This is a genomic window from Streptomyces cinerochromogenes (assembly GCF_014648635.1).
In the GTDB taxonomy this organism is placed as follows: domain Bacteria; phylum Actinomycetota; class Actinomycetes; order Streptomycetales; family Streptomycetaceae; genus Streptomyces; species Streptomyces cinerochromogenes.
Genome location: NZ_BMRM01000022.1, coordinates 1 through 57,421 on the forward strand (window position 1 = coordinate 1; position 57,421 = coordinate 57,421).

The window sequence follows — 57,421 nt, forward strand, 5'->3', positions numbered from 1 at the left end:
TCGACGGGTTCCGGATCGTCGACGACCACTTCCGCACCGCGCCCGCCGAGGCCAACGCCCCGCTGCTGCTGGGCCTGCTGGGCATCTGGTACGACAACTTCTTCGACGCCCAGACCCATGCGGTGCTGCCGTACTCGCACTACCTGTCGAAGTTCACCGCCTACCTCCAGCAGCTGGACATGGAGTCCAACGGCAAGTCCGTGCAGCGGGACGGCCGGCCGGTGGAGTGGCAGACCGGACCGGTCGTCTGGGGCACCCCGGGCACCAACGGGCAGCACGCCTACTACCAGTTGATCCACCAGGGCACCAAGCTGATCCCGGCGGACTTCATCGGCTTCGCCCGCCCGGTCGCCGAGCTGAGCGAGGAACTGAAGGCCCAGCACGACCTGTTGATGGCCAACTTCTTCGCCCAGACCCAGGCGCTCGCCTTCGGCAAGACGGCGGAGGAGGTCCGCGCGGAGGGCGTGCCCGAGGAACTGGTCCCGCACAAGACCTTCCAGGGCAACCGGCCGACCACCACGATCCTCGCCCGCGAGCTGACCCCGTCGGTGCTCGGCCAGCTCATCGCCCTCTACGAGCACAAGGTGTTCGTCCAGGGCGCGGTGTGGAACATCGACTCCTTCGACCAGTGGGGCGTGGAGCTGGGCAAGGTCCTCGCCAAGCGCGTCGAGCCGGCCCTCACCGGCGGCGCGGACGTGCCCGGTCTCGATCCGTCCACCACGGCCCTGGTCGCCGCTTACCGCACTCTCAAGAACGCATCGGAGAACTGATCATGCAGCTCGGTCTCATCGGTCTCGGCAAGATGGGCGGCAACATGCGCGAGCGCATCCGCCGCGCCGGCCACACCGTCATCGGCTACGACCGCAACCCGGAGGTCTCCGACGTCAAGAGCCTGGCCGAACTGGTCGAGAAGCTGGACGCCCCCCGCCATGTGTGGGTGATGGTCCCGGCCGGCACGGCCACCCAGACCGTCATCGACGAACTCGGCGACCTGCTGGAGCCCGGCGACACGGTCATCGACGGCGGCAACTCCCGCTGGACGGACGACGAGAAGCACGCCGCCGCCCTCGGCATCAAGGGCATCGGTTTCGTGGACGCCGGTGTCTCCGGCGGTGTCTGGGGCCTGGAGAACGGCTACGCGCTCATGGTCGGCGGCGACAAGGAGAACGTCGACCGGCTCCAGCCGATCTTCGACGCGCTCAAGCCGGAGGGCCCGTACGGCTACGTCCACGCGGGCCGGGTCGGTGCCGGACACTTCTCCAAGATGGTCCACAACGGCATCGAGTACGCCATGATGCAGGCCTACGCCGAGGGCTGGGAGCTGCTGGAGAAGGTGCACTCGGTGGAGAACGTCCGCGAGGTGTTCCGTTCCTGGCAGGAGGGCACCGTCATCCGCTCCTGGCTCCTGGACCTCGCCGTGAACGCCCTCGACGAGGACGAGCACCTGGAGAAGCTGCGCGGCTACGCGGAGGACTCCGGCGAGGGCCGCTGGACCGTGGAGGCGGCCATCGACAACGCCGTCCCGCTCCCGGCGATCACCGCCTCGCTCTTCGCGCGGTTCGCCTCCCGCCAGGACGACTCCCCGCAGATGAAGATGATCGCCGCACTGCGCAACCAGTTCGGCGGCCACGCGGTCGAGAAGAAGGACTGACCCGCCGTGGGGGACCTCCTGCTGGTCCGCCACGGTGAGACGGAGTGGAGCCTGTCGGGACAGCACACCAGCTGGACCGACCTGCCCCTGACGGAGCACGGCGAGGAACAGGCCAAGTCCCTCGCCCCGCTCCTCACCGGACGGACCTACGCCCTGGCGCTCGCCAGCCCGCTGAGCCGCGCCCTGCGCACCGCCGAACTGGCGGGCATACCCGGGGTCGTGCCCGACCCCGACCTGCACGAGTGGGACTACGGCGGCTACGAGGGCGTCACCACCGTCGACATCCACCGCAGCCGGCCCGGCTGGGACCTGTGGACCGACGGTGTGCCGCCCGGCCCCGAGGGGCACCCGGGCGAGTCACCGGAGGAGATCGGCGCCCGTGCCGACCGGGTCCTGGCCCGCGTCGACGCGGCCCTCGCCGAGGACGCCGGCGATGTGGTCCTCGTCGCCCACGCCCACTTCCTGCGCGTGCTCACCGCCCGCCGGCTGGGCCTGCCGCCCGCCGAGGGCCGGCTGTTCCAACTGGCCACCGGCACGGTCAGCCGCCTGTCGAGGGAACACGGCCGACCGGTGATCGCGGAGTGGAACGTCCGGCCGTAACACCGCACGGCCCGTGTGTGCCCCCGGTCCGCCGCTCACCGCGGCCCGGGGGCACACGGCTTCAACGACCGTGCGCAAGGGGCGGATTGACAGCCGCTTCCCCCTAGGGTCAGAGTCCCGCTGGTGGAGACCAACCAGCTGACGGCGGCCGAGGAACGGGTGTGGCGGGCGTTTCCCCGTGGGGAGTCCGTGGACTTCCGGGAGTCACCCGACGAGGATCCCGCCGACGGGGCGACCTGGGGAGCCGAACGGACCGTACGCGCCGAGGTGGTGCGGGCGCTGCTGCTGGGCGGGCCCCGGCAGGACGGGGAGATACCGTCACTGAGCCTCGCGGGTGCCCGGATCACCGGCCTGCTCGATCTGCAGTACGCGGCGATCGACCACCCGGTACGGCTGCGGCACTGCCACTTCGACGAGGCCCCGCGGTGCTACGCCGCCCGGCTGCGCGAACTCAACCTCAGCGAGTCCGTCCTGCCCGGGCTGGTCGCCCACGCCACGCACATCGACGGCGTCGCGCGCATGACCCGGACCCGGTTCACCGGCACCCTGCGGCTGAGCGGCGCCCGCATCACCGGCAGCCTCCACCTGGAGAGCGCCCAGGTGACGGTGCCCGACGCCGAGGGCCCGGTGCTCCAGCTGGGCCAGACCTCCGTCGGCGGGGACCTGGCGGCGCCGGGCCTGCGCACCCGGGGGCAGATCCGGCTCAACGGCGCGACCGTCGCCGGATCGCTCAACCTGGGCGAGGCGCGGCTCGGCAATCCCGGGGGCGCCGCGCTCGACGCGCAGACGCTCACCGTGGCGGGCGACATGCTGCTCCGGAACGCCGAGGTGCACGGCTGGGTGGGCCTGCGCGGTGCCCGGATCGCCGGGCGGCTCGACCTGTCGTACACCGTCCTGTCGAATCCCGGCGGTCCGGCGCTGCAGGCGAGCAGCACGGCCGTCGGCGAGCTGTGGCTGCGCAAGGCGCCGCCCATGGAGGGCACGCTCAACCTGCGCCGCGCCCAGCTGGACGTGCTGTTCCTGGAGCCGGAATCGCTGCCCGAGGAGGTGCTGATCGGCGACCTGACGTACACCTCGCTCGTCCCGCACGAGCCGGCCGAGCGGCGGCTGCCCATGCTGGAACGGCAGCGCGACGGCTATGTCCCGCACGCCTACGAGGAGTTGACGGCCGCCTACCGCCGGGTCGGCGACGACCACGCGGCCCGGCTGGTGCAGCTCGCCAAGCAGCGCCGGCACCGGAACACACTCCCGTGGTACGGCCGGCTGTGGGGGCTGGTGCAGGACGTCGCCGTCGGCTACGGCTTCCGGCCGATGCGGGCCGCCGGGTGGCTGCTGTCGCTGCTGGCGATCGGGTCCGTCGCGTTCGCGCTGCACCATCCGCAGCCGCTGAAGGCGGGCGAGGCGCCGCCGTTCCACCCGGTGTTCTACACGCTCGACCTGCTGCTGCCGGTGATCTCCTTCGGGCAGGAGGAGGCGTTCGCACCGAGCGGCGGCTACCAGGCCCTCGCCTACGTCCTCGTCCTCACCGGCTGGATCCTGGCCACGACGGTGATCGCGGGTGTCACCCGCACGGTCAGCCGCCAGTGAGGCCGCGCCCGGCGCGCTGGGCCGCCGGCCGCACCGGCGCGTTCGCGGCGCCGTACCCCCGGCGGCCGGTCGTGGAGGATGCCGAGTTCGCGGGATGTGCGCCGCCTGCTCCACCCGCCGTGCGGGTCCCGCCGAAGGTCCCGCCGGGCGCCGCGGGCCTGCTTCTACAATCACCGGCACGCGAACGAGCGCGCCGCCCCGGCGCCTCACGAGCCCGAAGGACAGCGATGACCAGCGTCGAAGAACCGGTACGTCCCGGCGGGCGGGTGCGCGACGCCGCCCGCACCAAGGCCGAGATCCTCGACGTGGCCACCCAGGAGTTCGCCCGGGCCGGCTACGACGGCGCCCGGGTCGACGAGATCGCCGCCCGCACCCGCACCACCAAGCGCATGATCTACTACTACTTCGGCGGCAAGGAGCAGCTGTTCACGGCCGTGCTGGAGCGGGCCTACGGGGTGATCCGGGACGCCGAGCAGGAGCTGGACGTCGACCACCTGGACCCGGTGGCCGCGATCCGGCGGCTGGCCGAGCTGACCTTCGACCACCACGAGCGGCACCCGGACTTCATCCGGCTGGTCAGCATCGAGAACATCCACGGCGCCGAGCACATCGCGGCCTCCGAGAAGCTCGGCCGGATCGGTTCCCCGGCGCTGGACGTCATCCGCCGCATCCTCGCCTCGGGACAGGAGTCCGGGCTGTTCAGGGCCGACGTGGACGCGGTCGACCTGCACGCGGTGATCAGCTCGTTCTGCTTCTTCCGGGTCGCCAACCGGCACACCTTCGGCGCCCTGTTCGGCCGGGACCTGGTGGACCCGGCCCAGCGCGAGCGCTACCGGACCATGCTCGGGGACATGGTGATCGCCTACCTGAGGGCCGAGCGGGCCGCCGGCTGACGGGTTCGCGCGGACTCCGGAGGTGTTCACCGTGTTCAGGGGCGCACGGCGGCGTCCAGCAGGGGGCCGAGTTCCCGTACCGCCGTGGTGAGCGACCGTTCGTCCCGTTCCGCGCGCGCCATCAGGATCGCGCCCTCCAGGGTGCTGATCATGAGGGTGGCCAGGGAGTCGGCGCGGTCCGCGGGGACCCCCATGTCCGTCAGCGCCCCGGCGACTGGTGCCCGCCAGGCCGCGAACGCGGCGGCCGCCGCCTGCCGGGTGGAGTCGCCGGTGGCGCAGTCGACCGTGGCGGCGGCGACCGGGCACCCGGCCGTGAAGCCGTCCGCCGCGTACTCGTCGGTCCACTGGGCGGCCATCGCCGCGAACAGGCCGCCCGGCGTGGGGTGTTCGAGCTCCGCGAGGAAGCGTGCGACGCGCTTGCCGGCGTACCGGCCGGCCCACTCCACCGCCTCGTTGACCAGTTGCTCCTTGCCGCCCGGGAAGTAGTGCTGGAGGGAGCCGCGCGGTGCGTCCGCGTGCGCGGCGACCTCGCGCATGCCGGTCGCGGTGACCCCGTTGCGCCGGATGAGCTGGGCCGCGCTGAACACCATCCGCTCCCGCGGTCCGCGCCCCGCCTGCTTCATCTGCCGACCTCCGTTCCCTTGCCGCCACTCTATGACCGCCGTCATAGCAGCGGCTACTATGACCGGTGTCATAGTCGATCCGTGGCGCGGAGGGCGGCCTGCCATGCACGTCGGATTCATCGGTCTCGGAGTGATGGGCCGGCCCATGGCCCTGCGCCTGGCGTCCGCCGGCACCCCGCTGGTGGTCTGGAACCGGACCCCGGAGCGCGCCGAGCCGCTGCGCGCGGCGGGCGCCGAGGTCGCCGCCGACCCCGCCGAGGTGTTCGCGCGGGCGGAGGTGGTGCTGCTCATGCTGGCCGACGAGGCGGCGGTGGACGCGGTGCTCGGCCGAGGCACGCCCGCACTGGCCGCGCGGGTCGCGGGCCGGACCGTGGTGCACATGGGCACGACCTCCCCGGAGTACTCCCACGCCGTGGAGGCCGACGTCCGGGCCGCCGGCGGCCGGTACGTCGAGGCGCCCGTCTCCGGGTCGCGGGTCCCGGCGGAGCGGGGGCAGCTGGTGGCCATGCTCGCCGGGGAGGAGGAGGCCGTGGCCGCCGTACGGCCGCTGCTCGCGCCGATGTGCCGTGAGGCGTTCGGGTGCGGTGCGGTGCCCGGCGCGCTGCTGATGAAGCTGGCGGTGAACATCTTCCTGATCACCCAGGTGACCGGGCTGACCGAGGCGTTCCACTTCGCCGAGAGGCAGGGCCTGGACCGCCGGCTCTTCCTCGACGTGCTGGACGCGGGCCCGATGGCCAGCGCGGTGTCCCGGATGAAGGCGCCCAAGCTGCGCGAGCGGGACTTCGCCGTGCAGGCGGCGGCGCTGGACGTGCTGAAGAACAACCGGCTGATCGCCGAGGCGGCCCGCAAGGCCCGCCTCGCCTCGCCGCTCCTCGACGTGTGCCACACCCTGTTCGAGGAGACGGTGGCGCGGGGCCACGGCGGTGAGGACATGGTGGCCGTACTGCGGGCGATCGAGGCGCGGACCGCCGAGGCGCCGTGAGCCGGACGCCCCCCGCGGCCCGGCCCTCCGCCCTCGGCCCTACGACCCCAGCCCTTCGGGTCCTTCCGGGTCAGCCCTTCCGCGGGATGCCGTACGCCCGTTCGACGTGCAGCCGCACCACCAGGCGGCGGTCGCGGACCATCGCGGCCCGGTAGTCGTCCCAGTCCGGGTGTTCGCCGAGCACGTCCCGGTAGAGCCGGATCAGCTCCTCCACGGTGTCGTCGTGCGGGTCGGCGGCGACCGGGGTCAGCTCGGCGGTGCCCTCGGCGACGGTGTACGCCCAGCGGTCCTCGCTGGTGACGTGGTACGAGGCACGCGGGTCCCGGCGCAGGTTGCGGGTCTTGGCGCGGTCGTCAGTGACCGAGATCCGGATGACCCGCTCGTCGGGGTAGTAGGCGTGGCTGACGTTGGAGAGCTGGGGGCGGCCGTCGCGCCGGAGCGTGACGAGTACGCCGGCGTGGCCTTCGGAGAGCAGGCCGAGCAGCGCGTCCTGCGGGGAGTCCTGGGTCATATCCGGGTCAACTCGGGCGGGGTGCAGCGCATTCCCTCGCGGACACAACTCGGTAGACACTGTCTACGTCCTCCTGGTAGACAGTGTCCATGAGTGATGCGGACACGGGTCTGCGGGCCCGGCTGGTCGACGTGGGCGTGGAGCTGCTGGCCGCGGAGGGCGCACAGGCGCTGACCCTGCGGGAGATCGCCCGGCGCGCCGGCGTCTCGCACGGGGCGCCGCGCCGCTACTTCCCCACCCACCTGGAGCTGCTCTCCGCCATCGCCCGGCGGGGCTTCACCGAGCTGGCCGGGCGGGCTCACGCGGCGCTGGAGCGGGAGACGGGCGGCCCCCGCGCCCAGGTGGCCGCGCTGGCGCGGACGTACGTGGAGTTCGCGCTGGAGCAGCCCGGCATGTACGAGCTGATGTTCCGTCACGACCTGCTGGAGAGCGGGCACCTGGGGCTGAGGGAGACGAGTCTTCCGCTGTTCTCCCTGCTCACGGACCTGGTCGGCACGGTGGATCCCGATGCCGACGCCCGGCGGGCGGCGGCCGCCCTGTGGGCGAACCTGCACGGAACGGTTCAGCTGTGGCGCTGGCGCAGCCTGCAACTCGCCCTGGACGAGGAGGACTTCGGCCCCCTCCTCGACACCGTCCTGGCCGCACACCTGGGCGGCCGGGGGGACGGCCGGTGAACCGGCCCTGGACGCTGGCGAGCAGCGTGGCGGGCGCGGTGGTCGTCGCGCTGGACGGTACGGTCCTCACGGTCGCGCAGCCCAGCCTGCAACGGGAGCTGCACGCGTCGTTCGCCGAGGTGCAGTGGACCAGTACCGCCTATCTCGTCGCGGTGGCGAGCCTGCTGGTGTTCGCCGGGCGGCTCGGTGACCGGCACGGACAGCGGCGACTGTTCGGGCTGGGCATGCTGGGCTTCGGCGCCGCCTCGGTCGGGATCGGCCTCGCGCCCGCGGTGGGCTGGGTGATCGGACTGCGGGCGGTGCAGGGCCTGTTCGGGGCCCTGTTGCAGCCGGCCACGCTGGGCATGCTGCGAGCCGCGTACCCGCCGGACCGGCTCGCCTCGCCCCTGGCCGTGCGGACCGCCGCGATCGGGCTGGCGGCGGCCGCGGGTCCGCTGGTGGGCGGGGCGCTGGTGACCGGGTTCGGCTGGCGGGCGGTGTTCTTCGTCAACGTGCTGCCCGCTCTCGCCTTCGGTCTGCCGGCCCTGCTGCGTCCCGGGTCCCGCCCGGCACCCGCCCGTACCACCCCGCTGGACCTGCCGGGTGCCGTGCTGCTCGCGGTGGCGCCGGCCTGCCTCGTGTACGCGGTCACGGCCCGGCCCGTCTCCGTCGCGGGCCTCGCCGTGTCCGCGGTGGCGGCGGCTCTGCTCGTCCGGCACGAGCGGCGCGCGGCGAGCCCGCTGCTGCCGCCCGAGGTGATCGGCGCGCGGGCGGTCGGGGCGGCGCTCGGCATCCTGGTCGCCGTCTCCGCGTCCCTGTCCGGCACGCTGTTCGTCGCCACGTACGTCCTCCAGCGCCGCCTCGGCCTGGACCCGTTCCTCAGCGCCCTGCGCAGCCTGCCGCTCGCCGCGCTCATGGTGGCGTCGGCGGCGCTGTGCCCCGCGCTGCTGCGCCGGTGCGGCGCGCGGGTGACGACGGCGGGGGCAGCGGCGGCGCTCGCGCTCGGCGTGCTCGTCCTCGCCGGGACCACCTCGACGCCCGGCCTGGGCTGCGGGTTCGCGCTGCTGGGCGCCGGTTTCGGCACGGTGCTGGTGGCGGCCACCCAGGTGATCGTACGGCGGGCCGAGGTGACGGTGGCCGGGGTCGCGGGCGGCCTGCAGCAGACCGCGCTGAACGTCGGCCCGGCCGTGGGCGTGGCCGGGGCGACCGCGCTGCTGGCCGTGGGCACCGGACCCGCACTGCTCGCCCTGGCGGTCCTGGCGGCCCTCGCCGTGCCGGCGGCCCGCGCACTGCCCGGCCGCGCGGACGCCGACGCGCCCACCGACACCCGCACCGACACCCGCACCGGCACCGGCACCGGCACCGGCACCGACGTCGAATCGATCACACCCACCCCGGATGACCCCCTCCCGACCAGCATTCCTGCGCGACGATGAGATCCGGGAGCGGACCGGCGCGGCAGCCGGGGCGCGCCGGGGACGACGGGACCGGAGGAAGAGCGATGGCACAGCTGCGACAGGACGTGGAACCGGCGGAGGCCGGCCTGGACGCCGAGGCGCTGGACCGCCTGGACCGGCGCCTCGCCGAGCACGTCGACGCGGGGCGGCTGCCGGGTTACCTGGTGTCCGTGGCCCGCGGCGGCCGGGTCGCGCACCTGACCACGTACGGCCTGCGGGACGTGGCGGCCGGGCTGCCGGTCGGGACGGACACGCTGTGGCGGATCTACTCGATGACCAAGCCGGTCACCGCGGTCGCGGTACTGCTGCTGGTGGAGGAGGGCCGGCTGTCCCTGGACGACCCTCTCGACCGCCATCTGCCCGCCTTCGCCGACCCCCGGGTGTACGACGGCGGTGAGGGCGCCGGCGTACGCACCCGCCCGGCCGCCGGCCCGATCCTGATCCGGCATCTGCTCACCCACACCGCGGGCCTGACCTTCGGCTTCTACCACCGCCACCCCGTGGACGCGCTCTACCGCGAGGCGGGCCTCGAGTACTCGGTGCCGCCGGGCAAGGACCTCGCGGAGACCGTCGACGTCTACGCGCGCATGCCGTTGCAGTTCGACCCGGGCACCCAGTGGAACTACTCAGTCGCCTCCAACGTGCTGGGCCGGGTGATCGAGGTGGTCTCCGGGCTGCCCCTGGACGCGTTCTTCGCCGAGCGGATCCTCGGCCCGCTCGGCATGACCGACACCGGCTTCCACATCACGCCCGAACAGGAGCCCCGGCTCGCCGAGCTGTACGGCGAGACGGACGAGGGCGGGATCGAGCCGGTGCCGGGGCTGCCGGTGCGCGGCCGGCCGCGGTTCCTCTCCGGCAGCGGCGGCCTGGTCTCCTCCGCCCACGACGTCCACCGGTTCATGGAACTGCTGCGCCGGGGCGGCGAGCTGGACGGCGTACGCCTGCTGGCGCCGCGGACCCACGCGCTGATGACCCGGAACCAGCTGCCGGGCGGGGCCACCATCCGCTCCTTCGGCGCCCCGGCCCACCGGGAACCGGGCATGGACGGCCTCGGTTTCGGCTTCAACGTGTCCGTCGTCATCGATCCCGCGCGCACCCTGGCCCCCTCCCACCGCGGCACCTACGGCTGGACCGGCGTGGCCACCACCGCCTTCTGGGTCGACCCGGCCCACGACCTGACCGTGCAGTTCATGACCCAGGTGCGCCCGAAGAGACTGAAGGTCTTCCCCGAGCTGCGGCGACTGGTGCACGCGGCGGTGACGGACCGGGCCGGCCGGCCGGCTACTGCCCCAGGGTCAGCGTGAACTCCATTCCCTCGTCGACGAGTTCGGCCAGCCAGCGGTCCGCGCGCTGTGCGCTCCCCGCCGCCCGGTGCAGCCCGGCCGGCAGGCTGCCGTCCAGGATGTGGCGGACGCCGAGGGCGAGCGGGCGGGAGACGCAGCGGGCCATCGCGGACTCCTCGGCGTCACCGGTCAGGTCCAGCAGGTAGGCGCCGGTCCAGGGGCGGCCCTGGCCGGTGTCGACCTCCAGCGCTACGGAGAGCACCACCCGGTCGCGGTCGGCCGGCGTGGTGGGGTGGGCCGCCGCCAGCTCCCGGGCCAGCGCGGCGATCCGCTCGTCGTCGCCGGCCGTCAGCTCCTCGAAGACCGGCTGCCAGGCCTTCAGCCAGCCGTCCAGCCGCAGGGTGCCCCGTACGAAGGTGCGCGGGGTCCAGGCGTCGGGCAGTCCGTACTGGCCGATGAAGGGGATGCTGTCGCGGTTGGGGTACGCCTCGAAGGTCTCGCCGTCCAGGACGAGCGGCCGGGTCGCCTCCCAGGGGCGCTCGGCGGTGGTCTCGGTGCCGTCCTCCAGGTAGCGCGCGGGCGAGCGCAGGGCGCCCAGCACGCCGAGCGGGGCCCAGCTGAAGCGGTAGCGGAAGTCGTTCGGCTCGGCCGGGACGCCGCCGCAGTAGGAGGTGAGCCGGTAGGCGGCCGGGGTGTGCTCGCCGATCCGCGCCCGGGCCCGGCCGATGAGGCTGTGCGCGAAGAGGTGGTCGATGCCCGGGTCCAGGCCGGCCTCTGCGAGCACGACCACGCCCGCCTCCCGCGCCGCCGGCACCCGCGCCAGCACCTCCGGGGACACATAGCTGGAGCAGGCGAAGTGCGCCCCGGCCCGCACGCACAGGGCGAGCAGCCCGGCGTGCTCCGGCGCCGGCAGCATCGACACGACGACGTCCCCGGGCTCCAGCGCGGCGGCGAGGGCGTCCGGGGTGAGGGCGCGGGGCTCGGCGTGCCCCGTCAGGCCCAGGCCGGCCAGCGCCTCGGCCGCGCGCTCCCCCGTGCGGTGCCACAGCAGCACCCGGCCGGCCGTACGGCACAGGGCGGCGAGCCCGCTGCCGGTGGACAGTCCGGCGCCGACCCAGTGGACGGTTCCGCTCGCCGGGACACGGTCGGTCATGACGGCAACTCTCCTTGGTGGATACCGAGTTCACGGCAGGCCTGGTGGAACCGGTCGAGACAGCGGCCCCAGGCGCCGCCCGGGCCGAAGGCGAGCAGCTGCGGCAGCAGGGCCGCCGAGAAGTCGGCGCTGGACTCCCGGGGCAGCAGGGACGGCAGGTTGTCGATGGCGATCAGGTCCAGCGGGGGCTCCTTGCGCAGCCGTCGCACGGGCTCGGTCCAGTCCGTCGTACGGTCGTAGACCGGCAGGACGTTGAACGGGGAGCCGACGTCACAGGTGACGTCGCACAGGGTGCGCAGCCGGCGGGCCGGGGAGTCCAGGTCCTCCTCGCGCAGGAACGGCGGGACCAGGCTGGTCGCGAGGACCGCGTTGACCATCACGTCGTGCCCGAGCAGGGCCTCCCGGTCCAGGTCGCGGGTCTCCGCGAGGTCCCAGCGGGTCGCCTCGACGCCCGCGGTGCGGAACGCGGCCGAGGCGCCCCGCCCGCTGCGGCCCAGGGCGCCGACGACCAGCGCGGTGAACTCCGTGTCCCCGGCCCGGGGCCGCAGTACGGCGTCCAGGTCGTCCTTGGCCGTGGGCGTGAGCGGTGCGCCCAGCCGGCCCCGGTGCTGGAGCACGGCGAGGGCGGCGCCCAGATAGCCCGCCCAGAAACCGAAGGCGGCCAGCCGGCGGCCCTCGTCGTCCACCAGGTACTCCAGGTCCAGCAGCGCCCCGCCGCCGGCCGCGAACCTGCGCAGCAGTTCGGCGGCGCCCGGCTGCCGCTTGTACGCGTGCCCGAAGAAGAGGTGCCGGTGGGGCAACGCGGCCGGTTCGTCCGGGAGTTCCTTCAGGCCGAGGATCACGGCGTCCCGGGGTGCCGTCACCCAGGAGCCCGCCGGGGCGCGCCGGCAGCCGGCCGCCTCGTACTCCTCCACGGGGAAGATCCGCTGCGGGGACTCCTCGACGGTCAGTATGACCCCGTCCTCGACCAGCCGGCGGGCGTCGGCGGGCACGACCGGCGTGCGCCGTTCGGTCGTACGGGGCTCGTGGCGCAGCCACAGGTGCAGCTCGGTCATACCAGGTTGGCCTCCGGACGCGGGGCGTCGGCCGCGAACCGGCCGGCGCTCAGCGGGCTGATGTCCAGGAAGGGTACGCGGCCGAGGTACACGTCGCGGATCACCTCGCCGACGGCGGGTGCCTGGAGGAAGCCGTGCCCGGAGAAGCCGGTCGCGTACAGGAAACGGGAGACGGAAGTCGCCTCGCCGATCAGCGCGTTGTGGTCGGGGGTGTTCTCGTACAGGCCGGCCCAGCCGCCGGTGCGGCGCAGCTCCAGCAGGGCGGGGGCGCGCCGCGCCATCGCCTCGGCGAGCCGCGGGATCCAGCGGTCGTGGGTGTCGGTGGCGAAGCCCGGTTTCTCGTCCGGGTCGGACATGCCGAGCAGCAGGCCGGGGCCCTCGCGGTGGAAGTAGAGGCTGGTGGTGAAGTCGATGGTCATGGGCAGCGCGGGCGGCAGGCCCGGCACCGGCCCGGTGACGGCGATCTGCCGGCGCAGCGGCCGTACCGGCAGGTCCACGCCCGCCATCGCGCCGACCGCCCGGGACCAGGCGCCGGCCGCGCAGACCACCGTGTCCGTCTCGATCCGGCCGAGGGTCGTGCTGACCGCGGTGACGGTGTCGCCGTGCAGTTCGATGCCGGTGACCTCGGTGTGGCGCAGGATGCGGGCGCCGTGGGCGCGGGCGGCACGCGCGTAGCCGTGGACGACGGCCTCGGGGGTGCAGTGACCGTCGTCCGGGGAGTACGCGGCGGCCAGCAGGCCGTCGGTGCGGATCAGCGGGGAGAGCCGGCGGGCCTCCTCGGGGGTGATGAGGCGGCTGGGCACGCCGAGGGAGTTCTGCAGCCGCACGCCCGCCTCGAAGGAGGCCACCTGCTCCGGTGTGGAGAGCAGGAACAGGTAGCCGGTCCGGTGCAGCCCGATGTCCTGCCCGATCTCCTCCTCGAAGCGGGCGAACGCCTCGAGGCTGCGGGCGCCGAGCCGGATGTTCAGCTCGTCGGAGAACTGCGCCCGCACGCCGCCGGCCGCCTTGGAGGTGGAGCCGGCGGCGAGTTCGTCGCGTTCGACGAGGACGACGTCCCGTACTCCGGCGCGCGCCAGGTGCCAGGCGATGCTCGTGCCCATCACCCCACCACCGACGATGACCACCTCGGCCCGAAGGTTCACCCGCCGCCTCCTCCACCGCGCGCCGTACGCCTGTCGCCTGATCCTTTCCGGAACCGCGCCCGCCGAACCGGCGACCGGGCGCTCAGGAGCCGTGGGCGACGGCGTCCAGGTGCGGCAGGTGGTGGTCCATCCGTTCCCGCTTGGTCCGCAGGTACGTGATGTTGCTCTCGCAGGGCTCGATCAGCAGCGGCACCTGCTCGGCGACCTGGACTCCGTGCAGGACCAGCGCCTCCCGCTTGCGCGGGTTGTTGGACATCAGACGCACCGAGCGCACCCCGAGGTCGCGCAGGATCTCGGCGGCCACGCCGTAGTCGCGGGCGTCGACCGGCAGGCCCAGCGCGAGGTTCGCCTCCACCGTGTCCAGGCCCTCCGCCTGCAGCGCCATCGCGCGCAGTTTGGCGAGCAGCCCGATGCCGCGGCCCTCGTGCCCCCGCAAGTAGACGACGATGCCGCTGCCTTCGGCGACCACCGCGCGCATCGCGGCCTCCAGCTGGTCACCGCACTCGCAGTGCCGGGAGCCGAACGCGTCCCCGGTCAGGCACTCCGAGTGCAGCCTGACCAACACGTTCTCGGAGCCGATCTCGCCGTACACCAGGGCCACTTGCTCGTCACCGCGGTCGTGGTCCAGGTAACCGACCGCCTGGAATTTGCCGTACACGGTGGGCAGCGGTGCATTCACTACGCGTTCCGCACCCGAACGCCGCGGGGACTTCTTGCCGAGAACGCCGAGGTTCGAGCCGGTGTTTTCTGTCATGATCTGATTCCTAAAGCAGAGACGAAAGGCCATGAAAAGATGAGTGGTTCGGGCATGCGGGCGGCGTACGGGGTGGTGAGCGGCGTACTGCCGACGGACACCACCGAGGACGTACGGACCCGGGGGGCGGGCGTGTCAGCACAGGTCGCCGTCCTTCCCGTCGGAAGCTTCGAGCAGCACGGTCCGTACCTTCCGCTGGTCACCGACACGCTGGTGGCCTGCGCCGTGGCGCGGGAGCTGGCCGCCGCGTACCCGGTGCACCTCCTTCCTCCGCTGACGGTCTCCTGCTCGCACGAACACGCGGCCTGGCCGGGGACCGTGAGCATCTCCGCCGTGACCCTGCACGCGGTGGTCTCGGACATCGCGGCGTCGCTGCGCCGCTCGGGCGTGGACGCGCTGGTCGTGGTCAACGGGCACGGCGGCAACTACGTGCTGGGCAACGTCGTCCAGGAGGCCTCCGCGCGCGGTGAGCGGATGGCGCTGTTCCCGGCCGCCGAGGACTGGGAGACGGCGCGGGAACGGGCCGGAGTGGTCACCTCGCTGCTCACCGACATGCACGCCGGAGAAATCGAGACCTCGATTCTTCTGCACGCTCACCCCGAATTCGTCCGTCCCGGTCACGAGTCGGCCGATTTCACCGCCGACGACCGTCGCCATCTGCTCACCCTGGGAATGTCCGCCTATACCGAATCGGGCGTCATCGGCCGTCCTTCCCTGGGTTCGGCGGAAAAGGGGAAGGAACTGCTGGCGAGCCTGGCGGAATCCTTCGAGCCGTATCTCGCCCTGCTCACCCGGGGCGCCGAGCCGGAGTAGTCCGGTACGACCGCCTGCCGGCCGGGACCCGTGGGGGCGGCCCCGGCCGACGGGCGGTCGCCGGGCGACGGGCGGTCGCCGGCCGACAGGCTGTCACCGAGCGACGGCCGGTCGCCGGGCGGAAGGGCGGGGCGCGCGGGGGTGGTGCCGGTGCGTACGGTCGTGTACCAGCGTCCGAGCAGGACGGCGGCGCCCGGCAGGCTCGCCACGAAGCTGAGGACGCCGTAGACGACGGCGACCGCGACACCGGTGTCCGCGCCGAGCCCCGCCGCGCCGAACGCCCAGGCGGTGACGCCCTCGCGGGGTCCGAAGCCGCCGACGTTCAGCGGCAGGCCCATGGCCAGCAGGGCGAGCACCGCGAGCGGCAGCAGCACCGCGACCGGGGCGGCCGAGCCGGCGACCCGGGCCGCCACGACGAACGTGGCCAGGTGTCCGGCCAGCACGATCGCGGAGGACAGCGCGACACCCGGTCCGCTCCCGGGGGACGCGAGGCCCGCACGGGCCTCGCCGAGCGTCCGGCGCAGGGCACCGCCGCGCCCGCGGTCTTGCGGGCGGTTCATCCGGACGGCGAGGGCGACGGCGAGCGCCCCGACGACGGCCAGGGCGACCAGCGGGGCGAAGCCGCGGACCTCGGCGCGCACCGGCGACGGCAGGGTGAGCAGCAGCGCCCCGCCGGCCACGGCCAGGGCGATCTGCCCGGCGACCCGCTCCAGGACCACCGCCTTCACCCCGCGCCGCACATCACCGGCGCTCTGCCCGTGCCGGACCGCCCGGTGCACATCGCCCAGGATGCCGCCGGGCAGGGCCGCGTTCAGGAACAGCGCCCGGTAGTAGTCGGCGACGGCGGGGCCCAGCGGCAGCCGCAGCCCCAGCCCCCGCGCCACCAGCTGCCAGCGCCACGCGCTGCACACGGTGGCGACCGCGCCGATCCCCGCCGCGGCCAGCACCGCGGCGGTGTCGATCCGCCGCAGCCCGTCCAGCAGCGGCCCGGTGCCGAGCCGCCACAGGAGCGCGGCGAGGATGCCGGCTCCGACGAGGGTGCCGACGTGGGTACGGAGGGCTCGGGAGTCACGGCGCCGGGGGGCGGGGGGCGCCTGCGGGGGCGTCGCGTCCGCCTGCGCCTGCGCCTGCGCCTGCGCCTGCGTGACACGCGTGCGCGCGGGAGCCGGTTCGGGTACCGCGCACGCCGGTTCCGCCGGTGCCGTACGCGCGTACGTGCCGGTGGCCTCCCCCGCCGGCACCTTGGTGCCCGCCGCCGTCCGCCCGCTCACCGCGTTCCGCCCCTCGGCCGGGGCAGCGCCAGCAGGTCGCTGTGGTGGACGGTGACCCGCAGCGTGCCGGCCGCGCAGGCGGCGAGCCGGTCGTGCAGGTACCGCTCGGCGCGGTCGCGCAGCTCCGGGCGCTGCTCGACGGCCGCGCCCACCCAGCCGCGCAGCCACTGCTCGGTCAGTTCGGCCTCCGCGGAACCGAGCCGCCACGGACTGGGGTGCAGCCGGACCGTCGCCCCCCGCTCGGCGAACGCCTCGCAGGCCACGGTGACCGCGTCCGGACCGAGCAGCCCGGAGCGGCGCTGGTGGGCGTTGAACGCCTCGGCGATCTCGGCGTCCAGCGGGTCGCCCGGGGCGAGTTCGACGCGCCCCGCGACGGAGAGGGTGAGCAGGGCCGGGCAGCCGGCGCCCGCGCAGGCTTCCGCCAGGGTCTCGATCTCCTCCCGGGTGAGGACGTCGAGCAGCGCGGACGCGGTCACCAGCGAGGCCCCGGCCAGCGCGTCCGGGGTGAGCCGGGCGATGTCACCGCGCCGGGTCTCGACCGTGACGCGGCTGCCGTCGGAGGCGGAGCGCGGGGAGGCCACGGCGGCGAAGTGCAGCAGGTAGGGGTCGCGGTCGTGCAGGATCCAGTGCTGGGCGCCGTCCAGCCGGGGCGCCAGCCAGCGGCCCATCGAGCCGGTGCCGCAGCCCAGGTCGTGCACGACGAGTCCGCCCGCCCGGCCCGGCAGGTTGGCCAGGCGGATCCGCAGGGGGTCGAGCAGTTCCGAGGCGCGGGCCACCGCGTCGGCGTCTTCCCGCAGCCGGAGCCACTCGGGCGCGTACCGCGGCGCTTCCTCCGGGTCACCGTCCCGCAGCCGTACGGTGCTCCGCTCGCCGGGGCGGGCCACGGGCCCGGCACCGGCGATGACGGAGTCGGCGGTGCCGTCGGTCCCGGTACCGGACCCGCTGCCGGACCCGCTGCCGAGAGGCTCCGCACTCCCTGTGTCCACGGCCGGCTCCTCCTTCCGCGCGGACTCCCCCGCGCCGGGCCCCGGCTGAGCCGGGATCAGCCCGCCCTGGCCGGACCGGACCGGCACCGCCTCTTCTTCCCGCACCCCGCTCATGCCGCCCTCCTCGGTGGTTCCGGGAGCCGTCCGAGGACTCCCGCGAGACTGCGGGCGGTGGCCGCCCAGCCGTCGAGCGCGGCACGCCGGCCGCGGGCCGCGGCCTTGAGGCGGCGGCGTACGTCGGGTTCGCCGAACCAGCCGCGCAGTTCGGCGGCGAGCGCGGCGGGGTCCTCCGGCGGGACGAGGATGCCGGGCACCCCGCCGTCCGGTGCGCGGCCGACCGCCTCCGGCAGACCGCCGACGTCGGTGGCGAGGACCGGGATGCCTCGGGCGAGGGCCTCGGTGACCGCCATGCCGTAGGTCTCGGCGTAGGAGGTGAGGACCATCAGGTCGGCCGCGGCGTAGGAGGCGTCGAGTGCGGCGCCGGAGCGCGGGCCGGTCAGGTGCAGGCGGTCGGCGAGGCCGTACCGGGCGATCAGCTCCCGCAGGTGGGCGACGTACGCGGGGTCGTGGCCGAGGCCGCCGACGCACTCGCAGGTCCACGGCAGGTCCCGGACGGTCGCGAGCGCCTCCACCAGCCGGTGCTGGCCCTTGCGCGGGGTCACGGCCGCCACGCACAGCAGCCGGGAGACCCCGTCGGTGCCGGGGGCGAGGGGCGCGATGTCGGCGCCGGGCGCGGCGACGTGCACCCGGTCGGGGGCGAGGCCGTGGTGGGAGACGAGCCGGCGGACCGCCCAGTCGCTGGTGGCGATGACCGCACCCGCCGCCCGCAGCACCGCCCGCTCGCGGCCGTCGAGGTCGGCGGCGACGGCCGGGTCCAGGCCGGTCTCGTCGCCGAGGGGGAGGTGGACGAGGACGGCGAGGCGCAGGCGCTGCGCCTCGGGGACGACGGTCTCCGGCACCCCGCAGGCGACGAGCCCGTCGAGGAGGACCACCGTGTCGTCCGGGAGGTCCCGCAGGGTGCGGGCGAGCGCGTCACGGGCGGCGGCGTCCGGGCGCGGCCAGGTGCCGGGCACGGCGTGCCGGGTGACCTGCCAGCCGAAGCCGGGCAGGTCCAGGCAGACCCGGCGGTCGTAGGCGTTGCCGCCGCTCGGCGCGGCCGGGTCGTCCACGCCGCCCGGCATCACGAAGTGCACACTGCGCAGGGACATGGGGATGATTCCGGCGTGGTCGGCGGCGGTGGGCTGCGCGGGCACGTAGGTGAGGCGGGCCCGCTCCACGGTCAGGTCGGTCACAGGCCACGCTCGTAACTCGCCCAGGCGATGTGCGACTCGTGGAGCGTGACGGTGATCCCGGCGAGGCCCTTGGCGCCTTCGCCCAGGCCGCCCTTGGCGATCCGCTCGGCGAGCCGGTCGGCGATGACCTTGGCCAGGAACTCCGTGGAGGTGTTGACGCCCTTGAAGTCGGGTTCGTCGTCGAGGTTGCGGTAGTTCAGCTCCGCGGTGATGGTGCGCAGTTCCTGCGTGGCCAGGCCGATGTCGACCACGATGTTGTCCTCGTCCAGCTGCTCGCGGCGGAACGTGGCGTCCACGAGGAACGTGGCACCGTGCAGGCGCTGCGCGGGTCCGAAGACCTCGCCGCGGAAGCTGTGGGCGATCATGATGTGATCGCGGACGGTGATGCTGAACAACGGACGACCCTCCAGGTGCGGCGCGTCTGGTCCCCCGCCCTTGCCCGCCGGGGGATGCCGTGTAGTACGGCTCTTCGCTTCCCCGTGTTCAGCCCTTCCTCACTCTTTTCTCAGGTCAGACCGGTCTCCGGGTAGCGGACCCGGTGGCACAGGGCGGGGATCTCGCCGGAGGCCAGCCGGGGCATGACGTGCGGGAGTTCCTCGAAAGCGCTCTCCCCGGTGATGAGCGCGTCCAGCGCGGGGTCGGCGAGCAGGTCGAGGGCGAGCGCCATCCGGTCGGCGTAGGTGCGGCCGGGCCTGGCGGCCGGGGAGACGGTGCCGACCTGGCTGCTGCGCACGGTGAGCCGGCGGGAGTGGAAGGCCTCGCCGAGCGGGAGGGTCACTCCGCGGTCGCCGTACCAGCTCAGCTCCACGACGGTGCCCTCCGGGGCGAGGAGTTGCAGGGCCCGGGTCAGGCCGGCCTCGGTGGCGCTGGCGTGCACGACGAGGTCGCAGTCGCCGAGGGCGTCGGCCGGGGCGGCGAAGTCGACGCCGAGCGCCTCGGCGGTCCCGGCGCGGTCCGGGTCGGCGTCGACCAGTTGGAGGCGGACGCCGGGGAAGCGGGCGAGCAGCGCGGCGACCGCGCAGCCGATCATGCCGCCGCCGACCACCGCGATCCGGTCGCCGGCCAGCGGTGCCGCGTCCCACAGGGCGTTCACGGCGGTCTCGACGGTACCGGCGAGCACGGCCCGTTCGGCGGGCACCCGCTCGGGCACCACGGTGACGGCGCTCACCGGAACGACGTAGCGGCTCTGGTGCGGGTACAGGCAGAAGACGGTACGGCCGATCAGCTCAGCCGGGCCCTGCTCGACCACGCCCACGCTGAGGTAGCCGTACTTCACCGGGCCGGGGAAGTCGCCCTCCTGGAACGGGGCCCGCATCGCAGCGTGTTGGCTCTCCGGCACCCCGCCGCGGAAGACGAGCGTCTCCGTGCCCCGGCTCACCCCGGAGTACAGGGCGCGCACCAGGACCTCGTCCTCGGCGGGCTCCGCGAGGGTGACGTCGCGCAGCTCGCCGTGGCCGGGCGAGCGGAGCCAGAACGCGCGGGCCGAAGGGTTCATCGGCATCCTCCTGAACGATCGGGAAGTTGTTCACGTACCGAGTTGTGCACAGGCCGCGCACAGTACGCGGCGTTGATCGACTCTGTCACTCGGCCGGAGGGTGTGCGGTGGCCCTGAACAACACGTATGACGCGAGGCTCCAGCAGGAGACCGCCGTGGGAGCGGGCGTGCAGCTCCTGCTGCTGGCCCTGCTCGGTTCGGCGATCGGCCTGGGGCCGGCCGGCTGGCTGACGGGGCTTGCCTTCGCGTTCGCCACCTGGGCGGTCCTCTCCCGGGCCGTGCACCGCTCCCGGCTGCGTTCCTTCGGCCCGGCCAACCGGGTCACGCTCGGCCGGGCCACCCTGGTGGGCGGGGTGACCGCGCTGGTCGGGGACTCCTTCGAGAGCGCGCCGCCGGTGACGCTGCTGGTCGCCCTGACCGCGGTGGCGCTGCTGCTGGACGGCGTGGACGGCAAGGTGGCCCGGCGCACCGGCACCTCGTCGGCGCTCGGCGCGCGTTTCGACATGGAGGTCGACGCCTTCCTGATCCTGGTGCTCAGCGTGTACGTCTCGACGCAACTCGGGCCGTGGGTCCTGCTGATCGGGGGCATGCGCTACGCGTTCGTCGCCGCGGCGCGTGTCGCGCCCTGGCTGACCGCCCCGCTGCCGCCGTCCTTCGCCCGCAAGACCGTCGCCGCGATCCAGGGCGTCTGCCTGCTCGTCGCGGGTGCGGAGCTGCTGTCCCGCCCGGTCAACCTCGCCGTCGTCCTGCTGGCGCTGGGCTCCCTGGTGTGGTCCTTCGGCCGGGACGTCGCGTGGCTGTGGCGGAACGCACGGACGCCGGTGGAGGCGCCGGTGGAGGCGCCGGTCGAGCAGCCGCCGCTGCTGGAGCTGGCGGCGCGCTGAGAGACGGGACGGGACCGGCTGCCGGTCCGGAGGGCCTGGACCGACTGCCGGTCCGGGCCCTTCCGCACGCTGAGCACGGGTCACACCGCCACCGTCTCGCGGCATCGCCCGGCCGCAGCCCGGACTCGGCCCCTTCCCTCCCACCGGTCGCGGATCACGCCGCCACCGTCTCGCGGCGTCGCTTGCCGGGATCCCGGACCTCAGCCCCTTCCCTTCCGGAGTCCCGGCTCCCCCGGCAGGACCAGCACCGCCGGCACCGCAAGCGCCGGCACCGCCGCCAGGACCGCCCACGGCACCGCCGGTGGCAGCCCCCGGTCGAGGAGGGCGCCGGAGGCGGTGCTGCCGAGGAGGACGAGGAGGCCGGAGACGGAGGACAGGGCGCCGGTGTAGAGGCCGAGGCGGCCGGGTTCGGCGAGGTCGGGGAGCCAGGCGCGGGCGACGGGGGCGACGAGCATCTGGCCGAGAGTGAGCAGGACGACCAGGGCGGCGAGCGGTGCCAGTGCGGCCGTGCCGGTCCAGCCGGCCGGGCGGGCCGCGGCGACGGCGGCGAATCCGGCGCCGGTCAGCAGCAGCCCGGCGGCCAGGGAGCGGCGCGGGGTGAGCCGGTGTCCGGCCCAGCGGGTGACGGGCAGGTGGGCCGTGACCACCAGCAGGGAGGACAGCGCGAACAGCCAGGCGACCGGTGCCTGGGAACCGGCCGCGCGCTCCGCCTCGGCGGGCAGGGCGAGGTAGAGCTGGTTGTAGGCGAGGAGCTGGGCGCCGTAGCCGCAGCACAGGGCGAGGAAGCGGCCGTTGCGCAGGAGCGGCCCCAGGCCGCCGCGGACGCGGACGGACTCCCGGCCCGGGATGTGCCGGGGCAGCAGTGCGGCGTGCCCGGCGAGGACCGCCACGAAGACGCCGGCCCCGGCCAGGCACACCGTGCGGAACTCGGCGGTCAGCAGCAGGGCGCCCAGCAGGGGGCCGAGGAAGGCCCCCGCCTGCCCGGCGACGCCGAACAGCGCCAGGACCCGGGCGCGCGGCCCGCCGCCCGCCTCCTCCCGCAGCACCGCCTGCCGGGCCACCTCGGACTCCACGGCCGGCGAGAACAGCGCCGCGGCGAACCCGATCAGCAGGACCGAACCGATCACCGACCAGGTGTGTCCGGCGTACCCGAGCCAGACGAACCCGGCGACGCGCAGCGCGCACCCGGTGAGGACGACGGGCCGGACGCCGTACCGGTCGGCGAGGGCACCGCCCACCACGAACAGCCCCTGCTGGCTGAAGGTGCGCAGCCCGAGGACGACACCGACCAGCCAGCCCGCCATGCCGAGCGCCGTGCCGAGGTGCTCGGCGAGGAACGGCAGGACGGCGAAGAAGCCGATGTTGAAGGCGAGTTGGGTGAGGATCAGCAGCCGGAGCAAGGGGGACAGGCGGGTGCCCCCGGTGGGGGCGGCGGCCGGCAGGGTGCTCATCGGGTGGCCGCCTCCACCGCGCGCACCGGGGCTTCGGCCGTACGACGGACCGGGCGCCGTACGGCGCCCGCGGACGTCACCGCCAGCGCGCCGAGGACGGCGAGGACGGCGGCGGGGGCGAGGACCGCCCAGGGGGCGCGTTCGGCGTAGGGCTGGTTCTCGGCGAGCAGGTGGCCCCACTCGGGGGACGGCGGCTGGGCGCCGAGGCCGAGGAAGCCGAGGGAGGCCAGGGCGAGCGCGGTTCCGGGCAGCCGCAGCAGGGCGTGCCGGGTGACGGACGGGACGACGGCGGGCAGGAGTTCGTGGCGCAGCAGGTACCGGCGTCCGGCGCCGAGGGCCCGGGTGGCGGTGAGGTGGAGGGCGGCGCGTTCCTGTCGCAGCAGGGCGGAGGTGTGTGCGGCGAGCGGCGCCCAGGCGACGGCGGCGACGGCGAGCGCGGGGGTGGCCGGGCCGCCGCCGGCGACGGCGGTGACCAGCAGCGCGGCGAGCACGGGCGGTACGGCGTTGACGGTGTCGACCAGCGGCCCGGACAGCCGGGGCAGCAGTCCGAGGAGCAGCCCGGCGAGGAGCGTGCCGGCGCTGATCGCGAGGGCGAGCAGCAGGGTGTCCAGGGCGCCGTGGGCGACCCGGGCGAGCATGTCGCGGCCGAGCGCGTCGGTGCCGAACGGGTGCGTGAGGGAGAGGGGTTGGAGGCGCGCGGTGGTGTCCAGGGCGAGCGGGTCGCGGGGCAGCCCGGCGCCGAGGACCGCGAGCAGGGCCGAGCCGAGCAGGAGCGGTGTGGTCCGCCGTGCGGCCGGCGCGGGCCGGTGCCAGGCGGGCAGGGCGCCGTCGCGCAGGGCCGGCCCGGTCAGCAGGCGGACGGCGAGCCGGGCCGCGCCGGCGGCGAGCGCGGCGAGCAGCACCAGGGCGAGGGTGCCCGCCTGGAGGACGGGCAGATCCTGGGCGAGGGCGGCCTGGAGGGTGGTGCGGCCGAGGCCGGGGATGTCGAAGATCTGCTCCACGGCGACGGCGCCGCCGGTCATGCCGACGACGAACAGCGCGGTGTTCGGCAGCAGTCCGGGCAGACAGCGCCGTACCGCCTGCCGGGCGATGCGGGCCCGGGGCAGTCCGCGTGCGGCGGCGGCCCGCGCCCAGGGTTCGGTGAAGGCGCCGGGCAGCTGGTCGTCCAGGAGCCGGCCGAGGACGGCTCCGGCGGGCAGGCCGAGGGCGAGCGCGGGCAGCACGGTGTGGCGGGGGCCGTACCAGCCGAGGGCGGGGAGCCAGCCCAGTTGTACGCCGACGACGGTGGCGAGGACTGAGGCGGTGAGGAACTCCGGCAGGGCGGCGAGCATCGCGGAGCCGGTGCCGCCGGGCCGGACCCGGCCGCCTCGGTGGAGGGTGCGGGCGCAGACGGCGGCGGCCGTGCAGCCGGCCACGACGAGCGCGACCCCCATGAGCAGCAGGGAGGCGCCGAGCGCCTGGAGCACGGCCGGCCCGGCCTCGGCGCCCGAGATCCAGGACCGGCCGGCGTCCCCGCGCGCCAGTCCGCCGAGCCAGCGGCCGAGGAGCGTCAACGGTCCGTCGTCCAGGCCGAGTTGCTCGCGGATGGCGGTGAGCACGGCGGGGTCCGGGTCGCGGTCCTGGGCCCGGGCCTTGAGCACGGTGAGCGCGGGATCGGTGCGGCTGAGCCAGGGCAGCAGGCCGATCCCGCACACCAGGGCGCCGGCGAGCGCGGCCCGCCACAGCAGGGTCCGCACGGTCAGCGCCGCGTGCCGGTGCCGACGAGGGTGCGTTCGTACGGGTCGAGCAGCACGCCCCTGACCGAGCGGCCGACGCCGGTGACGATCCGCTGGTGGACCAGCGGTACGACGGCGTCGGTGCCGAGGATCTCCGCTTCGGCGCGCAGTGCCGCGTCCTGCCGCTTCGCGGTGTCGGCGGTGCGCTCGGCGGCGGCCACGGCCCGGTCCACGTCCCGGTCGCACAGCCGGGCCAGGTTGTAGCCGCCGTCGCAGGTGTAGTCACTGGCGAGGACGGCGACCGGGTCGCCGGTGTCGACGAGGCTGTTGCGGGCGAGCACGAACGCGTCGAACCGTCCGGCGAGCGCGTCGCTCTCCAGCCGGGAGTACTCGCGCACGACGAGCCGCACCCGGAACCCAGCCAGTTCCAGCTGCTGTTTCAGCACCTGGGCGACTTCGGGGAGTTCGGGCCGGTTGTCGTAGGTGGCGAGGGTGATCCGGGCCCCGTCGGGCCGCTTCGGCCGGGCCCGCCCGGCCGGCGCGAGGTGTCGGCCCTCGGCCCAGGCGACGGCGGGGCCGTAGATCCCCGCGCCGCGGTCGGCGTGTCCCTCGTACACGTCCCGGGCGAGGCCGGAGGTGTCGACGGCGGCGCGGGCGGCGGCGCGCAGCCCGGCGTCCTTCAGGGGCCCGGAGCGGGAGTTGAGCAGCAGGCTGGTGGTGCGGGTGGTGGCGGTCTCCCGCCGGGTGCCCTGCCGGAGCGTGGCGGCCTGCGCCACGGGCACGGCCTCGGCGATGTCGGTGTCACCGCTGCGCAGGGCGTTGGTGCGGGCGGTGCCGTCGGCGACGAAGCGGACGTCGATGCCGGCGGCCTGGGCGCGACCGCCCCAGTAGCCGTCGTACCGGTCGAGGGCCGCGGACGAGCTTCCCCTCACCTCCGTCAGCTCGAAGGGGCCGGTACCGGTGCCGACCGGGTCGACGGCGTCCTTCGTGCGGTAGGCCTTCGCGGACAGCACGGCGAGGCTCGGACCGGCCAGGCGCAGCGGCAGGATGAGGTCGGGCCGGCCGGTGGTGACGCGCACCCGGTTCCGGCCCGCGGGCTCGGCGGTGAGCGTGACGCCGGACAGGGCGGCCGGGGCGGGTTCGGCGTGGGCGGCCCGGTTGAGGGAGTCGGCGACGGCCTGGGCGGTGACCTCGGAGCCGTCCTGGAAGGTGGCCTCGCGCAGGGTGAACCGCCAGCTGCGGGCGTCCTCCCGGCGCCAGGAGGAGGCGAGGGCGGGGGTGGCGGAGCCGTTGCCGTCGAGGGCGGTCAGGCCTTCGGTGACGCCGAGCCTGCTGAGGATGGTGGCGTCGGCGCCGTACGGGGAGAGCCGTTCGGCGGGCGGGAAGGCGAGGGCGACCCGCAGTCGCGAGCCGTCGGCGGACGGGCCGGACGCCGTACCGGAGTCGGCGGCGAAGCACCCCGTGAGGAGGGGTGCGACGAGAAGGGCGGCCAGCGGTCGGGCGGGGCGCGGGGCAGGCATGTTCCTCAACTCGGGGTCGGTCGGGGGGAGGACGAACAGGAGACTACATGATAATCATTTCCATTAAGCCGTCCGCCCCAGCGGCAGCTCGAAGTGCACGATCCCCTGTCCGTCACCGGCGCCCCGCCGCTCGTCGTGCACGACCGCGCCGAACGACCGCCAGAACGGCTCGGCGCCGGGCACGGCCGGGTCGGTGTGCAGGTACACGGACCGGTATCCGCCGTCCGCCGCGGCGAACTCCAGGAGCCGGGCCACGAGTTCGCGTGCGATCCCGCGGCGCCGGTGCCCGGGGCGCACGTACACCCGGCGCAGCTGCGCGGTCCGACCGGACGGGTACCGCTCGGCCAGCCAGCGCGGGTTCGGCGGGTGCTGCGGCCCCCGGGCGTCGAGGGCGCCGGTGCCGACGACCCGGCCGTCCGCGTCGACGGCCACGAGCAGCGTGTGCCGGGCGGGGGCGAGGTAGGCGCCGGCCGGGTCCACGATGTCGGCGTGCCACCGGGGGACGTACCCGGTGCCGAAGTCCCGGTAGACGGTGTCGAGCATGACGGACCTGGCCTGGTCGAGGTCGGCGGCGGTCGCCGGCCTCACGCTATAAGTACGCACTTGCACATCATATGCATTAAGCCACGCGACCATGATCACCAACGGTTCTCCGTTGACGACGTCAACAGATGGACACTCTTCCCGCTGACCCGCGCGCCGTGTACTGTGGCGACGGTCTGCCACGGCCCTCTGGAACGATGGGCGCAGCAGGAGGAAAGAGGAACATGTCCGCCACCGCCCGCACCCAGGTGTTCACCGCCGTCCACACGGTCGGCGGGCTGCTGCCGGCCGACCTGCTGCTCCGCATAGCCGAGGGCCGCGACCTGCCCGGGACGAGCCCCGCCGACTACGGGCTGCCCTCCTCCCGTTCGGTGCACGACGAGGCCGAGCGCAGCTGGGAGTACCTCAAGCCGCTGTGGCGGGAGCTGCGCGAGCGGCTCCCCGACGACCCGGCAAGCGGCCGGCCGGCCGCCGACCCCACCGGGCGCGCGGGCACCGACTGGCTGACCCCGCTCTGGCGCGAGCTGGGCTTCGGCCGGCTCCTGCCGGTCGGCCCGGCCGGCATCGCCGCCGACTCCGACCCGGGCAGGCGGTTCCCGGTCTCGCACCGCTGGGACCACGCCCTGATCCACCAGACGGCCTGGCAGGCGGAGCTGGACCGGCGGCCGGGCGGGGCGGGCACGGTCCCCCCGCAGTCGATGCTCCAGGAGTGCCTGAACCGCTCCGAGGCCCACCTCTGGGCCCTTCTCACCAACGGCCGCCAGGTGCGGCTGCTGCGCGACTCCAGCGCCCTGGCCACCGCCTCGTACGTCGAGTTCGACCTGGCGGCGATCTTCGACGGCGAACTGTTCAGCGAGTTCCTGCTGCTGTACCGGCTGCTGCACGTGTCCCGGTTCGAGGTGCCGGAGGGCGCTGCCCCGGCGGCCTGCCGGCTGGAGCAGTGGCGTACGGAGGCCGTCGCCGGCGGCACCCGCGCCCTGGACCAGCTGCGCCGGAGCGTGCAGGAGGCGATCACCGTGCTGGGCACGGGCTTTCTGCGGCACCCGGAGAACGGCGCGCTGCGCGAGCACGTCCGCCCCCGGGAGCTGCAGGTGGCGCTGCTGCGGCTGGTGTACCGGCTGCTGTTCGTCTTCATCGCCGAGGACCGGGACGCGCTGCTCGCGCCCGACGCCGGTCCGCTCGCCCGGGAGCGGTACGAGCGGTACTTCTCGTCGGCCCGGCTGCGCGCCCACGCCCGCAGGCGGCGCGGCACGGCGCACGGCGACCGCTACGACGCGCTGCGCCTCGTCCTGACCGCGCTCGGTAGGGAGGAGGGCCTTCCCGAGCTGGGCCTGCCGGGCCTGGGCGGCCTGTTCACCGAGACCGACGCCGACGCCCCCCTGCGCGGTCTGAAGCTGGCCAACCAGGCCCTGCTCACCGCCGTGCGCCACCTGTGCGAGGTCCGCGACGGCAGCACGGGGCGCCGGCGGGCGGTGGACTACCGGCAGCTGGGCGCGGAGGAACTCGGCTCGGTCTACGAGTCGTTGCTGGAGCTGGAGCCGGCCCACAGCGCGGTGGAGCGGAGCTTCGAGCTGATCGAGGCCGCCGGCAACACCCGTAAGACGACGGGGAGTTACTACACGCCCGCGTCGCTGATCGAGAGCCTGCTGGACTCCGCGCTGGACCCGGTGATCCAGGACGCGGTGCGGCGCGGCGAGGAGGCGGCGGTCCGCGCGGGCGAGACCGACCCGGCCGCGGCGATCGTGCGCGAGCTGCTGTCGCTGAAGGTGTGCGACCCGGCGTGCGGCTCCGGCCACTTCCTGGTGGCGGCGGCCCGCCGGATCGCCAAGCAGGTCGCGGCGGTCCGGGACCGCAACCCGGAGCCGACGCCGGAGGCGGTCCGCCACGCCCTGCACGAGGTGGTCGCCCGGTGCGTGTACGGCGTGGACCTCAACCCCATGGCCGTGGAGCTGGCGAAGGTCTCGCTGTGGCTGGAGGCGCTGGAGCCGGGCAAGCCGCTCGGCTTCCTCGACGCGCACGTCAAGCACGGCAACGGGCTGATCGGCGCGACCCCGAAGCTGCTCGCCGACGGCGTTCCCACGGACGCGTTCAAGCCCATCGAGGGCGACGACAAGCGGACCGCGGGCGACCTCCAGAAGCGCAACCGGGCCCAGCGCGCCGGACAGGACGAGCTGCTGTTCGGCGCCGCCCCGGCCGTCGGCAACAGCCGCTACGCGGCCGAGCTGGCCCGGATCACCGCCGCCCCCGCCGACTCCCTCGCCGACGTCCGCCACCAGGAGTCCGCGTACCGCGCCTACGCCGAGTCCGCCGACTACCTCCAGGACCTGCACGCGGCCGACGCCTGGTGCGCCGCGTTCGTCTGGCCCAAGCGGCCAAACGCGCCCGCGGCCCCCACCGACCAGGTGTTCCGGGCGCTGCGCGGACGCGACCAGGCCGCCGTACCGGACGCCACGCACGCCGAGATCCTGCGGCTGCGCGACGAGTACGGCTTCTTCCACTGGCACCTGGAGTTCCCCGAGGTCTTCCCGGTCCCGGAGTCCGGCGCGGGCGTCCGGCCGGAGACGGGCTGGGCGGGCGGCTTCGACGCGGTGCTGGGCAACCCGCCGTGGGAGCGGGTGAAGCTGCAGGAGCAGGAGTTCTTCGCCGAGCGCAGCCCCGAGATCGCCCGGGCGAAGAACGCGGCCGCCCGCAAGCGGGCCATCGCCGCGCTGCGCGAGGACCCCGACGGGCGGCTGCTGTCCGAGGAGTTCGAGGCCGCCAAGCGCCGCGCGGAGGGCGAGAGCCACTTCCTGCGCGTCAGCGGCCGGTACCCGCTGACCGGCCGCGGCGACATCAACACCTACGCCGTCTTCGCGGAGACCGACCGTGCCCTGACCGGTCCGCGCGGGCGCACCGGGATCATCGTGCCGACCGGCATCGCCACCGACGCGACCACCCAGTTCTTCTTCAAGGACCTGGTCACGCACGGCCGGCTGGCCGCCCTGTACGACTTCGAGAACGAGGACAAGGTCTTCCCCGGCGTCCACAACCAGCTGCGTTTCTGCCTGCTCACGCTGCGCGGCACGGGGGACATGAACGAGCCGGCGCAGCTGGTGTTCAAGGTGCGCCAGGCCGCGCAGATCGCCGGGCGCCGGTACCGGCTGACGGCGGACGACATCCTGCGGATGAACCCCAACACCGGCACCTGCCCGGTGTTCAGCAGCCGCCGGGACGCCGAGATCACGCTGGGCATCTACCGCCGGGTGCCGGTGTTCGTGCACGAGTCGCGCGCGGACGGCAACCCCTGGGGCGTCACCTTCCTGCGCATGTTCGACATGGCGAACGACTCCGGTGTCTTCCGTCCGGACGCGCAGCGCGGCGAGACCTTCGACGACCTCGTCGGGGAGGGGTGGAACCTGAAGGGCAACGTCCTGGTCCGCGGCGAGGAGCGGCTGCTGCCGCTGTACGAGGCCAAGATGCTGCACCACTACGACCACCGCTTCTCCACCTACGAGGGCGCCACCGAGAAGCAGTTGAACAAGGGCACGCTGCCGCGGCTCACGGTGGAGCGCCACCAGGACGCCCAGGCCTGCCCGATGCCCCGCTACTGGGTGCCCGAGCAGGACGTGCCCACCGGCGAGACGGACCGTCACGGCCAGGAGGTCAGGTCCGCGGGCGTGCGTTCGCGGCTGGCGGCGCGGGGCTGGGAGCGCGACTGGGTGCTCGGCTGGCGGGACATCACCAACAAGAGCAACGAACGCACCATGATCTGCGCGGTCGCGCCCGCCCACGGCTTCGGCCACAAGTTCATGCTCGCCCTCACCGACCAGGCCGCCCTGCTGGCGAGCGTGTGGTCCTCGTTCGTGCTGGACTACGCGGCCCGCCAGTCGATCGGCGGCACGTCCATGAGCTACTTCGTGGTCCGCCAGCTCCCCGTGCCCACGCCCGGGACCCTGGCCCGGCACGCCTCCTTCCTCGTGCCGCGCCTGACCGAACTCACCTACACGGCCACCGACCTGAGCGGCTTCGCCCGCGACCTCGGCGACACCGGCGCCCCCTTCCGCTGGGACCCGGACCGCCGGGCGGTGCTCAAGGCCGAACTGGACGCCTTCTTCTTCCACCTGTACGGCGTCTCCCGCGACGACACCGCGTACATCCTGGACACCTTCAACGTCACCCGGGACAACGACCTGAAGGAGCACGGCCGTTACCGCACCAAGGACCTGATCCTCGCCGAGTACGACCGGATGGCCGCCGCCGGGCTCACCCCCGACACCCCGCTGGCGGACGGCGAGACCTACACCTCCACCCTCACCCCGCCCCCGGGCCGGGGCCCCCGGCACCCCGCCTGCTGAGCGAGACACGTTGACCGAGAGCACCACCCTGCGGCGCGACGGGCAGACGCCCGCGGAGACACGCGCCGAACGCCGCCGGCTGATCGAGGCGATCCGCGCCCTGCGCCGGATCCTGGACGGGCGCCGCGCCTTCGAGCTGGCCGACCGCCGCCGGCTGAACCGCGAGGCCCGGGACCGCGCCCGCGCCGAGGCCGCCTGCGCCAGGACGCTGCAACGCGTCCACGAACGGCGGCTGCGCCGGGAGCGGTCCCTGGACCGGCGCCTGAACGGTATGGACGGCAAGCGCGAACGCCGGGAGCGGCTCGCCCTCGCCGTGCTGCGCCGGGAGTCCGTCGAGGCCTCCCTGCGCGCCACCCGGCTCAGCGCGAGCGAGGTCAACGGCATCGGCGCCGGCCTGGTCCGGGCCCTCGCCGCCGAGGGCATCCGCACGGCCGCAGACTTCACCCGGGTCAGCTGGGGCAAGGCGCCCAACGGCAAGGGCGGCGAGGTCCTGTACATCCACCGCGTGCAGGGCCGCAAGGTGCACATCAACGGCATCGGTGAGCACCGCGGCCGTCCGCTGATGGAGTGGCGCAGGGCCGCCGTGGCCCGCGCCGAGGCCCGGGCGCCGCGCGAGCTGCCGCCGGACCAGCGGCACCGGATCGCCGAGATCATCGAGGCCGAACGGGCCCGGCTCCAGGCGGAGCTGGCCGAGGTGCCGCGGGAGGCGGACAGCGCCCACGGGGACGCCGTACGCCTGCGCACCGACACCCTCGCCCGGCTCGCCGACGCCGCGCGCGAAGCCGACCGGCTCGCCGCCGAACGCCGCGCGGAGTTCGACGCGATGGCCGAAGACCTCCTCGCGCTCCAGGCCGAACTCACCGCGCACGTGGAGCGCTACGGCAACGCGGGCCCGCGTCTGCGCCACGCCCAGTCCCGCGCCCTGCGCCCCCTGCCGTCCCTGCGTCCCCTGCCGCCCCAGCCGTCCCAGCGGTCGGGGGCGTCCCAGGCGTCCGGGGCCTCCGAAGCATCCGGCACGTCCGGGACATCCGGGGTCTCCGGGGCGGCCGAGAAGTCCCTGCCGGCGATCCCCGCTCCCCGGACACCCGGCGACTCCGCGTCCGCCGCCCGGCCAGGGCAGAGCGCCCCGGGAACCAACGTCCGCGCGAGCCTCGGCTGGCTGCTGCCGGTCCTGCTGTTCGCCTTCCTGACCGTGGCCGGCGTAGGCGAACTGGGCGACACCACACCTCCGTTGTGGCTGCGCGTCGGCTCCCGGCTGATCGCGCTGGCGGCCACCGCGGAGCTGCTGCGCCTGTGGATCCCCCGCCGGCGCCCCTGGACCGCGGCCCCGATGCCGTCCGGCACCGGCGCCCAGGCCACCGGCGCGTTCCTCGCGGTGGTCGCCGCGGGCATGTTCGGCTCCGGGGGCACCGGCCTCCTCGTACCGGCGTGCGCCACGTCCGCTCTCGCCGTGCTGCTCCTGCTGGGCGGGACCGGCCGCCGCGCGAAGGGCTGACGCGCCCGGCCCCGTGTCACCACCCGGGACAGCGGTCCCACCGGGGTCCGCATCCGCCACACCCTGCGCTGGTGCTCCTGGTGCGGATCCTGCCGCGCGACCACTCCGGCCGGCTCCCCGACGTCCGGGCCCGCCGTACCGTCCGGCCGCGCCGTCACTCCCGGGGGGTGAGCGTGCCGTTGCCCAGTCCGTCGCGGGCCAGTTCCGCGGCCTGGCGGGTGAGTTCGGCGACGCGGCGGGAGCGTTCCTCGAACTCCTCCAGGGCGTTGAAGGCGGCGCCGTAGCGGCGCTGGGCGGCGAGGTCCATCTGGGGGATGCGGGCGCCCTTGCCGTCGAGCCGGAAGGTGCCGCTGGCGCTGGTGGAGCGGCGGGTGTTGGCGGCGCTGCGCAGGAAGCCGCGCAGGAAGGCGGTGTCGAGCTGGTCGCTGACCGAGACGGGTTCCGGGTCGCCGTACTCGATGAGGCCGGCCCGGGCGAGGTCGGCGACGCTCACCGACGGTCCGGCGGGTGCGCCGGGACCCTCGCCGGCCGTCAGCTCGGGGAGCAGGTCGGCCAGCCTCCGCAGCTCGCGGGTGAGTTCCCGGCGGAGGGCGAGGTATTCGGCCGCGTAGTCCCGGTGCGACTCCCTGACGTACCGGCCGGGCGTCAGGTCGACGGTGTCGTCCAGGAGGTCGATCAGCGGGACGTCGGTGGTCTGGGCGGGCTCCGGGTCCAGGGAGCCGTCCGGGTCGTTGGCGGTGAGGTCGACCATGCGCACGCTGGTGGCGGCGGCGCCCGGGGTGGCCGGGCGGCGCAGCTCCCACAGGTGCACGGGCAGGGCGTGCGAGGCGGCGACGCCCGGCGGCAGCGCGGTGACTTGGGCGAGGATCCCCCGCCGTACCAGTTCGGCCCGGATGCGCCGGCCGGCCTTGCGGTAGGCGACGGAGGCCGGCATGACCATGAGCACGCGTCCGCCGGGCGCGGTGTGCGCGTAGGCGTGCTGCAGCCAGGCGAGTTCGCCTTCGGCGCGGGAGGGGATGCCCAGTTCCCACCGGGAGTCGAGCAGCAGGTCCTCGCGCCCCCAGTCGCTGTCGCCGACCGGAGGGTCGCAGACGACGAGGTCGGCCCGGAGTCCGCTCCAGTGGTCGTCGCGGAGGGAGTCCCCGGCGACGATCGTGACGTCCTCGTGTCCGGTGAGGTCGGCCCGCAGCTGGGCGAAGCGGGCGCTGCGGGCGTCGGACTCCTGTCCGCGGCGCCGGGTCCCCCGGCGTGGCCCGACGGCGAGGAGGAGGGTGCCGATGCCGCAGGCGGGGTCGAGGACGGTGGCGCCGGCGGGTACGTCGCCGGCGAGGTGCCGCAGGGCGCGGACGATGCGCGGCGCGGTGACCTGGTCGGAGCCGGCCCGGCGGACGGAGTCGGTGAACCGTTCGGCGAGGGCCTCCACCACCTCCCCCGGCGACCCCTGCGCGGCCAGCTCGCGGGCCGGCCGGACGACGTCGTCGGGCAGCGGCGGGGTGTCCGGTCCGCCGGCGAGGAGCTGTGCGGCGTCGGCGAGGGCGCCGGTCATGTCGTCACCGGAGGCGGCCCGCAGCGCCTGCCACAGCTGGACCTCCGCGGAGACGTCCTGGCCCTTGCGCTGGCGGTCGAGCCAGGTCTGCACGGCGGCCAGGTCGAACAGGGGGCTGGTGGCGCTGCCGCCCGCGGGCGCCGGGAAGTCCTCGTACCGCCGCCTCCAGTTGGAGACGGCGGCACGGGTGACCCCGGCGATCCGGGCGATCTCGGAAGCGGTGACAAGGGGTCCGCCGGGGGGTGGGGCGGAGTGGTCCGTCATACCGGTCACCGTACACATGGCGGCTACGGGCCTGCAATGAACGAACTCGTTGACGCCGTCAACATCTTCCGGTGGTGCGTGGTCCGGCTCAGGCGGCCCGGCGGGCCTGGGCGCGGTGGACACGGACGATGTCCGCGTACCGCCGGCCGCTGCCCTTGATCGTGCGGGCCTGGGTGCGGTAGTCGACGTGGACCAGCCCGAAGCGCTTGTCGTAGCCGTAGGCCCACTCGAAGTTGTCCAGCAGGGACCAGGCGAAGTAGCCGGCCAGCGGGACGCCCCTGCGGACCGCCGAGGCGCAGGCGGCGAGGTGGCGTTCCAGGTAGTCCCGGCGCTCGGGGTCGTCGATGCTGCCGTCGGGGCGGACCACGTCGGGGAAGGCGGAGCCGTTCTCGGTGACGTAGATCTTCCGGGCGCCGTACTCCTCGGTGAGCCGCAGCAGCAGCGTCTCGATGCCGGACGCGTCGATCTCCCAGTCCATGCCGGTGCGCGGAACGCCCTCGCGGCGGACGGAGCGGGCGTACGGCGCGGGGCCGTCGGGGTCGTCGGTGACGTACGCCGGGAAGTAGTAGTTGAGCCCGAGCCAGTCGAGGGGCGCGGCGATGGCCGTCAGGTCGTCGTCCGTGAGGGGCGGTTCGACGCCGTAGGTCTCCACCATGTCGGCGGGGAAGCCGCGGCCGTGCACCGGGTCGAGCCACCAGCGGTTGACATGGCCGTCGTGCCGGCGGGCCGCCGCCAGGTCCTCGGGGCGGTCGGTGACCGGGTGCACGGTGGACAGGTTGTTGACGATGCCGACCTGGGCGCCGGGGGCGGCGGCGCGGATCGCCCGGGTGGCGAGGCCGTGGCCGAGGAGCAGGTGGCAGGAGGCGCGGACGGCGGCGGTCAGGTCGCGCCGGCCGGGGGCCATCGTGCCCTCCAGGTGGCCGATCCAGGCGGAGCAGGAGGGCTCGTTGAGGGTGGCCCAGAGGGTGACGCGGTCGCCGAGGCGTTCGGCGACGACGGAGGCGTACTCGGCGAACGCCAGGGCGGTGTCCCGCTCCGGCCAGCCGCCGCGGTCCTGGAGTACCTGCGGCAGGTCCCAGTGGTAGAGGGTGACGGAGGGCGTGATGCCCGCCTCCAGCAGCGCGTCCACCAGTTCGTCGTAGAACGCGAGGCCCTTGGGGTTCACCGCGCCGGTGCCGTCCGGGACCACCCGCGGCCAGGCCACCGACAACCGGTAGGCGTTGACGCCGAGTTGCCGCATCAGCCCGATGTCCTCGCGCCAGCGGTGGTAGTGGTCGCAGGCGACGTCGCCGTTGTCGCCGTTCGCGATCTTCCCCGGGGTGTGGGAGAAGGTGTCCCAGATCGAGGGCGAACGGCCGTCCTCGGCGACGGCCCCCTCGATCTGGTACGCCGCTGTGGCCGTGCCCCACAGGAAGTCGTGCGGGAGTGCGGCGAGGTCGATGGGTTCGGACACGGGAGTCCCTTCGGGATCAGGGGTGGGGGTCACTTGACGGCGCCCGCCGTCAGACCCGCGACGAGATAGCGCTGCATCAGCAGGAAGCCGGCCACCACGGGCACGCTGACGACCAGCGAGGCGGCCATGATCTGGTTCCAGTAGACGTCGTAGAGGGTGGAGTAGCCCTGGAGGCCGACGGCGAGGGTGCGGGTGGTGTCGTTGGTCATGACCGACGCGAAGAGCACCTCGCCCCAGGCGGTCATGAAGGCGTAGACGGCGACCGCGACGATGCCCGGGATCGCGGCCGGTACGACGATCCGGAACAGGGCGCCGAGCGGGCCGCAGCCGTCCACCAGCGCCGCCTCGTCCAGGTCGCGCGGCACCGAGTCGAAGTAACCGATCAGCATCCAGATGGAGAACGGCAGCGAGAAGGTGAGGTACGTCAGGATCAGCCCGCCGCGGGAGCCGAACAGGGCGACACCGGTGGCGTTGCCGATGTTGACGTAGATCAGGAAGAGCGGGAGCAGGAAGAGGATGCCCGGGAGCATCTGCGTCGACAGCACGGTGACCGTGAAGACGCGTTTGCCGCGGAACTCGTGGCGGCTGACGGCGTAGGCGGCGAACACGGCGATGACCACCGAGCAGACGGTCGCCGCGCCGGCCACGACCACCGAGTTCACGAAGTACCTGGCGAGCGGCACGGTCGACCAGATGTCGATGTAGGGGCGGACGGTCAGCTCGCTGGGCAGCCAGCGGAACCGGCCGGTGACGTCGGCGAGCGGCTTCAGCGAGCTGGAGACCATCACGTACACCGGGACGAGCACGAAGCCGGCGAGCAGGGTGAGGAACACCCGGCGCGACCAGAGGAACGAACGCGGGGGCGCCATGGGCGAGTTGCGCGGCGGCGCCGTCGGCGGACTAGGCATCGGCGGCCCTCCGTCCGCGCGAGGTCAGCAGCAGGTATCCGCCCGTCACGACGAGCAGGAAGAGCAGCAGCAGGACGGACATGGCCGATCCGGTGCCGAAGTTCCAGGTGACGAACGAGGACTGGTAGATGTGCACGGAGATGAGGTCGGCCGCTTCGGGGGCGGCCTTGCCGAACAGCACGTACGGCGTGTTGAAGTCGTTGAACGTCCACAGGAACAGCACTAGGACGAGCACCTGGTTGACCGGGCGCAGCGACGGCAGCGTGATGCGGCGGATCCGCTGCCACATCCCGGCGCCGTCCAGCGCGGCGGCCTCGTACAGCTCCCGGGGGATGTTCTGCAGCCCGGCCGTGACGATGAGGAACGCGAACGGCCAGCCCTTCCAGACGGACACGGTCAGCAGCGCGTAGAAGCTGTTGTCGCCGATGAGCCAGAAGGACGGCTTGTCGGTGAGGTGCAGCTGGTCGTGCAGGACGTGGTTCACCAGGCCGTTGTCGTGCTGGAACATGAACACCCAGGTGATGACGGCCGCGTAGACGGGCAGCGCGTACGGCACCAGGAACAGGGCGCGCAGCAGGCCGCGCCCGCGGAAGGTGTCCTGCATGAAGACCGCGGCGGCGGTGCCGACGAGCCAGCACAGGCCGACCGACAGCAGGGTGAAGCCGACGGTGGTGCCGAAGGACTGGAGCAGCGCCTTGCCGACGGGGGCGTCGAAGTCGACCGACACCCGGTAGTTGTCGAGGCCGCTCCAGGGGGCGGTGCCCCAGTCGCGGATGTAGAACTGGGTGAGCTGCTTGAAGCTCATGACTATGCCGATGGCCATCGGCACCAGGTGGACGAGGAGTTCGAGGAGCAGGGCGGGCAGGAGCAGCAGGTACGGCAGGGTGAGGCGGCGGATCCGCCCGGTGCGGCGGCGGGGTTCGCGCGCCGCACCGGGGGACGTCTCGCGCGCCGGTTCCTTCAGCGCGGTGGTCGTCATCGTGGTCACGCCGCCGGCATCTGCTGCTGGGCCTTCTCCAGCTTCGCCCTGACGTCGTCCGTGGTGACGGCGCGTCCGGCGGCGGCGTCGGCGAACAGCTCCTTGACGGCCGTACCGACCGCCGTCTCGAACTGCGACTCGGACGGCACCTGGGGCAGGGCGGCGGCGCTCGTGGCGAGGGTGTTCTTCAGCACCGCGGTGGCCGGGGCGGCGAACGCGGGGTCCGACTGGGCGGACGTGACCGGCGGGATGGAGCTGTAGGCCGTGTTGAGGATCTTCTGCTCGGTGTCGGAGGTCATGAACTTCACGAACTTCGTGGCGCCGTCGAGGTTGTGGGTGTTCTTGAAGACGGCGATGTTGATGCCCATGACCGCCGAGTTGACCTGGGTGCCGCCGCCGGGTTTTCCGGAGATCACCGGTACGGGCGCGATGCCGTAGGCGTCCTCGCTCATGCCCTGGGACTTGAGGTTGGCGGCGACGGACTGCCACAGCAGCATCGCCTGCCTGCCCTTGGCGAAGTCGCTGACGGACTGGTTCTGCGCGTACTCGGCGTCGCCGGCCGGGATGGCCTTGTCCTTGGCCATCAGGTCGACGTACCTCTTCACCGCCGCGACCACCTTGGGGTCGGTGAAGTCGGGCTTGCCGTCGGCGGTGAAGAAGTCGGCGCCGTGCTGCTTGGCGAAGACGAAGACGTGGTGGATGTTCTCCGACAGGTTGGCCCCCTCGGCGCCGAGCGGCGACGTGCCACGGGCCTTGATCTTCTTGGCGTCGGCGACCAGTTCGTCCCAGGTGGCGGGGGGTTTGGCGATGCCGGCGTCGGCGAAGATCCGCTTGTTGTAGTAGAGCGCGTACGCCATCGAGTACAGCGGGACCGCCGCCGGGTCCTTGCCCGGGGCGCCGGTCGAGCCGAGCGCGGTCGCGGCGAACCGGTCCTTGCCGCCTATCTTCGCGAAGTTCCGCTCGTCCCAGGGCAGCAGCCCGCCGGTCGCCTGGAGCGAGGCGCTCCAGGTGTTGCCGATGTTCAGCACGTCGGGGCCCTGGCCGGAGGTGGTCGCGGTCAGGATCCGGTTGAGCAGGTCCGACCAGGGCACGACCTCCAGCTTCACCTTGATGCCGGTCTGCTGCTCGAACTTGTCGAGTTCGGGCTGGAGCACCTTCTTGTCCACGGCGACGCTGGCGCCCTGGTTGGAGGCCCAGTACGTCAGCGTCTTGGGCGAGTCGTTCGACCCGCCGCCGGTGGACGATCCGCCTCCGCAGGCCGTGGCCGCCAGGGCGAGAGACAGGGTGACGGCGCCTACGGCCGCGGCTCGGATCCTGCGCATGGCTCCCGGTGTCCCTTCAGGGATTGCACTCATGACTTAATTTAGGACGTGAGTTAATCCGTCCGGGCGGCGCTCGTCAAGGGTTCGGGCAGTTCCGCCGCGTGCTGGTGGCCGGCGCCCGCCGCAGCCGGAGCCGGGCGAGGGCACCGGCTTCGGCTTCGGCTTCGGCTTCGGCGCGCAGGCCACCGCACGGCCCGCACCACGGGCCACGGGCCAGGGGCCAGGGGCCACGGGCCACGGTGGCTCAGGGTGCGGGCCGACGCGCGAGGGGGCGCATGCACCCCTTACCGGACCGGTGCCGGTGCCGGTGCCGGTGCGTAGCCGGCGGGCCGGGTGGTGAAGGTGCCCCGGCCCTGGGTGCGACTGCGCAACCGGGTCGCGTAGCCGAACAGTTCCGCCAGCGGCACGATCGCGGTCAGGACGGCCGCGCCGCCGCGGTTCTCCGAGCCGCCGACCCGGCCGCGCCGGGCGGCCAGGTCACCGAGCACCCCGCCGACCGCGTCCTCCGGCACGGTCGCCGTGACCTCGGCGACCGGTTCGAGCAGAACCGTCGTACAGGCCCGCAGGACCGCGCGCAGACCGAGCCGGCCGGCGGTGCGGAAGGCGGTGTCGGAGGAGTCCTTCACATGCGTGGAGCCGTCGGTGAGCGTGACGCGCACCCCGGTCACCGGATGCCCGCCGAGCGGCCCCTCGGCGAGCGCGTCCCGGCAGCCGGCCTCCACCGCACGGACGTACTCCTGCGGGACGCGCCCGCCGACCACGGCGGACCGGAACTCGAAGCCGACGGTGCCCGGTCCGGGACCGAGCGGCTCCACGTCCAGGACGACATGGGCGAACTGCCCCGCCCCGCCGTCCTGTTTGACGTGCCGGTACGCGAACCCGGTGACGCCGCCGACGACGGTCTCCCGGTACGCCACCCGGGGCCGGCCCACGGTGACCTCCGGTCCGCCGTCGCGGCGGATCTTCTCCACCGCGACCTCCAGGTGGAGTTCGCCCCTCCCGGACAGGACGGTCTGCCCGGTCTCGGTGTCGGTGCGCACCACCAGCGAGGGGTCCTCCTCGGCGAGCCGGGCGAGCGCCGTGGCGAGCCGTCCGGTGTCCGTGCTCCGCCGTGCCTCGACGGCGACGGACACCACGGGCTCGGCGGTCACGGGTGCCTCCAGCAGCAGGGGTGCGCCGGGATCGCACAGCGTGGCGCCGGCCCGGGCCGCCTTCACGCCCGCGAGCGCGACGATGTCACCGGCGACCGCCCGGTCCAGCTGAACGTGCCGGTCCGCCATGACCCGCAGGATCCGCGCCACCCGCTCGGTGCGCCCGCCGCCGGGGTCCGCCACGGTGTCTCCCTTCTCGATCGTGCCCGAGTAGACGCGCACGTAGGCCAGGCGGCCGGTGGCGGACGCGTTCACCTTGAACACGAGCCCCGCGAACGGCGCGTGGGGGTCGGCGGGCCGCCGCTGCCCGGCGCCGTCACGCGTCCCGCGTACGGCGGGGACGTCCAGCGGCGACGGCAGGTAGGCCACCACCGCGTCCAGCAGCGGTTCGACACCTCGGTTGCGGTAGGCGGAGCCGCACAGCACGACCACGCCGTCCCCGGTGCGGGTGAGGTCGCGCAGGGCCGCGGTGAGGGTCCCGGCGGAGAGCGTCTCGCGGTCGCAGAACTCCTCCAGGGCGGCCGGATGCCGTTCGGCGACCGCCTCCTCCAGCGCGCGCCGCCGCCGTACCGCCTCCTCCCGCAGCTCCTCCGGCACCGCGCCCCGCACGGCCGTACCGTCGTCGCCCCACACCAGGGACCGCATCCGCACCAGGTCCACGACGCCGGTGAAGCCGTCCTCGGTGCCGATCGGCAGCTGGACGACGAGCGGGGCGGGGTGCAGCCGGTCGCGGATGGAGGCCACGGCCCGGTCGAGATCGGCGCCGGCGCGGTCCAGCTTGTTGACGAACGCGATCCTCGGGACGCCGTGCCGGTCGGCCTGCCGCCACACCGACTCGCTCTGCGGTTCCACGCCGGCCACGGCGTCGAACACGGCGACCGCCCCGTCGAGGACGCGCAGCGAGCGCTCGACCTCGTCGGCGAAGTCGACGTGGCCGGGGGTGTCGATGAGGTTGATGCGGTGGCCGTCCCAGGCGCAGCTGACGGCGGCGGCGAAGATGGTGATGCCGCGGTCGCGTTCCTGCGGGTCGAAGTCGGTGACGGTGGTGCCGTCGTGCACCTCGCCCCGCTTGTGGGTGGTGCCCGTCGCGTACAGGATCCGCTCGGTGACGGTGGTCTTGCCGGCGTCGACGTGGGCGAGGATGCCGAGGTTGCGGACGGCGGCGAGGGTGTCGATGTGGGTGCGCACGGCCCGGTGCCTTTCGGGAAGCGGTGCTGGAAGGGGGCGGCGCGATTCCCCGTGGTCCCCGTGTGCCGAGGCGTGCGGACGTGCGTGCGGACGTGCGGCGGCGGCCGGGCGTGTGGGGCCGGGCCGGGCCGCCGTGGTGTCGGCGCGGTGTCAGCGGGGTGTCACGGGCATCCGGTGCCGGCCGCGCAGCGGGCACCGGACGGACGAGGACACCAGGATCACCTCGGTCCGCGCGGGGGGAACGACGACGGCGGTACGGTCACGCACGGCCCGGCTCCCCTCGATCGTCACGGCTCACGCGTCGCGCCGCCGTCGTGTCGGTGCGGCGCGCGGTGCGTGGCGAGTCTAGGCAGGGCCGTGGGACCGGGGCATGCGAATTTCCGCGCACCGCCACTCGGCCGCCCACCCGTTCGCCACCGAGTGGCTGATCATATGTCCGGTCTTGTCGGGTTACCGTTCTGCCGCGATCGACCAGGGTTGCGGGCCCTTGGAGGTGGAACGGCACGGTGAAGCGGCGGACGGGCAGAGGCAGCCTCGGACGGATGGGGACGGGCGCGGTGGCGACCGCCGCGGTGGCGGCCGCCATGGCGATCGGGGGCTGCGGCGGGGACGGCGGCGCGGGCGGTGGCGGCGGAACCGGTCGGGACACCGGACCGGCGCACCCCCGCCTCACGCACGGCGCCGCGCCGGGCACCGGCTCCCCCGCCTGGCGCGCCTGGGGCCTGAGCCCGCTGCCCCCGGCCCCCGATCCCCCGGCCGACAAACCGGTCAAGCTCTCCGCGACGGGCGCCGTACCGGTGGTCACGCGGGTTCCGGTCACGCAGCGCGTGGTGTTCATCACCGTCGACGACGGCCAGGAGAAGGACCCCCGGTTCGTCCGGATACTGCGCGACCTGGGGGTCCCGATCACCATGTTCCTGACCGACGACGCCATCAGGTCCGACTACGGCTACTTCCGGCAGCTTCAGGCGCTGGGCAACCACGTCCAGAACCACACCCTGCACCACCCGGTCCTGACCGGCCTCCCGCCGGCCCGTCAGAGGGAGGAGGTGTGCGGCGCCCAGAAGATCCTCACCGAGCGGTACGGCAGCGCACCCCTGCTGTTCCGGCCGCCCTACGGCGCGTACGACGACGCCACCCGGGCGGCGGTCGCCGCGTGCGGGCCCCGGGCGATCGTCGGATGGCGGGCCTCCATGCAGATCCACGGCCTGCGGTACGAGGACGCCGGCCGCAGACTCCGCCCCGGAGACATCATCCTCGCCCACTTCCGGGGGCCCGCGGAGCTGAAGGGCACGACGATGACCCAGATGTTCGCCAACCTGCTCCGGCACGTGCGGCAGCAGGGGTTCGCGGTGGCACGGCTGGAGAACTACGTGCGTCCACCGATGTCCGCCCACGTCGGCGACGTGCCGGACCGCAGGGGTGCCGACAGCCCTGGAACGCGAAGAGACCCCAGATCGACTGGGGTCTCTGCTGGTGTCCGAGGGGGGACTTGAACTCTCCACTCGGGCACCAGCCCCCAACCACTCTGACCTGGGGAAACGCCCGTCGACAGGCTTGATTTCGGCGGGCGTTTCTCCTGTTCTTTCCTGCCGTTTCAGGCCCTCTCGGGCCTCTGTTGGTCATGCGTTGGTCACGTGGCCAACCCTCCTCCAGCGCGTCCGTCTCTGGTCAGGCTTCCCGGACCGCGCCACGGGGCTACGCCCAGTCTGCACGGGCGCGTACGTGACCACGTACTGGGGGTGGCTAGGGCGGCCGGGGACCTGTTTATGCAAGGACACGCATAGTCGCGTTCACGCATAGACGCGTAGCGCCACCCCCTCTACTGTCGGTGAGCAGGCGGCCCAAACGGGGCCAGAGCAAGGGGGTTTGGCATGTCCGAGCGTTCGGCACTCACCCGGCTCACGGGCAACGGCAACGGCGAGTGCGGAGAGAAGGACTGCCCGAACGTCTACCGCGACGAGACGGACGGCGGAATCGTTGTTCAGGGCGACCAGTGCGCCGCGTTCCAGCCTCCGGCAGGTGAGGCGCTGGTGAAGATCCCCGAGGACGTTCTGAGGGAGGCTGTCCGTGCACTTGGATGGTGACGCGTGGAATGACTGCTTCGATTCCATGGAGCATGAGGCGTGGCGGCTGGAAACGCGGCCCGTCTACACCATGCCCCAGGAAGCGGAGAAGCTGAAGCGCTTCCTCGCCGGAGAGAAATCCCCGGACAATTACACGTCGGCCTGGATGGACGAGGTTCGGCAATGGGCCTCGGAGGGGAAGAGCGTCGGCAGGGTGCACGTCGTGACTCGCCCACTCTCGGATTACCTCCGGTTCGAATTCGAGTATTACTACCGGCACCACGTGAAGGCGGGCGAGGATATCCGCATTCTCGACCTCACTGACCGAGAGAACCCGGGGCTTCCGGATCAGGACTTCTGGATGTTCGATGAGTCCAAGGTGGTCCTGATGAACTACCGGGCGGACGGGACGCAGATAAACCGGGAACTGTACGAGGGTGATCCTGAGCCGTATCAGCAGTGGAAGCGGATTGCCGTTGCCGAGTCGGTTCCATTCCTGGAGTACGTGAGCGGGTGACGTTCGACCCTGAACAGTTGGGGCAGCCGAAGCAAGAATTGGCCGCCCTACTGAAAGAACTACGCAAGCGGGCCGGCCTTACTGGGGACCGGCTCGCTCGGCGTTGCAACATGTCCCAATCAAAGATCAGTCGGATCGAGAACGGGAAAGCGCAACCGAGCCTGCTCGACCTGGAGAGAATCCTCCGGGCTGTCGTTGCTCCACCCGAGGTCATCGAGGATGTCATTGCCCTCGCGAGGCTGGCCAATACCGAGTGGCAAGACCTGCGCTCGCTGCGCCGCAGAGGACTGGAAAAGAAGCAGACCGAACTTGCCGCGCTCGAATCCTCCTCTACCGAGTTCCGTTTCTTCCTGCTCTCGATGATTACGGGACTGCTGTCCACCCCTGAGTACATCCGGGCCAGCCTCGCCTATTCCCCGGCTGATGTCACTAAGATGATCGTGAGGAAGTTGGAGCGGCAGGAGGTTCTTTACGACACGAAGAAGCGGTTCACCTTCATCCTCACCGAACAGGCCGTGAGGTGGCCACTCCTGCCTCCGGCCGCGATGGCGATGCAGATTGACCGGCTGGCCTCGCTGACCCACCTGCCGAATGTGAAGCTCGGTGTCATCCCAATCGCGGGATACAAGCCCATGGCTCCGATGGACACCTTCACTGTCTACGACAACGCCCTGGCCACTGTGGAGAACACCACCGGTGTCGTGATCCTGAGAGATCCACGCGACATCGAAATGCATCTGGAACTGTTCTCGACATTAGAGGGGTACGCGCTGTTCGGGGCCGAAGCGCGAGCCTTGTTGACGGAGTGGGCTGCCGCCTGCCGTTCATGATCTTTAGTCCATGACGGGAAAGAACTACACAGCCGCCGATTTCTGGGCCAATGATTTCCCCCATGACAGCGACCGAGCGAAACGAAGAGCGGGTGCGCTACGGCGTAGGTCGGGGACTGGAGTACTGGCGGGCGCTCGGCCCTGATGGTGGTGTGCGCTCGTGACCGGGCGTATGACTCTGCGGGTGTCGTACGACGGCGGCCGGACGTACGGCCCGGTGCGCGAGGTGCAGGTGGAGCCGCGCAATGCGGTGATCCTGGGTTCGCCGACCAAGTACCCGCCGTGCGGGTGCCCTCGGTGCACGGGCCGCAGTTCGTTGCCTGCCAGTGCGCTCCGCCCCGTGACGGTGGAGCCGAAATCGACGTGATGCGTCGCTTGGGCCACTGGGTGCTGCGCCACTTTGGCCGGTACGCGGGACCGCTCTACCTGGCCGCGATCCTCAGCGGCTGTGCCCTGGTTCTCGCTGGAACTCTGGCGATCCGGTAACAGCCGCACTCGTCGCTGTCCCCCTTTGCTTCCTGCCGGATTCCCGGCGGGAATTCCCCGAGAAGAGAGGTAGTCCGATGGTGGAAGAGAACACCGGTTCGGTGGCCCCCGAGGGGGGTGGCCTGCTCGTCGCGAAGCGGAAGATCGTGGCCGCGCGCACCCGTGCCGAGCAGGAGTCTGACGTCAGCAGTGGCCGTTCCGACGGCAACGACTGACGGGAGCGCCCACGTTGCTTGATGCAGCCTCGTGGGCGGGGCGTCTGGGCGGGGACACGTTCCTCGCCCAGACGTACCACCGCTCCTACGCGCACTTCCCCGGGGTCGCCGACACGGCGGGCCTGTTCTCCTGGGACGACCTGAACCGGATCATCGCCACGCAGCGACTGGAGCCGCCCCGGCTGCGCCTGTCGGTCGACGGCGAGATGGTCCCGCTCCACCGCTACGCGATCCCGACCACGAACCGCCGAGCGGTCACCTGGTCCCGCATCCAGCCGTCCGACTTCCACGCCCAGCTCAGGGACGGGGCGTCGCTGGTCCTGGACGCGGTGGAGAAGATCCACCCCGCCGTGGGGGCGGCTGCGGAGGGACTGGAACGCTTCCTTGGGACTTCCGTGCAGGCCAACGTGTACGCCTCGTGGACCGAGCGGGAGGGCTTCGGCCGGCACTGGGACGACCACGATGTGGTCGTGGTCCAACTGCACGGCTCGAAGCGGTGGCGCCTGTGGGGGATGACCCGTGAAGCGCCCACCTTCCGGGACGTGGAGTCGCCGGAGGAGCCGGAGGGCGACCCGGTGGCGGACCTCGTTCTGTCCCCGGGTGACGTGCTCTACCTGCCGCGCGGCTGGTGGCACTCGGTCACCGCTGACCAGGGAACAGAATCCCTTCACCTCACGTTCGGGATGGTCCCGCACACGGGCGCTGACCTGATGCTCTGGGTCGTCGACCAGCTCCGGGTGTCCCTCGCGCTCCGCAGGGACATCCCGCGCTTCGGCTCGCTGGCGGAACAGTCGGACTTCACCGACGCCGTACGCCGTGAAGTGGCCGACATGATGGCGGACCCCCGCCTCGTGGAACGATGGGCGGAGTCGATCGACACGACGGACCTGAGCCACGCGATTCCGTCCCTGCCCTACGTGGACGGCGTCCCCGCACAGGGGGAGATCACGGTCAAGCTCACCACTCCGAGGGGCCGCCTGACGGCGAACCGCGAACAGGGCACGGTTACCTTCTCGGCGGCCGGTACCGCTTGGGACTTCGCCGAGTCCGCCGCGCCCGCGCTGGGCACGCTGCTGACCAACCAGCCGACCACGCTCGGCGAACTCGCCGACTCCGCCGGACTGGAGGTCAAGGAGGTGGCCGAACTGGTCTCCGTCCTCATCGACGGCCACGCCGTCGCAGTCGTGGGGACGGCGCTGTGACCGCCGCTCTCTGCCTGGGGACATACCGCGTGCGTGCCGTCAGTCAGGCGGCACGCACCGCCCTGGCCGCCGGTAGTCCCTGGGTGGACACGGCCCCGAACTACGCCCGTGGTCTGGCGCATGAGGAGCTGCGCCCGGTTCTCGGTGAGTACCCGACCGTGCGGGTAGCCACGAAGACGGGGTTCTTCACGGCGGAGCAAGGCCGCACCGCCCTGGCTGAGGGAGTGCTCCCCCGGGAAGAGGCGGCCGGTAGGCACAGCCTTGAACGGGGCTTCGTCCGCTGGCAGACGGAGCGATCCTTGGCCGCGCTCGGGCGCGTGCACCTTGTGTTCGTGCACAACCCCGAGCACCACGGGCATGGCCTTGACCGTGCCGTTCTGCACGGGCGTGTACGGGAAGCCTTCACGGCGCTGGAAGAGTTCGCCCATGCGGGCAGGATCGACGGGTACGGCGTCGCCACCTGGTCGGGCCTGACCTCCGGAGCGCTCAGCGTGCCCGAGTTGCTCACGCTCGCCCGGCAGGCGGCCGGTTCCGCTGAGCACCACTTCACGGCCTTACAGATGCCCGTCAGCCTGATCATGGATGCCCCCATCACACAAGCCCTGAACGGCGGCGGACCACTGGCACAAGCGAAGGACGAGGGGCTGATCACCTTCGGCTCCGCTCCCCTGCACGGGGGCGAACTCCTCGACGCCATGACACCCGAACTGGTGAACCTCATCCGCCCCGGCCTGTCGGCCGCAGCCGCTGCCCTGCTGGCCGCTGGCTCGTGCCCTGGCCTCGATGTCGTCCTCACCTCCGCGAGCACCCGCGAGCACTGGGACGATGTGGCCAAGGCTCTGGCTGCGCCGCTGACGGCCCAGGAACTCAGGAAGGTGACGGATGGACTCGCCGGTGAATGAGGAGGTGCAGGCCCTGATGGAGGCCGCCCACGGCCGGGCGGCCAAGGCACTGGGCCTCACCTGCACGGGGCCGCTGGCGTGGGGCTTCCTCGGTGTCACTCTCGGACGCCGAGCGGGGGACCGGTGGCTACGGGTGAGCCGGACGGCGAAGAGGAACGCGGGCAGGAAGGCGGGGGAAGGCATCGTCGGCGCCTCGGAGCTGGTGCCTGACGGCGTGCCCCGCCCCCACCTGTACGCGGTGCATGACTGGACTGACGGCGAGTGGGCCTTCGAGTCGGAAGTCCTGGACTACCTCACGCAACCCATCGTGTCCCCCGACCGGGCCGACATCGACCACGACCCGAGGTTGCCTGACCAGTGGTGGGCGGACCTTCGCCAAGCCCTTGCCCTCCTCGCTGAAGCGGAGGGAGTGAAGGCAACCGTGCGGGACGGGTGGATCGAACGAGCCTTCCCCCAGTTCCTCGGCATCCCTGCCCCCGCCAAGGTGGAGCGGGTGACCGGTCACGGTGACCTTCACTGGGGCAATCTCACCGCCGCACCCCTGTGCCTGCTGGACTGGGAGCGGTGGGGACGGGTGCCCTTCGGCTATGACGCGGGACTCCTCCACGCCAACAGCCTGCTTGTTCCCGACGTAGCCGCCCGCATTCGCAAGGAGTTCGCGCCGATCCTCGACACCCCCGCCGGCCGAATCGGGGAACTCGCGGCCCTGGCCGAGATGCTGCAAGCCGTAGCCCGTGGCTGGTATCCCAACCTTGCACCCCGCCTTGTCGCCCGCGCGGAGACGCTCACTGGAGTTCGCCCGCCCGTCCCTGTGCACTCGGAGGTGAGCGCCTGACTGCGCCCCTGTGCGCCTGTCTCAGGCGCTCTCACCGATGTGCCGGTACAAGGGTGGCCCGAGAGATCCCCAGAGCCTTGCCGATGGCCGTGACGCTCTCGCCCTTGGCGTGCCGGGCACGGGCTATGGCTAGCTTGTCGTCGTCTACGACGGAGGGGCGTCCACCGTGGTTGCCCTTGCGGGCCGCAGTGTCCAGCCCCTCCAACGTCTTCTCCCGAATGCCTTCGCGCTCCACCTCTGCGGCCACGGCCAGGACGGCGAACACGATGGCGCCTGCCCCGTTCGGGTCGTACAGGCCCTGCAAGGGACCGGAGAGGAGTTCCAGTTGGATGCCGTCCTTCTGAAGCGTGGACGAGAGAGTCATGAGTTCCGCCGCGTTGCGGGCAAGGCGCTTCATCTCCACCACGGTGAGGATGACTGGCTGGTTCGGAGCGGCTGCCCTGAACTCCCGCGCGAGAGTGAGGGCCTTCTCCAGTTCCGGCCGCTCCTTCACACGGGTACTGATCTTCTCCGAGAACACCCGCGTGCAGTCGGCACGGGCCAGCATGTCCAACTGGCTCTGTAGTTCCTGCCCAACCGTGCTGCACCGGGCATAGCCCAGTCGTATCGCTGCGCCCGGCACGGCTTCGGCCACCACGGGCACGGGCGCACCCTGCACCCATCGCTTACCGGGGTTGCGGTCGGCCGGGATCTTCACGGTGAGTTCCGCTTTCAGCGCGGGCACGAGGGCGAAGCGCCCCGTGTGGTAGTTGGCTGCCACCTTGCCCGCTCCCGTACGGCAGGGGCTACCAGCGGGGGCTTCGCACTTCGGGCAGGGGTGACGTTCGACCTGATCGGCCGGGGTGTTCGTGGTCATGGCCAGGCCGTCTCATAAACGTGTCTCGAAAGCCAGCCGTGAGACGGACTTTTTGAGACGGGTTTCGAGACGCGAGAGTGGGGGTGAATCGGACACCGCCCACGACTGGCCAGACCGTCTCACTATGGACGGCTATTGAGACGACTGATGCACGTCTCGCCGCTACCCTGGCCCGCATGCCTGATGAGTCGCCGTTGCAGCCCGTGCTCGAAGATGAGCTTCCGCCGCTTCGCCCGGAAGAGGAGATGGAACAGCTCCAGCTTCGCATGTCCTTGCTGGTCGGCGAGGTTGCACGCGCGAGTGCGTCGCTGGAGGAATTTCTGCGGAAGCTCATGGTCGCCCTGCTTGACAGCAAGTACGGCGAGGTAGCGGCTGCGGGCCTCGGGGCCAACGAGCTGGTGGACATGTGTACCGCACTGGTGAAGATCAACCGCGAGCTAACGGAGCCCCAGCGCGCCGAGTGCCGGAACATGCTCGGGGCGGTCAAGCCGCTTCTTGCCCGGCGTAACCGCTTGGTGCACGGAGTATGGGCGCCAGAACACGTGTCGATAGACGAGCCCTTGCCTAGCACGGCAACGGCAAGTATCAGCAGGAGGCGTAGTGCAACGATCCATGTGGAGATCTCCTTCGAAGAGGCTGAGGAGCTGGCAAACGAGCTGAGCACCTTGGGTGTTGAGATCTTCAAGTGGATCTGCCACTCACTGATCTGGCAACTGCGGCGTGAGCAGGTGACCGAGCCGCCATCTGAAGCAGCGGAGGGGGTATGACCCCTTGCAAGTGAGCGACAGACCGCCATGTCTTAGCAGCTCAGATCCTGCCACGGTTCCAGACCTCGTCAGGGCAGCGGCGACCGTAGGCAGCAGCGGAGAAGTGGCAGGTGGGAGCGCTGCACCTAGCCTGGCCGGCACTCGGAGCCTGCACGAGAATGACACCTTCGGGGCTTGCCGTAAGTGGCTGCGCTCTGTGGTCGCGTAAGCGGCCCACGCTTCTCGCTGTAAGTTGAAGAGGCTTCGCGCTATGGGGGCGCGGCAGCGCCCCACCTGGCTGGCTTCCCGGTCTTCCTGATGTCTGCCCCTTCGGGGCCGCTCCGTCGAAGCTGCTTCCGTCCGTGCGGCCGGAGGCCGCCCCTATCGCTTACATCTTCGCCGCTACACGCACGTACGTAAGTGGCTTCCGGTTGAGCGGCGAATGGCCGCCCTCTCTGGTCCCGCCTTCGCCGTTGGGTCTTCGCCCATGGGGGCGCTGCGCGCCCCTCCTTCGCTTCGCCGCTGCACGTAAGTGGCTTCACGATGTCGGCCCCCTTCGAGGCCGCTCATTGCAAGACTCTGGACTTCCCTTGCTAGATGGGAACAAGCCGCTCGGCCCCAAGAGCGTCCGCCACATCCACAACATCATCTCGGCGGCGCTGGACTCGGTGACCGGAGGAAGCTCCTCACGGTCAACCCCGCCCACACTGCCAACCCGCCCACGGAACGGCAGATCAAGGCGGCACAGCCGGACTTCCCGACCCTCAATGATCACGAGACGACGCACTTCCTCAAAGAGATATGGAAGCCATGCGGCAACCGGGCCTGTGACGACGGACTGACCCACCACTGCCTTCGGGACGCCCCGCTGTGGACCGCCTACGCGGCCACCTCTTGCCGCCGCAGTGAAGTGCTGGGTTGGAAGTGGTCGCTCATCTACGTAGACCAAGCCCAGATGAACATCCTCAAGTGGCAGAAGGAGCGCCAGGACGCGGAGCGGGAGCGGCTCGGGGATCTCTGGGTGGACCATGACCTCGTGTTCGCCCGTGACGGATTCAAGCTGTACCGGGGCGAGGCAGGCGGACCGCAGAACCCCGAGAAGGTGTCGGCCCGCTGGCGGAGGGCACGCAACCGTCTGCACCTGCCGGAGAACTTCCGGCTGCACGACTGGCGGGCGTCGAAGATCACGAACGATCTCGACAATCACGAGAACCCGGTAGTGGCCCCGGCCAACGCCCGGCACCACTCGCCGGGCTACACCATGGCGCGGTACGGCAGGCGCCGCGCTGAGGGAGCGAAGAAGCTGGTTGCTTCGAGTGCCAGCCGTCTCGGCCTGTCATCCCTGGTCTGACCAGGAAGTTCGCTCGGCTGTTGGTCACGTGGTTGGTCACGCCACAGCCGGAGAAACAGAAAAACCCCAGGTGAACTGGGGTCTCTGCTGGTGTCCGAGGGGGGACTTGAACCCCCACGCCCGATAAAGGGCACTAGCACCTCAAGCTAGCGCGTCTGCCATTCCGCCACCCGGACCAGGTGTCTGCCGCCTTGCGGGGCGTGTTCCCCGCGGCGACATGGACAACAATACCAAGGTTTCGGAGTGCGTTTCACCTGCGTATCCGTCCGCCGGGCGGCCCGGGGCCGCAGGATCGCCGACGGTATACCGTCCGCGAGGCCTTGTGCGCCGAGCGTGGTCGCCGACGTCGCGCCGCAGGCGGGGAGGCCGGTCGTGCGCCGCCCGAACCGCCGGCCGGAGGGCGCGCGGCCCCGGCGGCCGAAAAGTGTGTACGCCCCCTGGACAGCGTCCGCTCGATGCGGGATGACGGCTCATACAGTATGCGTCGACTGTATGCAATCCGTCCATGCGTTGCGTGCAGAGCACCTCGCGAGCCACCCATCCCCGACGAAAGGGACAGGACTCCGCCATGCCCGACGACACCTCCTCCGACACCGACGACGGCACCCAGGACCTGGTCTCCGGTGGTCATCTCGTTGCCAAGGCACTGAAGGCCGAGGGGGTCGACCGCATCTACACCCTGTGCGGCGGCCACATCATCGACATCTACGACGGCTGCGTGGACGAGGGAATAGAGGTCGTGGACGTACGCCACGAGCAGGTCGCCGCGCACGCCGCCGACGGGTACGCCCGGGTGACCGGCAGGCCGGGCTGCGCGGTGGTCACCGCGGGGCCGGGGACCACCGACGCCGTCACCGGCGTCGCCAACGCCTTCCGCGCCGAGTCGCCGATGCTGCTGATCGGCGGCCAGGGCGCCCTCGCCCAGCACAGGATGGGCTCCCTGCAGGACCTCCCGCACGTCGACATGATGGCGCCGATCACCAAGTTCGCGGCGACCGTGCCGGACACCGCACGCGCGGCGGACATGGTGTCGATGGCGTTCCGCGAGTGCTACCACGGCGCGCCCGGCCCCTCCTTCCTGGAGATCCCCCGGGACGTCCTCGACGCGAAGGTGCCGCGCGCCCGGGCCCGCGTCCCCCGGGCCGGCGCCTACCGGGCCTCGACCCGCTCGGCCGGCGACCCCGAGGCCATCGAGAAACTCGCCGACCTGCTCGTGCACGCGGAGAAACCGGCGGTCCTGCTGGGCAGCCAGGTGTGGACGACCCGGGGCACCGAGGCCGCCGTCGAGCTGGTGCGCACCCTGAACCTCCCGGCGTACATGAACGGCGCCGGACGCGGCACGCTCCCGCCGGGCGACCCGCACCACTTCCAGCTCTCGCGCCGGTACGCCTTCTCGCACGCCGATGTCATCGTGGTCGTCGGCACCCCGTTCGACTTCCGCATGGGCTATGGCAGGCGGCTGGCCCCCACCGCCACGGTCGTGCAGATCGACCTCGACTACCGCACCGTCGGCAAGAACCGCGACATCGGCCTCGGGATCGTCGGCGACGCCGGTCTGGTCCTGAAGTCGGTGACCGAGGCCGCCACCGGACGGATCAACGGCGGGGCCGCCCAGCGCAAGGCGTGGCTGGACGAGCTGCGGGCGGCCGAGCAGGCGGCGGTCGAGAAGCGGCTGCCGCAGCTGCGGTCCGACGCCTCCCCGATCCACCCCTACCGGCTGGTCAGCGAGATCAACGACTTCCTCACCGAGGACTCGGTCTACATCGGCGACGGCGGCGACATCGTCACCTTCTCCGGGCAGGTCGTCCAGCCCAAGTCGCCCGGCCACTGGATGGACCCGGGCCCGCTCGGCACCCTCGGCGTCGGCATCCCCTTCGTCCTCGCCGCCAAGCAGGCCCGCCCCGACAAGGAGGTGGTCGCCCTCTTCGGGGACGGCGCCTTCTCGCTCACCGGCTGGGACTTCGAGACCCTCGTCCGCTACGACCTCCCGTTCGTCGGCATCGTCGGCAACAACTCCTCCATGAACCAGATCCGTTACGGCCAGGCCGCCAAGTACGGCAAGGACCGCGAGCGGGTCGGCAACACCCTCGGCGACGTCCCGTACGACAGGTTCGCGCAGATCCTCGGCGGCTACGGCGAGGAGGTCCGCGACCCCGCCGACATCGGTCCCGCCCTGCGCCGGGCCCGTGAGTCGGGCAGGCCGTCGCTGGTCAACGTCTGGGTCGACCCGGACGCGTACGCCCCCGGGACCATGAACCAGACCATGTACAAGTGAGGTGAAGCCCGTGACCGCCAAGGCGCTCGACGGCATCCGCGTCCTCGACATGACCCACGTCCAGTCCGGGCCCTCCGCCACCCAGCTCCTGGCCTGGCTCGGCGCGGACGTGCTCAAACTGGAGGCACCGGCCGGTGACATCACCCGCAGGCAGCTGCGGGACCTGCCGGACGTCGACTCCCTCTACTTCACGATGCTCAACTGCAACAAGCGGAGCATCACCCTCAACACCAAGACGACGCGCGGCAGGGAACTCCTCACCGAGCTGATCCGGCGCTCGGACGTCATGGTCGAGAACTTCGGGCCGGGCGCGGTCGACCGGATGGGGTTCACCTGGGACCGCGTCAGGGAGATCAATCCACGGATCGTGTATGCCTCCATCAAGGGGTTCGGGGACGGCCCGTACACCGGTTTCAAGGCGTACGAGGTCGTCGCGCAGGCCATGGGCGGGTCGATGTCGACCACCGGTTTCGAGGACGGGCCGCCGCTGGCGACGGGGGCCCAGATAGGGGACTCGGGGACGGGTGTGCACGCCGTGGCGGGGATCCTCGCGGCGCTCTTCCAGCGCGAGCGGACCGGGCGGGGACAGCGCGTCGACGTGGCCATGCAGCACGCCGTCCTCAACCTGTGCCGGGTGAAGCTGCGGGACCAGCAGCGCCTGGCACACGGGCCGCTCGCCGAATATCCCAACGACGACTTCGGCACCGAGGTTCCCCGCTCGGGGAACGCGTCCGGCGGCGGTCAGCCGGGCTGGGCGGTCCGGTGCGCACCGGGCGGCCCGAACGACTACGTGTACGTCATCGTGCAGCCCGCCGGCTGGCGGCCGATCACCGAACTCATCGGCCGGCCGGAACTCGCCGAGGACCCCGAGTGGGCCACTGCTCAGGCCCGGCTGCCCAAGCTGGACAAGATGTTCCAGCTGATCGAGGAGTGGTCGGCCACGCTCCCCAAGTGGGAGGTGCTCGAGCGGCTGAACGCGCACGACATCCCGTGCGGCCCGGTCCTGTCCACCCGGGAGATCATCGAGGATCCCTCGCTCGCCGCCAACGGGATGGTGGTCCGCGTCCCGCACCCCGAGCGCGGCGAGTTCGTGACCGTCGGCAGCCCGCTCAAGCTGTCCGACTCCCCCGTGGAGGTGACCAGCTCCCCCCTCCTCGGCGAGCACAACGAACAGGTCTACGTCGGCGAACTGGGCCTCGGTGACGAGGAGCTGCGCCTGCTGAAGTCGGACGGGGTGATCTGACGTGAGGGCCGAGGACCGGGTACGCAGGGTGCGGTCCCTGCTGGGGTCCGTGCGGGCCGAGGGCCGCACCGCGCTGACCGCGCCCGAGGGCAGGGTGCTCGCCGAGGCGTACGGGATCGCCGTACCGGGCGAGGAGCTGGCGGCGGACGTGGACGAGGCGGTGGCCGCGGCGGCACGGTTCGGCGGGCCGGTGGTGCTGAAGGTCGTCTCGCCGGACATCCTGCACAAGACCGAGGCCGGCGGGGTCGTCGTGGGCGTGGAGGGCGCGGCCGAGGTGCGGGCCGCGTTCCGCCGGATCGTCGGGAACGCGCGCGCGTACGACGCCGGCGCCCGTGTCGACGGCGTCCTGGTGCAGGAGCTGCTGCCGGCGGGCCAGGAGCTGATCGTCGGCGCGGTCACCGATCCCGCGTTCGGGAAGGTGGTGGCGTTCGGGCTCGGCGGGGTGCTGGTCGAGGAGCTGAGGGACGTGACGTTCCGCCTCGCACCGGTCCGCGCCGACGAGGCGCTGTCCATGCTCGACTCCATCCGGTCGGCGCGGATCCTGCGCGGGGTCCGCGGGCGGCCCGGGGTGGACCGGTGGGCGGTGGCCGAGCAGATCCGGCGGGTGTCCGAACTGATCGCGGACTTCCCGGAGATCGCCGAGGTGGACCTCAACCCGGTGATCGCGACGGCCGGGGGCGCGGTCGCGGCGGACATCCGGGTGATCCTCGCCGAGCGGCAGCCGGTACCGCGGCGGACGTACACGCGCGAGGAGATCCTCGCCTCGATGCGCCGGCTGATGCAGCCGCGCGCGGTCGCCGTGATCGGCGCCTCGAACGAGCCCGGCAAGATCGGCAACTCGGTGATGCGCAACCTGGTCGACGGCGGCTTCGCCGGCGACATCCACCCGGTGAACCCCCGGGCCGACGACATCCTGGGCCGCAAGGCGTACAGGAGCGTCACCGACGTGCCCGGCGAGGTGGACGTGGCCGTCTTCGCCATCCCCGCACGGTTCGTGGCCGGGGCCCTGGAGGAGGTGGGACGCAAGGGCGTCCCCAACGCCGTGCTGATCCCCTCCGGGTTCGCGGAGACCGGCGAGCACGGACTCCAGGCGGAGATCGTGGCGATCGCCGAACGGCACGGCGTCCGCCTGCTCGGCCCGAACATCTACGGCTACTACTCCACCTGGCAGGACCTGTGCGCGACGTTCTGCACGCCGTACGACGTCAAGGGCGGGGTGGCGCTGACCTCGCAGTCCGGGGGCATCGGCATGGCCGTCCTGGGCTTCGCCCGCACCACGCGGACGGGTGTGTCGGCGATCGTCGGCCTCGGCAACAAGGCGGACCTCGACGAGGACGACCTGCTGACCTGGTTCGGTGAGGACCCGCACACCGAGTGCGTCGCGATGCACCTCGAAGACCTCAAGGACGGGCGGGCGTTCGTGGCGGCGGCCCGCGCGACCGTGCCGAAGAAGCCGGTCGTGGTGCTGAAGGCGGGCCGTACGGCGGCGGGAGCGAGGGCGGCCGGCTCGCACACCGGCGCGCTCGCGGGCGACGACGCCGTGTACGACGACATCCTCCGGCAGGCCGGGGTGATCCGGGCGCCGGGCCTGAACGACATGCTGGAGTACGCGCGCGCGTTGCCGGTCCTGCCCGCCCCTCGGGGGGACAACGTGGTGATCGTCACCGGCGCGGGCGGCAGCGGCGTGCTGCTGTCGGACGCGGTGACCGACCACGGGCTGTCCCTGATGGAGATCCCGCCCGACCTGGACGCGGCGTTCCGCCGGTTCATCCCGCCGTTCGGGGCGGCCGGCAACCCGGTGGACATCACCGGCGGCGAGCCGCCGTCGACGTACGAGGCGACGATCCGGCTGGGTCTTGCGGACCCGCGCGTCCACGCCCTGGTGCTCGGCTACTGGCACACCGTCGTCACCCCGCCGATGGTCTTCGCCGAACTCACCGCGCGCCTGGTCGCCGAGTTCCGCGAGCGGGGTGTCGAGAAGCCGGTCGTGGCCTCCCTCGCCGGGGACGTCGAGGTCGAGGAGGCCTGCCGGTACCTGTTCGAACGGGGGGTCGTGGCGTACCCGTACACGACCGAGAGGCCGGTGGCCGTGCTCGGCGCGAAGTACCGGTGGGCGCGGGCGGCCGGACTGCTGGGGGGCGGTTCATGAGGTGAGCGGCGGGGGCCGGACCGGCGGCGGTCCCCGCGGTACCGGCTCTGTTCCCTCAAGGCACCGGGCGGGCCCGACGCCCGGCGCATCGTGCCCGACCCGCATCCGCTCGGCGAGGAGATGGCGTGACATGACGGCAGACCCGATGGCCAGGAACAGCACAGGATCCGCGGACTTCGCGCACCGGCCGTACCGGGAGGTGACCGACCCGCACGGCCGGGTGTACCGGATCGGGGAGACCGACCGGGACATCCTCGGTCACCCGCGCTCGCTCATGGTGTACCTGCCGTGGATCGCGATGATGGCGATCAGCGTGTTCGAGTACGCGTACGGCTCCGCGGAGGACACCCTGTCCCGCGCGCACGGCTGGAGCCAGTCCGGCACCTTCTGGATCCTCAGCGTCTGGGTGTTCTTCCAGGCCGGTGTCGCCTTCCCGGCGGGCTGGCTGCGCGAGAGGGGCGCACTGACCGCGCGCCGCGCGATGTTCACGGGATCCTTCCTGTGCCTGGCCGGCTTCGTGGCGCTGGCGCACCTGCGCCAGGTGTGGTGGGCGGTCCTCGGCTTCGGCGTGGTCGGCGGGACCGGCTCCGGACTGGTGTACGCGACCTGCATCAACATGGTCGGCAAGTGGTTCCCGGAACGGCGCGGCGCCCGTACCGGGTTCGTCAACGGCGGCTTCGCGTACGGTTCGCTGCCGTTCATCTTCATCTTCAACTACGCCTTCGACACGGCGAACTACCGCGAGGTGCTCGACCTGATCGGTGTGTACGTGCTGATCGTGGTGTTCGCCTCGG

The 57,421-nt window shown here is 72.7% G+C and carries 48 protein-coding genes, 1 tRNA gene and 1 pseudogene (1 of these 50 cut by a window edge); 27 read left to right on the forward strand and 23 right to left on the reverse strand.

Going from position 1 to position 57,421, the window contains the following annotated elements; genetic code table 11:
• From IEZ20_RS33075 to IEZ20_RS33095, 5 genes are all read left to right on the forward strand, one after another.
• Positions 1 to 770, forward strand: a 770-nt coding sequence (locus IEZ20_RS33075; RefSeq protein WP_506004964.1) for a phosphoglucose isomerase-related protein, incomplete at its 5' end; no start/stop codon positions are given.
• A 2-nt stretch (positions 771 to 772) separates the two neighbouring features.
• Complete coding sequence (gene gnd / locus IEZ20_RS33080) at positions 773 to 1,651, forward strand: phosphogluconate dehydrogenase (NAD(+)-dependent, decarboxylating) (protein ID WP_189305554.1); 879 nt, start codon at positions 773 to 775, stop codon at positions 1,649 to 1,651.
• 6 nt (positions 1,652 to 1,657) lie between these two features.
• A complete protein-coding gene (locus IEZ20_RS33085; protein WP_189305556.1) occupies positions 1,658 to 2,251 on the forward strand; it encodes a histidine phosphatase family protein in 594 nt (197 codons plus the stop codon).
• 123 nt (positions 2,252 to 2,374) lie between these two features.
• On the forward strand, positions 2,375 to 3,838 hold the full coding sequence (locus tag IEZ20_RS33090) for a membrane-associated oxidoreductase (RefSeq protein ID WP_189305558.1): 1,464 nt from the start codon (positions 2,375 to 2,377) through the stop codon (positions 3,836 to 3,838).
• Between the two features lie 227 nt (positions 3,839 to 4,065).
• Positions 4,066 to 4,731: a TetR/AcrR family transcriptional regulator gene (locus IEZ20_RS33095; RefSeq protein ID WP_189305560.1), complete on the forward strand. Its 666-nt coding sequence runs from the start codon at positions 4,066 to 4,068 to the stop codon at positions 4,729 to 4,731.
• A 35-nt stretch (positions 4,732 to 4,766) separates the two neighbouring features.
• On the opposite strand, the gene IEZ20_RS33100 is transcribed toward IEZ20_RS33095, so the two are convergent.
• Entirely contained in the window at positions 4,767 to 5,354 is a 588-nt protein-coding gene (locus tag IEZ20_RS33100) for a TetR/AcrR family transcriptional regulator (protein WP_189305562.1), read from the reverse strand.
• A gap of 103 nt (positions 5,355 to 5,457) precedes the next feature.
• Between IEZ20_RS33100 and IEZ20_RS33105 the strand changes: the two genes are divergently transcribed.
• A complete protein-coding gene (locus IEZ20_RS33105) occupies positions 5,458 to 6,336 on the forward strand; it encodes an NAD(P)-dependent oxidoreductase (RefSeq protein WP_189305564.1) in 879 nt (292 codons plus the stop codon).
• A gap of 70 nt (positions 6,337 to 6,406) precedes the next feature.
• On the opposite strand, the gene IEZ20_RS33110 is transcribed toward IEZ20_RS33105, so the two are convergent.
• Positions 6,407 to 6,847, reverse strand: coding sequence for a PPOX class F420-dependent oxidoreductase (locus IEZ20_RS33110; RefSeq protein ID WP_189305567.1), 441 nt, complete (start codon positions 6,845 to 6,847; stop codon positions 6,407 to 6,409).
• Between the two features lie 89 nt (positions 6,848 to 6,936).
• On the opposite strand from IEZ20_RS33110, the gene IEZ20_RS33115 reads away from it, so the two are divergent.
• The 3 genes from IEZ20_RS33115 (at position 6,937) to IEZ20_RS33125 (ending at position 10,261) form a co-directional block, all read left to right on the forward strand.
• Positions 6,937 to 7,521 (forward strand): TetR/AcrR family transcriptional regulator, encoded by a 585-nt coding sequence (locus tag IEZ20_RS33115; protein ID WP_189305569.1) that lies wholly within the window; start codon positions 6,937 to 6,939, stop codon positions 7,519 to 7,521.
• Positions 7,518 to 8,936, forward strand: coding sequence for an MFS transporter (locus IEZ20_RS33120; RefSeq protein WP_189305571.1), 1,419 nt, complete (start codon positions 7,518 to 7,520; stop codon positions 8,934 to 8,936). The genes IEZ20_RS33115 and IEZ20_RS33120 overlap by 4 nt, the downstream gene beginning before the upstream one ends.
• Before the next feature lie 65 nt (positions 8,937 to 9,001).
• Positions 9,002 to 10,261 carry a serine hydrolase domain-containing protein gene (locus tag IEZ20_RS33125; protein ID WP_189305573.1) on the forward strand — a complete coding sequence of 420 codons (1,260 nt, stop codon included), beginning with the start codon at positions 9,002 to 9,004 and terminating at the stop codon, positions 10,259 to 10,261.
• Here the strand turns inward: IEZ20_RS33125 and IEZ20_RS33130 are convergent.
• The 4 genes from IEZ20_RS33130 to ribA all read right to left on the reverse strand — a co-directional run bounded on the left by IEZ20_RS33130 (position 10,239) and on the right by ribA (position 14,344).
• Positions 10,239 to 11,393: a saccharopine dehydrogenase family protein gene (locus tag IEZ20_RS33130; RefSeq protein WP_189305575.1), complete on the reverse strand. Its 1,155-nt coding sequence runs from the start codon at positions 11,391 to 11,393 to the stop codon at positions 10,239 to 10,241. The two genes, IEZ20_RS33125 and IEZ20_RS33130, sit on opposite strands and share 23 nt — an antisense overlap.
• Positions 11,390 to 12,448 carry a saccharopine dehydrogenase gene (locus tag IEZ20_RS33135; protein ID WP_189305577.1) on the reverse strand — a complete coding sequence of 353 codons (1,059 nt, stop codon included), beginning with the start codon at positions 12,446 to 12,448 and terminating at the stop codon, positions 11,390 to 11,392. Before IEZ20_RS33135 ends, IEZ20_RS33130 begins: the two co-directional genes overlap by 4 nt.
• A complete protein-coding gene (locus IEZ20_RS33140) occupies positions 12,445 to 13,590 on the reverse strand; it encodes an NAD(P)/FAD-dependent oxidoreductase (RefSeq protein ID WP_189305579.1) in 1,146 nt (381 codons plus the stop codon). Before IEZ20_RS33140 ends, IEZ20_RS33135 begins: the two co-directional genes overlap by 4 nt.
• 82 nt (positions 13,591 to 13,672) lie before the next feature.
• Complete coding sequence (gene ribA, locus IEZ20_RS33145; RefSeq protein WP_189305581.1) at positions 13,673 to 14,344, reverse strand: GTP cyclohydrolase II; 672 nt, start codon at positions 14,342 to 14,344, stop codon at positions 13,673 to 13,675.
• 39 nt (positions 14,345 to 14,383) lie between these two features.
• On the opposite strand from ribA, the gene IEZ20_RS33150 reads away from it, so the two are divergent.
• On the forward strand, positions 14,384 to 15,157 hold the full coding sequence (locus IEZ20_RS33150) for a creatininase family protein (protein WP_189305583.1): 774 nt from the start codon (positions 14,384 to 14,386) through the stop codon (positions 15,155 to 15,157).
• Positions 15,158 to 15,360: 203 nt separating this feature from the next.
• On the opposite strand, the pseudogene IEZ20_RS33155 reads toward IEZ20_RS33150, so the two are convergent.
• The 5 genes and pseudogenes from IEZ20_RS33155 to IEZ20_RS33175 all read right to left on the reverse strand — a co-directional run.
• Positions 15,361 to 16,428: pseudogene (locus tag IEZ20_RS33155) on the reverse strand (lysylphosphatidylglycerol synthase transmembrane domain-containing protein); the annotation flags it as partial.
• A complete protein-coding gene (locus IEZ20_RS33160) occupies positions 16,425 to 17,528 on the reverse strand; it encodes a class I SAM-dependent methyltransferase (protein WP_229896403.1) in 1,104 nt (367 codons plus the stop codon). The pseudogene IEZ20_RS33155 and the gene IEZ20_RS33160, both read right to left, overlap by 4 nt.
• Positions 17,525 to 18,706, reverse strand: coding sequence for a glycosyltransferase family 4 protein (locus tag IEZ20_RS33165; RefSeq protein WP_189305585.1), 1,182 nt, complete (start codon positions 18,704 to 18,706; stop codon positions 17,525 to 17,527). Before IEZ20_RS33165 ends, IEZ20_RS33160 begins: the two co-directional genes overlap by 4 nt.
• Positions 18,703 to 19,101, reverse strand: coding sequence for a 6-pyruvoyl trahydropterin synthase family protein (locus IEZ20_RS33170; protein WP_189305587.1), 399 nt, complete (start codon positions 19,099 to 19,101; stop codon positions 18,703 to 18,705). Before IEZ20_RS33170 ends, IEZ20_RS33165 begins: the two co-directional genes overlap by 4 nt.
• A gap of 110 nt (positions 19,102 to 19,211) precedes the next feature.
• The gene (locus tag IEZ20_RS33175; protein ID WP_189305589.1) at positions 19,212 to 20,201 is read right to left on the reverse strand and encodes a zinc-dependent alcohol dehydrogenase; all 990 of its coding nucleotides are present in this window, start codon (positions 20,199 to 20,201) and stop codon (positions 19,212 to 19,214) included.
• Positions 20,202 to 20,308: 107 nt separating this feature from the next.
• On the opposite strand from IEZ20_RS33175, the gene IEZ20_RS33180 reads away from it, so the two are divergent.
• Entirely contained in the window at positions 20,309 to 21,085 is a 777-nt protein-coding gene (locus IEZ20_RS33180; RefSeq protein WP_189305591.1) for a CDP-alcohol phosphatidyltransferase family protein, read from the forward strand.
• A 200-nt stretch (positions 21,086 to 21,285) separates the two neighbouring features.
• Here IEZ20_RS33180 and IEZ20_RS33185 read toward each other — a convergent pair whose 3' ends face one another.
• From IEZ20_RS33185 to IEZ20_RS33200, 4 genes are all read right to left on the reverse strand, one after another.
• Entirely contained in the window at positions 21,286 to 22,536 is a 1,251-nt protein-coding gene (locus tag IEZ20_RS33185) for an MFS transporter (protein ID WP_189305593.1), read from the reverse strand.
• Complete coding sequence (locus IEZ20_RS33190) at positions 22,533 to 24,272, reverse strand: ABC transporter permease subunit (RefSeq protein ID WP_189305595.1); 1,740 nt, start codon at positions 24,270 to 24,272, stop codon at positions 22,533 to 22,535. The genes IEZ20_RS33185 and IEZ20_RS33190 overlap by 4 nt, the downstream gene beginning before the upstream one ends.
• A gap of 2 nt (positions 24,273 to 24,274) precedes the next feature.
• Complete coding sequence (locus IEZ20_RS33195; protein ID WP_189305597.1) at positions 24,275 to 25,771, reverse strand: ABC transporter substrate-binding protein; 1,497 nt, start codon at positions 25,769 to 25,771, stop codon at positions 24,275 to 24,277.
• A 63-nt stretch (positions 25,772 to 25,834) separates the two neighbouring features.
• Positions 25,835 to 26,407, reverse strand: coding sequence for a GNAT family N-acetyltransferase (locus IEZ20_RS33200; RefSeq protein WP_189305820.1), 573 nt, complete (start codon positions 26,405 to 26,407; stop codon positions 25,835 to 25,837).
• A gap of 131 nt (positions 26,408 to 26,538) precedes the next feature.
• Between IEZ20_RS33200 and IEZ20_RS33205 the strand changes: the two genes are divergently transcribed.
• Both IEZ20_RS33205 and IEZ20_RS33210 read left to right on the forward strand, forming a co-directional pair.
• Positions 26,539 to 30,648: an Eco57I restriction-modification methylase domain-containing protein gene (locus IEZ20_RS33205; protein ID WP_189305599.1), complete on the forward strand. Its 4,110-nt coding sequence runs from the start codon at positions 26,539 to 26,541 to the stop codon at positions 30,646 to 30,648.
• 10 nt (positions 30,649 to 30,658) lie between these two features.
• The gene (locus IEZ20_RS33210; RefSeq protein ID WP_189305601.1) at positions 30,659 to 32,143 is read left to right on the forward strand and encodes a hypothetical protein; all 1,485 of its coding nucleotides are present in this window, start codon (positions 30,659 to 30,661) and stop codon (positions 32,141 to 32,143) included.
• 154 nt (positions 32,144 to 32,297) lie between these two features.
• On the opposite strand, the gene IEZ20_RS33215 is transcribed toward IEZ20_RS33210, so the two are convergent.
• The 6 genes from IEZ20_RS33215 to fusA form a co-directional block, all read right to left on the reverse strand.
• On the reverse strand, positions 32,298 to 33,953 hold the full coding sequence (locus IEZ20_RS33215; protein WP_189305603.1) for an N-6 DNA methylase: 1,656 nt from the start codon (positions 33,951 to 33,953) through the stop codon (positions 32,298 to 32,300).
• Positions 33,954 to 34,041: 88 nt separating this feature from the next.
• Complete coding sequence (locus tag IEZ20_RS33220) at positions 34,042 to 35,406, reverse strand: GH1 family beta-glucosidase (RefSeq protein WP_189305605.1); 1,365 nt, start codon at positions 35,404 to 35,406, stop codon at positions 34,042 to 34,044.
• A gap of 29 nt (positions 35,407 to 35,435) precedes the next feature.
• A complete protein-coding gene (locus IEZ20_RS33225) occupies positions 35,436 to 36,275 on the reverse strand; it encodes a carbohydrate ABC transporter permease (protein ID WP_189305822.1) in 840 nt (279 codons plus the stop codon).
• Positions 36,276 to 36,306: 31 nt separating this feature from the next.
• The gene (locus tag IEZ20_RS33230) at positions 36,307 to 37,293 is read right to left on the reverse strand and encodes a carbohydrate ABC transporter permease (protein ID WP_189305824.1); all 987 of its coding nucleotides are present in this window, start codon (positions 37,291 to 37,293) and stop codon (positions 36,307 to 36,309) included.
• 5 nt (positions 37,294 to 37,298) lie between these two features.
• On the reverse strand, positions 37,299 to 38,615 hold the full coding sequence (locus IEZ20_RS33235; RefSeq protein ID WP_189305607.1) for an ABC transporter substrate-binding protein: 1,317 nt from the start codon (positions 38,613 to 38,615) through the stop codon (positions 37,299 to 37,301).
• Positions 38,616 to 38,899: 284 nt separating this feature from the next.
• Positions 38,900 to 40,954, reverse strand: coding sequence for an elongation factor G (fusA, locus tag IEZ20_RS33240; protein ID WP_189305609.1), 2,055 nt, complete (start codon positions 40,952 to 40,954; stop codon positions 38,900 to 38,902).
• Positions 40,955 to 41,496: 542 nt separating this feature from the next.
• On the opposite strand from fusA, the gene IEZ20_RS33245 reads away from it, so the two are divergent.
• From IEZ20_RS33245 to IEZ20_RS33280, 8 genes are all read left to right on the forward strand, one after another.
• Entirely contained in the window at positions 41,497 to 42,450 is a 954-nt protein-coding gene (locus IEZ20_RS33245; protein ID WP_189305611.1) for a polysaccharide deacetylase family protein, read from the forward strand.
• Between the two features lie 378 nt (positions 42,451 to 42,828).
• Positions 42,829 to 43,041 carry a hypothetical protein gene (locus tag IEZ20_RS33250; RefSeq protein ID WP_173264862.1) on the forward strand — a complete coding sequence of 71 codons (213 nt, stop codon included), beginning with the start codon at positions 42,829 to 42,831 and terminating at the stop codon, positions 43,039 to 43,041.
• Positions 43,025 to 43,537 (forward strand): DUF6879 family protein, encoded by a 513-nt coding sequence (locus IEZ20_RS33255; protein WP_189305613.1) that lies wholly within the window; start codon positions 43,025 to 43,027, stop codon positions 43,535 to 43,537. The genes IEZ20_RS33250 and IEZ20_RS33255 overlap by 17 nt, the downstream gene beginning before the upstream one ends.
• Positions 43,534 to 44,367: a helix-turn-helix domain-containing protein gene (locus IEZ20_RS33260; RefSeq protein ID WP_189305615.1), complete on the forward strand. Its 834-nt coding sequence runs from the start codon at positions 43,534 to 43,536 to the stop codon at positions 44,365 to 44,367. Before IEZ20_RS33255 ends, IEZ20_RS33260 begins: the two co-directional genes overlap by 4 nt.
• Positions 44,368 to 44,930: 563 nt before the next feature.
• Entirely contained in the window at positions 44,931 to 45,068 is a 138-nt protein-coding gene (locus tag IEZ20_RS33265) for a hypothetical protein (RefSeq protein ID WP_169435287.1), read from the forward strand.
• Between the two features lie 14 nt (positions 45,069 to 45,082).
• Positions 45,083 to 46,270: a cupin domain-containing protein gene (locus tag IEZ20_RS33270; RefSeq protein ID WP_189305617.1), complete on the forward strand. Its 1,188-nt coding sequence runs from the start codon at positions 45,083 to 45,085 to the stop codon at positions 46,268 to 46,270.
• Positions 46,271 to 46,299: 29 nt separating this feature from the next.
• Positions 46,300 to 47,172, forward strand: a complete 873-nt coding sequence (locus IEZ20_RS33275) for an aldo/keto reductase (protein ID WP_229896406.1) — start codon at positions 46,300 to 46,302, stop codon at positions 47,170 to 47,172.
• Positions 47,153 to 48,007, forward strand: coding sequence for a hypothetical protein (locus IEZ20_RS33280; protein WP_189305621.1), 855 nt, complete (start codon positions 47,153 to 47,155; stop codon positions 48,005 to 48,007). Before IEZ20_RS33275 ends, IEZ20_RS33280 begins: the two co-directional genes overlap by 20 nt.
• 31 nt (positions 48,008 to 48,038) lie before the next feature.
• On the opposite strand, the gene IEZ20_RS33285 is transcribed toward IEZ20_RS33280, so the two are convergent.
• Positions 48,039 to 48,863, reverse strand: a complete 825-nt coding sequence (locus IEZ20_RS33285) for a recombinase family protein (protein WP_189305623.1) — start codon at positions 48,861 to 48,863, stop codon at positions 48,039 to 48,041.
• Between the two features lie 176 nt (positions 48,864 to 49,039).
• Between IEZ20_RS33285 and IEZ20_RS33290 the strand changes: the two genes are divergently transcribed.
• Entirely contained in the window at positions 49,040 to 49,630 is a 591-nt protein-coding gene (locus IEZ20_RS33290) for a hypothetical protein (RefSeq protein WP_189305625.1), read from the forward strand.
• A 934-nt stretch (positions 49,631 to 50,564) separates the two neighbouring features.
• Complete coding sequence (locus tag IEZ20_RS33295; protein WP_189305627.1) at positions 50,565 to 50,960, forward strand: hypothetical protein; 396 nt, start codon at positions 50,565 to 50,567, stop codon at positions 50,958 to 50,960.
• An 88-nt stretch (positions 50,961 to 51,048) separates the two neighbouring features.
• On the opposite strand, the gene IEZ20_RS33300 is transcribed toward IEZ20_RS33295, so the two are convergent.
• Positions 51,049 to 51,136 (reverse strand) — tRNA-Leu (locus IEZ20_RS33300).
• A 392-nt stretch (positions 51,137 to 51,528) separates the two neighbouring features.
• Between IEZ20_RS33300 and IEZ20_RS33305 the strand changes: the two genes are divergently transcribed.
• The 4 genes from IEZ20_RS33305 to IEZ20_RS33320 all read left to right on the forward strand — a co-directional run.
• Entirely contained in the window at positions 51,529 to 53,235 is a 1,707-nt protein-coding gene (locus tag IEZ20_RS33305; protein ID WP_189305629.1) for a thiamine pyrophosphate-binding protein, read from the forward strand.
• Between the two features lie 10 nt (positions 53,236 to 53,245).
• Positions 53,246 to 54,478, forward strand: coding sequence for a formyl-CoA transferase (gene frc / locus IEZ20_RS33310; protein ID WP_189305631.1), 1,233 nt, complete (start codon positions 53,246 to 53,248; stop codon positions 54,476 to 54,478).
• 1 nt (position 54,479) lies between these two features.
• Positions 54,480 to 56,627 carry an acetate--CoA ligase family protein gene (locus IEZ20_RS33315; protein WP_189305633.1) on the forward strand — a complete coding sequence of 716 codons (2,148 nt, stop codon included), beginning with the start codon at positions 54,480 to 54,482 and terminating at the stop codon, positions 56,625 to 56,627.
• A gap of 130 nt (positions 56,628 to 56,757) precedes the next feature.
• Positions 56,758 to 57,421, forward strand: the beginning of a protein-coding gene (locus tag IEZ20_RS33320) for an OFA family MFS transporter (RefSeq protein ID WP_189305635.1). The gene runs 743 nt beyond the window's last position; only the first 664 of its 1,407 coding nucleotides appear in the window; the start codon lies at positions 56,758 to 56,760; the stop codon falls past the right edge of the window.

Coding starts and splice junctions, on each gene's coding strand:
- gnd (WP_189305554.1), top strand. CDS start 773: ATGCAGCTCGGTCTCATCGGTCTCGGCAAGATGGGCGGCAACATGCGC.
- IEZ20_RS33095 (WP_189305560.1), top strand. CDS start 4,066: ATGACCAGCGTCGAAGAACCGGTACGTCCCGGCGGGCGGGTGCGCGAC.
- IEZ20_RS33100 (WP_189305562.1), bottom strand. CDS start 5,354: ATGAAGCAGGCGGGGCGCGGACCGCGGGAGCGGATGGTGTTCAGCGCG.
- IEZ20_RS33105 (WP_189305564.1), top strand. CDS start 5,458: ATGCACGTCGGATTCATCGGTCTCGGAGTGATGGGCCGGCCCATGGCC.
- IEZ20_RS33110 (WP_189305567.1), bottom strand. CDS start 6,847: ATGACCCAGGACTCCCCGCAGGACGCGCTGCTCGGCCTGCTCTCCGAA.
- IEZ20_RS33115 (WP_189305569.1), top strand. CDS start 6,937: ATGAGTGATGCGGACACGGGTCTGCGGGCCCGGCTGGTCGACGTGGGC.
- IEZ20_RS33125 (WP_189305573.1), top strand. CDS start 9,002: ATGGCACAGCTGCGACAGGACGTGGAACCGGCGGAGGCCGGCCTGGAC.
- IEZ20_RS33130 (WP_189305575.1), bottom strand. CDS start 11,393: ATGACCGACCGTGTCCCGGCGAGCGGAACCGTCCACTGGGTCGGCGCC.
- IEZ20_RS33135 (WP_189305577.1), bottom strand. CDS start 12,448: ATGACCGAGCTGCACCTGTGGCTGCGCCACGAGCCCCGTACGACCGAA.
- ribA (WP_189305581.1), bottom strand. CDS start 14,344: ATGACAGAAAACACCGGCTCGAACCTCGGCGTTCTCGGCAAGAAGTCC.
- IEZ20_RS33150 (WP_189305583.1), top strand. CDS start 14,384: ATGAGTGGTTCGGGCATGCGGGCGGCGTACGGGGTGGTGAGCGGCGTA.
- IEZ20_RS33160 (WP_229896403.1), bottom strand. CDS start 17,528: ATGAGCGGGGTGCGGGAAGAAGAGGCGGTGCCGGTCCGGTCCGGCCAG.
- IEZ20_RS33175 (WP_189305589.1), bottom strand. CDS start 20,201: ATGAACCCTTCGGCCCGCGCGTTCTGGCTCCGCTCGCCCGGCCACGGC.
- IEZ20_RS33185 (WP_189305593.1), bottom strand. CDS start 22,536: ATGAGCACCCTGCCGGCCGCCGCCCCCACCGGGGGCACCCGCCTGTCC.
- IEZ20_RS33195 (WP_189305597.1), bottom strand. CDS start 25,771: ATGCCTGCCCCGCGCCCCGCCCGACCGCTGGCCGCCCTTCTCGTCGCA.
- IEZ20_RS33200 (WP_189305820.1), bottom strand. CDS start 26,407: ATGGTCGCGTGGCTTAATGCATATGATGTGCAAGTGCGTACTTATAGC.
- IEZ20_RS33205 (WP_189305599.1), top strand. CDS start 26,539: ATGTCCGCCACCGCCCGCACCCAGGTGTTCACCGCCGTCCACACGGTC.
- IEZ20_RS33215 (WP_189305603.1), bottom strand. CDS start 33,953: ATGACGGACCACTCCGCCCCACCCCCCGGCGGACCCCTTGTCACCGCT.
- IEZ20_RS33225 (WP_189305822.1), bottom strand. CDS start 36,275: ATGGCGCCCCCGCGTTCGTTCCTCTGGTCGCGCCGGGTGTTCCTCACC.
- IEZ20_RS33230 (WP_189305824.1), bottom strand. CDS start 37,293: ATGACGACCACCGCGCTGAAGGAACCGGCGCGCGAGACGTCCCCCGGT.
- IEZ20_RS33235 (WP_189305607.1), bottom strand. CDS start 38,615: ATGCGCAGGATCCGAGCCGCGGCCGTAGGCGCCGTCACCCTGTCTCTC.
- IEZ20_RS33245 (WP_189305611.1), top strand. CDS start 41,497: ATGGGGACGGGCGCGGTGGCGACCGCCGCGGTGGCGGCCGCCATGGCG.
- IEZ20_RS33250 (WP_173264862.1), top strand. CDS start 42,829: ATGTCCGAGCGTTCGGCACTCACCCGGCTCACGGGCAACGGCAACGGC.
- IEZ20_RS33265 (WP_169435287.1), top strand. CDS start 44,931: ATGGTGGAAGAGAACACCGGTTCGGTGGCCCCCGAGGGGGGTGGCCTG.
- IEZ20_RS33280 (WP_189305621.1), top strand. CDS start 47,153: ATGGACTCGCCGGTGAATGAGGAGGTGCAGGCCCTGATGGAGGCCGCC.
- IEZ20_RS33285 (WP_189305623.1), bottom strand. CDS start 48,863: ATGACCACGAACACCCCGGCCGATCAGGTCGAACGTCACCCCTGCCCG.
- IEZ20_RS33290 (WP_189305625.1), top strand. CDS start 49,040: ATGCCTGATGAGTCGCCGTTGCAGCCCGTGCTCGAAGATGAGCTTCCG.
- IEZ20_RS33295 (WP_189305627.1), top strand. CDS start 50,565: ATGAACATCCTCAAGTGGCAGAAGGAGCGCCAGGACGCGGAGCGGGAG.
- IEZ20_RS33305 (WP_189305629.1), top strand. CDS start 51,529: ATGCCCGACGACACCTCCTCCGACACCGACGACGGCACCCAGGACCTG.